The organism is Microbulbifer sp. CAU 1566 (genome assembly GCF_023156515.1).
Classification (GTDB): domain Bacteria; phylum Pseudomonadota; class Gammaproteobacteria; order Pseudomonadales; family Cellvibrionaceae; genus Microbulbifer.
On record NZ_JALNMG010000006.1, the window covers coordinates 230,687 to 288,357 of the forward strand.

Here is a 57,671-nt window from a genome sequence, read left to right on the forward strand (position 1 = left end):
ATCCACCACAGTGTAGTCCGATAGTTTTGCCCAGGTGTTTTGACCAAGTGTTTTAACCAGATGTTTTGGCTCGCAATATTGTTGTGTTTTCGTTGAGTCTCAGGAGGAGCAGCTGATCGGCAAATGCTTTCCTGACTCCGGCGGCGCCGCCGCCCAGCTCTCAAACCCCGGGTGCTCCGCAAACGGCGACTGCAACAAGGTAAACAGCGTCTCCAGTGGCTGGAAATCCCCGGCCTCCGCCGCATCAATAACCCGCTGCGCCAGGTAATTGCGCAGTACAAACTTGGGGTTGGTTGCCAGCATGGCGCGACTGCGCTCCTGTGCCGAGCGCGTCTCTTTCTGCAGGCGCTGATCGTAGTGTCCCAGCCAGCCGTGCAGTGCCTCATGCTGGGAAGGGGCAACCAGTGCTTCCAGCGCCTCCGCCGGACGCTCGCCGCAATAGCGACTCAGGGCGCGGAAAAACAGTGAATAGTCCACCCGCCCGTCCGCCAGCAATTGCAGCAGGTCGGCACACAGTTGCTGGTCGCCATCGTCCTCCAGGGCTAGACCCAGCTTCGCCCGCATCAAACCGGAATAGGCCTCGATCAACAACGGCTGGAACTGACCCAGGCAGTCTTTCAGGACTTCTGTATCCAGCAGTGATGAAAAGGCATGGGCCAGGGCATTCAGGTTCCACAGCACCACGCCCGGTTGTGCATCAAAGGCGTAGCGCCCGGTGTGATCCGAATGGTTGCAGATAAATCCGGGTTCGTAATCGTCGAGAAAACCGTAGGGGCCGAAGTCAAAGGTGTCGCCGATGATCGACATATTGTCGGTGTTCAGCACCCCGTGGGCGAAACCTACCGACTGCCAGCCGGCCGCCAGTTCCGCACTGCGCCGTACGGTAAACCGCAGCAATGCCTCGGCCTGTTCCTGAACCGGCGCATTGGCCACCTCCGGCAGAAATTGCGCGCACACAAATTCCACCAGCTGGTGCTGGGCCTCGAGTTGGCGGGTGTAAAACAGGTATTCAAAGTGCCCGAAGCGCACATGGCTCTGGGCAACCCGAATCAGGGCCGCGCCGGTTTCCATTTTCTCCCGCGCCACCGGTTCCTCGCTGCCCGCGATACACAGGGCACGGGTGCTGCGAATTCCCAGCGCGGTCAGGGCCTCACCGGCGAGGTACTCGCGGATGGTGGAGCGCAAAACCGCGCGGCCGTCGCCAAAACGGGAGTAGGGGGTTTTGCCGGCGCCTTTCAGGTGCAGGTCCCAGCGCTTGCCGCCGTGCTCGACTTCACCCAGTAACAGTGCGCGACCGTCACCGAGGTCGGGGTTGTAGCCGCCGAACTGGTGACCGGTATATTTCATCGCGAAGGGTTTGCTGCCGGCAAATAATTTTTCGCCGGTTGTGAGCTGGGCCCAGTCCGGGTGCTCTGCTTCAGCGGGGTCCAAACCCAGCAGTGCCATTACCGATGTATTGACGTGAATCAGGTGCGGCTTCTGCAGTGGTGTCGGCGCGGTGGGGGTGCCGAATACCGCGCCCAGGTCGGCGTACCGGTGGTGCAGGCAGAGGTCTTTGAGGGGGGTAAATGATTCGTTGGAATTTGGCACTAATCACTCAATGTCAGTTTGATATGTTTGTCGTCCCAGCACTCTACCTCCAGCGCCAGCAGATCCTCGATGGCCGGGTTCTGGTAGAGCCAGTCGCTGGGAATCGCCAGTTTGTAGCCGGGGCCGTCAGCGGACAGTTGCAGGCCATCGATACTGCGGTCGACGTGATCCCGGTGCACGATACAGGCAAGGCGCAGGCAGAGTAGCAGGTCGTTGTTGGGGTGGAAGCCGTAGTGCTCCTGCACGGCTTTGATGTCGCCGCGCTGGTTGCGCACCAGGTAGGCCAGGTTTTCCTGCTCACTTTTGCCGAAGCCCGCCATATCGGCGTGCTCGATCATATACGAACCCAGCTTGCGGAAACTGCTGTGGGAAAGCGCCAGCCCGATTTCGTGCAGGTCCGCGGCCCAGCGCAACATGCGCCTCTGTGACATCAGCGAATGCGGGTTCAGGTGGCCGAAAAATTGCAGCGCCGTATTGGCGACCCGCCTGGCCTGGTCCGGATCGATATTCCAGTTTTCCATCAGGGTGCTGACGGTATCCGCACGGCGGTCGCCACCGTGGGCGCGCCCGGCGAGGTCGTGCACTATGCCCTCGCGGATCGCGTAGGGAGAGACATGCATTTCCCGGATATCCAGCTCGCGGAATATACCGTGCAGAATGGCGAGACCGGCGGCAAACACCGGGCGACGCTCGGGGTCCAGGTGGGGAAGGTCAATGGCATTGACGGTTTTGCAGGCCGCTACCCGCTCGGCGAGCTTATCCAGGTCTTCCCGCAGTATCGGCAGCAGTTCGCCATCGTTCAGCACGCGCGCCACCGATTTGACGGTACCGGAGGCGCCCATCACCAGTGCATCGTCTGCCAGGTGCCTGAGCTCCTGTAATTCCGCCTGGGCCGCGCGACGGGCGCGGATGAAATTGTTGTGTTTGCCGGATTCAATTTTGCCATTGTCGAAAAAGCGGCGATTGAAAGCGACACAGCCCATGCTGACGCTCTGTAACTGCCGCGGTGTTTCAACACCGCGCACCAACTCCGTGGAGCCGCCGCCAATATCCACTACACAGCGCAGGCAGGGCGGGCCTTCTGCCGCCGCCATGACCCCGGAGTAAATCAAGCGTGCTTCTTCAATACCGGAAATGATTTCAATGGGGGCGCCGAGAATGGCTTCTGCCGCTTCCAGGAAGCCGTCGGCTCGGGTGCTGGCGGCACGCAGGGTATTGGTGCCGACGATGCGTACATTGTCGTCGGGCAAACCCTGGATCACCGGGGCAAAACGTCGCAGGGCTTCCAGTGCGCGCTCTGCCACCGCGGTATCCAGATTGCACTCGGCATCCAGTCCCTCCGCCAGGCGCACCATGGCGCGGTCGGTGTGCAGGCGCACCATGCGCTGGTCGCGGAATTCCGCCAGTAGCAAGTGAAAACTGTTGGAGCCGAGGTCCAGTGCGGCGTAACGTTCGTGCCCGTTGTCGGTGTCGTTTGTCATCTTATTGGTTGTCAAATCCCTGTAACAAATATGTAGCAAACTGCGTGATTATCACCTATGGCTTTGATGTGCCGGAAAAAATCTGCCAATGACTAACGATACGCTGGTGTTAGACCCTGTTGCGCCGGAAACTATGTGCGCACCGAAACGTCTGGGCCACCCGGAAAACTCTGTCGCTCACGGACGCAATTTGCTGGAAAACGCAGTAGAGAGTATGGCAAAAGAGATTCCCCTATACCCCAAAGAGCTCAGCTGGCTCTCATTCAACGCCCGTGTTCTGCAGGAAGTGGAAGACGAGAGCGTACCTATTATTGAACGGGTACGCTTTCTTGGCATCTTTTCCAACAACCTCGATGAATTCTACCGGGTTAGGGTGGCGGATGTACGCCGCCTTGCCACTTTTGCCAAGGGCAGCAAGAAAAAAGAGCATTTTTCCGAACTGCTGGGGGACATCAATGAAAAAGTGCTGCGGCTGCAGGCGCGCTTTGGCAATGCCTATACCAAGGCATTGAAAGACCTGGGGCGACACAATATTCATGTCATCAACGAGCGCCAGTTGACCGACAGCCAGCGGGTCTATGTGGAGGAGTTCTTTCACCGGGAGGTGCTTCCGGAGCTTGAGCCCTTTTTTATTGATGACCGGGACACCATGCCGTTACTGAACGAAGCGAGCATTTACTTCGGCATTTATCTGGAACTGGAAGATGGCAGCCTGCGCTTCGCCGCGCTGGAAATTCCCACGGATATACTGCCGCGGTTTATCGCCATCCCCCACCGGGACGGCCGCCATGAAAAGGTGTATATCGTTCTCGATAACGTGATCCGCGCCTGTCTGCTGGATGTATTCCGCTACGTGCTGCCGATCGAAAAGGCGGCGGCCTTCACCTTCAAAATCAGTCGCGACGCCGAGCTGGAAATGGGCGAGCATGTCACCCAGCATATCGTTGACCGTCTCGCCAAGTCCCTGAAAAAACGCAAACAGGCCGAGCCGGTGCGTCTGGTGTACGACTCCACCATGCCCGAGGCACTGCTGCAGGCGATAAAGAAAAAGCTGAAGATGGGGCGCTATGACAGCTATACCCCTGGCGGCCGCTACCACAATTCCAAAGACTTCATGAGTTTTCCGGCGGATATCAAGCGGCATACCTACGCCAGTATCAAGCCGTTGCCCACGCTGCCGGACAGTGCCAATATTTTTGACTGGCTGAGAGAAAGCGACCGCCTCTGCTATTACCCGTATCACGACTTCCGGGTGATCACCAAGCTGCTGGCCTCCGCGGCGATTGACCCCAAGGTGCGGGAAATTCGCATCAACCTCTACCGGGTGGCAAAAAATTCCCGGGTGGTGGCAGCCCTGGTTAATGCGGTGCGCAACCAGAAACAGGTCGCCGCGGTGGTGGAGTTACAGGCGCGCTTTGATGAACAGGCCAACCTGCACTGGTCCAGTGAGTTGAGCGATGCCGGCGTCGATGTAATCTACGGCGTGCCCGGTCTGAAAGTGCACTGCAAACTGATTTCCATCGTGCGCGAGGAGGCGGGGCGCGAGCGCTATTACAGCCACTTTGGTACCGGCAATTTCAACGAAAGCACCGCGCGCTTTTACTGTGACTTCAGCCTGCTCACCAGTGATGACAAGCTGGGTCTGGACGCCTACCGGGTATTTGATTTCATCAAACAGACCCATCTGCAGCCGGACTACGAGCACATCTGGGTGTCGCCACATTCCAACCGCCCCAATTTGCTGGCGGCGATTGAGCGGGAAATCTCCGCGGCGGTGGCCGGCGAGCGCGCGGAGATTTTCATCAAGTGCAACAACCTGGTGGATTCCGAGGTAGTCGAGCACCTCTATCGGGCCAGCGACGCGGGCGTTAAGGTACGCATTATCGTGCGCAGCATGTGCTCACTGCTGTGCCAGAGCAAAGGCCTGTCTGACAATATCAAGGTCATCAGCCTGGTGGACAAATTTCTTGAACACGCGCGGGTATACGCCTTCCACAATGGTGGCGAGGAAAAGGTCTATCTCTCTTCTGCAGACCTGATGACCCGCAACCTGGATTTCCGGGTAGAGGTGACGTTTCCGCTGCTCTCTGCCGAGCACCGCCAGACAGTGCTGGATATTCTCGAACTGCAATGGCAGGACAACCAGAAGGCGCGGTTACTGGATACGGATCAGAGCAATGGTCGCATTGCCAACCGCAAGAGCAAGCGCAATGTGCGCTCGCAGGATGCGATTTACCGGTATTTGAAAAAGCGAGATGTGTAACCGGACATTCAGTTTTTGCTGAACCCCACCAGCTTGCCGTTATCAAACGAGAAGCGGTAGCGCTCGCCCACTTTCAGTTGGCCTTTGCAGCGGGACTCAATGGTAATGCGGGGGAACTGCGGGGTGACGACCCAGGTGGAAAAATCATCCTCTGGACCGCGCTTGATCAACCAGTAGTAGTCACCGTGCTGGCAGGTGCCTTTCTCCCCGCAATTGTCGTAACCCCACACATAAGCGCGCACATCGTACTTGGCCGGAATGTTCGCGGCGGGGCTGAAGGGATGGCGGGGGTCGCCGGTGACATCGTAGAGGTCGTCGAAGGCGACCGTCTGGTAGCCCTTGGCGCGGCTGTCGCAGCTGGCGGCATGCAGGCTGACGCCGGCGGCAGACTCCGGCGCCTTTGATTTCTCAGCCTTGGGCTTGGGTTCCATTTCGCTGGGCAGATAGCCGCAACCCGTTTGCGCCAGGCTCAACAACGCCAAACCGACGCACACCGCGCCACAGCCTAAATACCGCACTGCCAAACCTCCATCGGTACTCGATCGCTTCTCTAAAACTATAGCCGTTGATTGTGTGCATAACCGTTGGGCGCAATTTGCCACCTGGTGATGCGAAATGGCGTCGCCGCTCAGGTCAGGGGAGCCGCCTGCGGAGTGCGTAAATGACTGGCCGTTTTCCCGCTCCAGTTCTTGACCGCCCGGCGCAGGCTTGAGGCGCAGGAAAAGCCTGTGTACTCGGCAATCTCCTCCACTGCCAGGCAGGAGTGTTGCAAATGGTGCAGGGCGATCTCCATGCGGATTTCATGCAGCAGGCCGCGGAAGGTTTCGCCGTCCGCGGAGAGGCGCCGGGAGAGGCTGCGCGGCGACAGTTGCAGTTGTTCCGCGACCTGGTTCAGTTCCAGGTTCGGAGTGAAGTGGGAGCGTATATGCCAGCGCACCCGGTTGCCGAAACTGAAACGCTCGGAAAAACGATCGAGCTCCAGTTCGCACTCCCGTTGCAGGCGTTCATAAGTGCGTATCCGCATGGGCCGGAAGCGCTTGAACACCAGCTCGATACTTCCGGAAATCGTCGACTGGTCGCAGCCGAACTGCAGGGACTGACAGGGCAGTTGCGCGTAATACCCGTAGCTGCTGGGCACGGGCAGGTCCAGCCGCACATGGATGTCCGGGTCCGTCACGGTTTTGTTGCCGCACTCATCCCAGATTCGCAGGGTCGTGGCGAGACGAAACTGTCGCAGGAAATCTTTAAGAACCGGATCCGTGTCCTGGGAGGTGGCGTAGTTGATGGGTTCGACCACCCGGTTTCCCTTGTCTAGGTAGGAGTTGGAACGGCCCGCGTGTAGGGCGTAGAAGGGCTGCACCGTAACCATATAGCGCCGAAAGGCCTCGGCGATGTCCTTGAGGCTGGGGCTGCAATGCACCATAAACCCCATAGGCCCCCAGAAACTCCAGTCGAACTTCAGTCCTGCGATCAGCCCCAGCTGTGCGTGGGCGCACTGGTGCACGCCATTGTGCAGCAGCGCGCGCCACTGGTTGTAGCTGATACGCGCTTCCTGAAGTTCAAACATGGCGGGGGAAATACCGGTGCCTTTCAGCAGCGCCTCTAAACTGGCGCCGAGCCCGCAAAAGACCTCGATAAACCCCAGGGGGTGTCGGTGCAGGGGGATCAGTCGTGCGTCGAAATCCATATCCGCTCCCAAAACTTCTTATTATTCTTCGGGATAATGTTTCGCTGTTCCGGCAATCACTGGCGGTGATTGTTGCTGGCGAAAATGCTTGCGGTTAGTTTTACTGGTTCACCGGAGGCAGGGCAAGCCTGCCCGGTGAGTTGCCCGGTTCTTTAGCGTCAGCTTGTGACGGCGGTAGTTGATCGCCAGTGAGTCCAGCCTGGACCCGGTTACTGGCTGCGCTTGATCGGTAGGCGCCGGAAGCGCACTTTGCGCCGGTAGGGGAAGGTGCTCTCCACCCGGCCCGCACGAATCCGTTCCTGCAGGCGCTGCCAGTAGCGGTAGTCGTAGAGATCGCTGTGCTGTTCTTCAAAGGCCTGGCGGGCCACCGGGTTGCCGGAGAAAAACAGCCGGAATTCCTCCGGAAATACATCCGCTTCCGCCACCGTATACCAGGGCCTGTCTGCCAGTTCCTGTTCCGCGGTATGCGGTTCCGGGATCTTGCGGAAGTTGCACTCGGTCAGGGGGCAGAGTTCGTCGTAATCGTAAAACACCACGCGCCCGTGGCGGGTGACGCCGAAGTTTTTCAGCAGCATGTCCCCGGGGAAAATATTCGCCGCGGCCAGCTGTTTGATGGCGTTGCCGTATTCTTCCATGGCGGCGATGGTCTGGGGTTCGTCGGCGGCATCCAGGTAGAGGTTGAGCGGCTCCATGCGTCGCTCTACGTACAGGTGTTTGATGATGACCCACTTGTCGTCCATCAGCAGCTTCGATGGCGCCAGGGTTTGCAGCTCCTGCAATAGCTCTTCACTGAAGCGATTGCGATAAAAAATAAAGTTGGTGTATTCCTGGGTGTCCGCCATGCGGCCCACCCGGTCGGCGCGGGATACGAACTTGTATTTTTCCTTGACGATTTCTTCGGTCACCGTTTTCGGGTTGTCGAATTTGTCCTTGATGACTTTGAATACCACCGGGTAAGAAGGCAGGGTAAACACGCTCATTACCATCCCCTTGATACCGGGGGCGATAATGAATTTGTCGTTGCTCACTTTCATATGCGCCAGTACGTGGCGGTAGAACTCGGTCTTCCCGTGTTTGTGGAAACCGATGGAGTTGTACAGTTCCGACTTTTCCTTCAGCGGCATGATGGTGGACAGAAAGCGCACGAACCGCGATGGGATGGGCGCATCCACCATGAAATAGGAGCGGGTAAAGCTGAAAATGATACTGGCAGAATCGTTGTCGTAGATAACGGTGTCCACAAAGATACTGCCGCGGCCATTGTTGAGGCAGGGCAGAATCAGCGGAATCACCTCGCCACCAAACATCAGCCGGCCTACCAGGTAGGCCGCCTTGTTGCGGTAAAATACCGACTCCAGCATATCCACCCGCAGGCGCTGTTCGTCGTCTTCATCTTCCAGCTTGCCCGCCAGCGGCCCTTCGCGCAGCGCGTCGCAGATGTTTCCGAGATCGCGTTCCAGATCCTCCCAGGGAATGGAAAATTCATAGTCGGCGAGAATATCCTCGATCATTGCCCGGAGACCGTGGCGGCCGTTGTAGCTGATATAGATGCTGTAATCCCGCAGCGGCTTCTCGTCCGGGGCGCGGGAGGATTTCACAAAAATGTGGCTGTCGTGGATGTGGGCGTGCTGAAACTGGCTGCAGAACACCGAGTTGAAAAAAGTCTCGGCAATTTCGTAATTGTTGTTGTTGGTAATGAGCTGGCTATAGGTCGCCTTGGCCTGCCCCCAGAGCTCCAGCTGGGTGGTATCTTTACTGGTGACCGAGTGCACCAGCTTCAACACCTGGTTGACCTTGACTTTGTACAGGTCAATGCGCTCTTTATTGGTTTCGTGCACGGCTGGCCAGGCGGCGGTTTCGAAGCGCGCCTTGGCGCCCAGGGTAATATTCTGGAAGTCCGCGAAGTAGGCATCAAAGCCATTGAGAATCGTTTTGGCGATACGGCGCGCCGTCGGGGAATGGTTTGTCATGCACTAGACTCTTGTGGAATCATCTCCGTTATTTTTCCGATACTAGCACGGGCTTACGGGAGACCACTTGAACGATTGGATCAGTAGCTTTGTCTTTTTCTTTGCGGTGATCGACCCGGTGGGCACACTGCCGGTCTTTATTGCCGTTACCAGCCGCCACAGTGAGTGGCAGCGGCGCAAGATTGCGATTCTGGCGGTAGCGGTGGCCACCGGTATTCTGATGTTTTTCCTGCTGTTCGGGCAGTATCTGCTCGAAGCCATTGGCGTTCCGCTGTCGGCGTTTCAGGTGGCCGGCGGCATAGTGTTGTTCTTGTTTGCCCTGACCATGATCTTTGGCGAGGGCAAGCCGGAAAGGGAGGTGGAAATCATCCGTGAGGGGCACGAGACCGCGATCTTTCCCCTGGCGGTCCCTTCCATTGCTTCGCCCGGTGCCATGCTGGCCGCGGTGGTGCTCACGGACAACCACCGGTTCGACCCCATTCACCAGATGAATACCGCCAGCGCGATGCTTGCGGTACTGGGCATCGTTTTACTGTTGTTGCTGACCGCCAACTGGATTTACCGCTGGATCGGCAATGCCGGCGCCAGCATCGTCAGTCGGGTCATGGGGTTGATCCTGGCCTCGGTGGCGACCACCAATGTGCTGGTTGGACTGCAGCAATTTTTTATGACGTGATCCAGCTCGCGGTTGCGCACCTATTCACCAGTCACAAAAAACGCCGGAAAGCCGGCGTTTTTTGTGACTGGCGCTTACTGGCCTGTCTACTGGAATCTCTGCTATGGCCCGCGACCGCGCACTAGGCGCAGGATCAACAGGATGACGGCAATCACCAGTAATATGTGCAGGAAACCGCCCATGGTATAGGAGCTCACCAGCCCCAATAGCCAGAGCACAACCAGAATAACGATAATCGTCTCGAGCATTTGTGCTACCTCGCAGTGATTACGGGGTTTCCAGCCAATCCCACCATGGGAGCGGGGAGATAGCTGTCGTGGTAAAACAATAGTTTGCCCGGATAGCAGGCACCAAGAAATTTGTTCTACATCGCGAATGGATATAAATAGGAACAAACCCATTTGGAAGTGTTCTTAGATTCGGATGGTGTTGTGGTTCGACATTAAAGTACCCAATTGGCATAGGTACCTAATAGACATAAGTACCCAATTGGCAATTGGCGGGACCAGGTGGCTGCGTAAACCGGCCGGAGCAGTGTAAGAACTTCAGTCCGCTAGCGACCAACAGTCTGTAGGCAAAAACTATTCCCGGCGACGGCTGCCGACAAGTAAGAAGGAGGATAGCCCAGTGTTGATCAAATCACGTACGCGCAGCGCTTTGACCGAAGCAGAGACTACACCCGAGTCGTCCTATGTCTCCCGGCGCACGTTGATAAAAGGCCTGGGGGCCGGCCTCGGCAGTCTGGCGGTTTCCAGTAGTACCTGGGGCCTGGATCTATTCGGTGGCGATAATGGCAAGGAGGCTCCGCGCAAACCGTTGGAATTTTCGCCGCAAAAGCCGGTCCCCGGTCTGGTGCTGACGCCGGAAACCAAGGTCATCAACCACAACAATTTCTACGAATTCGGCACCGGTAAAACCGACCCGGCGAAAAACAGCCAGGGGCTCAAAATTGAACCCTGGACCCTGACCGTGGAAGGGGAGGTAGCCAAGCCGGCCACGGTCGATGTGTGGAAACTGATGGCAGACATCGGTCTGGAAGAGCGCATTTACCGCATGCGCTGTGTCGAGGCCTGGTCCATGGTCATCCCCTGGGTGGGGTTTGAACTCGGCAAATTCCTCAAACGCTTCGAGCCTACCAGTCGCGCTAAGTATGTCGCGTTTGAAACCCTTTACGATCCGGAGCAGATGCCGGGCCAGCGCAACCGCTATGTGGGCGGCGGTGTGGATTACCCCTATGTGGAAGGCCTGCGCATGGATGAGGCCATGCACCCGCTCACCATTCTCTCGGTCGGCCTTTATGGTAAAACCCTGCCGCCACAAAATGGCGCCCCCATTCGATTGGTGGTGCCATGGAAATATGGCTTCAAGGGCATCAAGTCCATCGTCAAAATCAAGTTGGTGGAACAAATGCCGCCCACCAGCTGGAACAGGCTCGCTGCCAACGAATACGGTTTCTATGCCAATGTGAATCCCGCGGTTGACCACCCGCGCTGGTCCCAGGCCAGTGAGCGTTTTATCGGCCCCGGTGGTCTGTTCGCGGTCAAGCGCCAGCCCACGCTGCCGTTTAATGGCTACGGCGAGGAAGTGGCCTCTCTTTACCGCAACATGGATTTAAGGAAGTTTTACTAGTGGCCGGCGGTTGGAAAAAACCTACGGCCATTGTGTTGCAGCTGGCGGTGCACATCGGTGCCCTGCTGCCATTACTGTGGTTGTTTGTGGCCATTAACCAGGGTCGTCTCGGTGGCGATCCGGTCAAGGAGCTGATTCACTACTTGGGGATGGGCAGTATTCGTTTGTTACTGCTGACGCTCTTGGTATCCCCGCTGGCGAAATCACTCCAATTTGGGCAATTGAACCGCCTGCGCAGACCCCTCGGGCTCTGGTGTTTTACCTGGGCGAGCCTGCATTTCTGCACCTGGCTGGCGCTGGACCTTGGCCTCGACTGGTCGTTGATTGGTGGTGAGCTGGTCAAACGCACCTATATTCTTCTGGGCTTTTCTGCCTGGCTTATTCTGTTGGCACAGGCGATTACCTCGATTCCCGCACTGCTCAGAAAAATGGGAAAAAGCTGGAAGAAGCTCCACGGACTTCTGTACGTCGTGGTCTTGCTCGCCTGCTGGCATTTCTGGTGGTCGGTGAAGAGCGGTTGGATTGAGCCGGCGATTTATTTTGCGATCGCGGTTTGCTTACTGGTTTGGCGGCGAGCGGCCGTCGCGCGTTGGGCCAGATCGTTCAAGGGCTAATGAGCCAAAGCCGCTAGCGGCTTTGGCTCCGACACACTTAGCTGCCCACCAGTCCGCCGTCTTTGCGGCGAATGGCGAGCACGGAAGGTCGTGGTGGCAAGTCGGGGTCATTGTCTGGCCAGCGGTGCATCGGTTTGTCGAAGGTGGAAAAATCACCGTCTGCCGGGTGCTGGACAGAGACAAACAGGGTCTTGCCGTCGGGGGTAAATTCGGGCCCGCAAATCTCCGCGCCCTCAGGGCAGCCAAAGAAATGCTTGGGTGCCGCGCGCAACTCACCTTCGGTTGCCATTGCCCAGAGCCCATCGTGGAAACCGAAACTCTCACAGCCGTCGGTGGCAATCCACATATTGCCGCGCTGATCAAACGCGACATTGTCCGGGTTTGCAAACCACCCGTTGGCAGAGATGTTCCCCGGGTGCTGCTGGCCGTAAGCGCCGCGCTCCGCCGGGTTCTCTGCGTTCGGGTTGCCGCCCAGCAAAAAGGTATTCCAGTGGAAGCTGTCGCTGGCGTGGTCCCGCTCGCCGCTTCTTCCCGGCGGCACTATTTCAAGCACATGACCTGCGGTATTGCGCGCGCGTGGATTGGCCGTATGCTCGTCGCCTTCCTTGCGTTTTTTATTCTTGGTCAACATCACATAAGTGCAATCGTTCACCGGATTGGTTTCCACATCCTCCGGCCTGTCCATTGGCGTTGCGCCCAGCAGTTTGGCAGAGCGCCGGCAATCGATCAGTACGTCCGCTTGATTGCGAAAACCCTGTTCTTCCGTCAAGGGGCCGTGACCGAATCGCAGTGGCAGCCATTCACCCTGGCCGTCTTCGTTGAATTTTGCTGCGTACAAAGTGCCTTCGGTCAGCAATTGCCGGTTGTGTGCACTGTCGCCGGGGCGATAGATGCCGGATGACACAAAGCGGTACACAAACTGGTGTTCGTCGTCGTCACCGCCATAGGCCACCACTGGCTGACCGGGCTTGGTGACCAGGGTAAAGCCCTCGTGTTCGAAACGCCCCAGGGCGGTGAGTTTGCGGGGCACCGAATCCGGGTCGTAAGGATCGTACTCCACCATCCAGCCGAAGCGGTTGGGCTCGTTGGGTTCCACGGAGATATCGAAGCGGCGATCGTAATCCCCCCAGTTGCGGTTGTCGGTGGATATGCCAAAGGCGTGGTGGTTTCGGGCTTCCACCTCGTCCGCCACATTGTCCGGATCTCCCTGGAAAGCGCCGCCAAACCCTTCCTCCGCAATCAGTACGGTTCCCCAGGGTGTCTTGCCGCCAGCGCAATTGCCAACGGTGCCGAAAACCCGGGTACCGCTGGGATCGGCGCCGGTTTGCAGGCGCTGGTCACCGGCGGCGGGGCCGACGATATCCATTGCGGTGGTAAGGGAGAGGCGGCGGTTGTAGGGGCTACCGGTGACCGGGAGCCAGCCGTTCGCTGTTTTTTCAATTTCCACAATACTGTGCCCGCAGGCCTGCTGCTCCACCGCGATGTGCTCATGGCTGGTACCGCGATTGGCACTGTCTTCGGTGTAGCCGGAAAACATCAGGTGAGGCTGGGTGTATTCGTGATTCACACACAGTAGGCCGCGTTCGCTGTTGCGGCTCAGGCTGTGCCTGTCGCCCTCTCCGGGACCCGCATCCGGGGCCAGAGGCATAAACGCGATGAAATCGTTGTTGTAGCCAAAACGACGGGCCTGCTCGGTGGCGTCGAGTCTGTCCGGCACAAACTTGCCGGCGAACGCATCCAGGGGGTCGCCCCAGCGCAACAGTAAATCGGCGTGGTAACCGTCGGGTAGATGATGTTCGAAGTCGAGTCTGTGGGAGATCTCCGTGAAGCCGAGGTCGTCACCCGCTTGCCGCGATTTGGGCTCGCTGCAGCCGGGCAGCAGCGCCGCACCACTGGCAACTGCGGCGGCGCCACCCACCGCTTTGAACAGGGCTCGGCGCTGCAGGTTAATGCTTTGCTCCTGTTGCTCTGGGGGGTGGTCCGGGGATTGTTTCGGGGTTTGTTCCTGGGTGTTTTCGCAATCTGTCATAAATTGTTCACCATTTTTTTGTTCGTCACCTGCGTGTGCCGAATTGGCACCAGAGGCCGCGTTTTTGTTCGAGGTCGCAGTGACTGCAGCATTTTTTCTGAGCCAAGATTAGCGGCGCTTTATGACAAATTTAAAAAAAGCGTAACGCAAAGTTCACATCGCAAGTCTAGCCTGCGCCCACAAATCAACAGGCCGGACTTGGATTTCAACGCCAAAGTACCGGTCACCCAACGGCTTCTTCCGACTAAATCAAATCCAACGGGGACGGGGACTATGACCAAGGTTGTATTCAATCTGAAAATGCTGGCGCCTATTGCGGCGGCGGTAATTAGCGTCAATGCTGGCGCGCAGCAGGCCACTGAACAGGCAGCGGGAAAGCAGGGCGAGCTGATGGAGACCATTGTGGTCACCGCACAGGCCGCCAATGCCCGCAGTGATATCGAGCGTCAGCGCGACTCCAATAAAGTCGTTGCGGTACAAACCTCCGAGGCCATTGGCGAACTGCCGGATGCCAATGTGACCGAAGCCCTGCAGCGTATGGCTGGCGTTTTTATTGCCCGAGACCAGGGTGAAGGCCGCTTTGTCGGTGTGCGTGGTATTGATCCCAACTTGAACGCTTCTACCATCAACGGCATGAGCCTGCCGGCACCGGAAACCGACAGCCGTGCGGTGGCCCTGGACGTGATTCCGTCTGACCTGCTGGCGAGCCTGGAAGTCTTCAAGACCCTTACCCCGGACATGAGCGCCGACTCCATCGGTGGTGCCATTGAGATCAAGAGCATTAACGCACTGGATCACGACGGCCAGACATACAAGGTGACCGTAGAGCATGGCTACGGCGAGTTGCAGAGTGAAAATAGCCCCAAGCTGGCCGGTACCTACACCAATAAATTCGACCTGAATGGCCGCACTCTGGGCGTTGCCATTGCCGCCTCTCACCAGGAGCGCAATTTCGGTTCCGAGAACGTGGAAACCGATGGCGTCTGGGAAGAATTCACTGCGCTGGACGGTAGCGAAGGTATCACTGCGGCAGAAATCGAGCAGCGCGACTACACCGTTACCCGTGAGCGCACCGGTCTCGCCGCTAACTTTGACCTGGAAGTTTCCGAAGGCCATCAGCTGTATCTGCACAGCCTCTACTCCGACTTTTCCGACAGTGAGGAGCGCCAGCGCAATTCTTACAAGTTGGATGAAGAGAACGACGACCCGGATACCATTTCCGGTAGCGCGGTAACCTGGTCTGATGCGGCTTTGGAAAAGGAATTGAAAGACCGCTATGAAGAGCAGGAGATCCTGTCTCTGGTGGTTGGCGGTTCCCACGACTTGAACAACTGGGGTGTTGAGTACGCGCTGGGCTTCTCCCACGCAGAAGAGTCCGAGCCGCACCGTCGCGACACCACCTTCGTTCAGGAGGGGCTGGAACTGGGTTACACCCGCGCCGGTAAAATTCCGCAGATGGTTGCCAGCGGCAGTGCTCTGGATACCGCCAGCTATGAGCTGGATGAGCTGGTGATCGAAGACAACTACACCGACGATGAAGAAGTCAGCTTCCGCATCGACATCCGTCGCGATATTGACGTTGCTGGCAAGCCGTCCGAGCTGAAGTTCGGTATGCAGGAGCGTCGCCGCGAAAAAACCGGTGACCTGAATGCCACCGTATACGATGGCTTCGGCGGTGACTTCACCCTCGCAGACTTTGCCAGCAACGGTATCGAATACGGCCTCGGTACCTTCGGTCCGGGCGTAAACAAAGCCGCATTGAACGCCTTTATCAATGCCAACCTCGCCAACTTCGAAGTCGACGAAACCGATACTGCTCTGGATAGTGCGCGCGACTATGTGATGAACGAAGACATCACTGCGTTCTACGTAATGAACGACATCGATTTCGGCCGCGCCAACCTGGTTTACGGTGTGCGCTACGAAGCCACCGATTTTTCCGGCCAGGGCTACCGTGTAGCGGAATCCGGCGAAGCCATCCCCGGCTCTGAGGAGATCGCCGAAGACGTTTATGCTTCTGCAGTGGAATACCAGAGCGATTACAGCAAGCTGTTCCCGAGCGTGAACTTCAAGTTCGACTACAGCGATAACATTGTGCTGCGTGCGGCCTACACCGAGTCTCTGTCCCGTCCGTCCTTTGGTGACCTGAACCCGTCTCCGGCCGCCATCGAATATGATGAGGGCGAGCTGGAAGTGGAAGCCGGCAACCCGCTGCTGGATCCCTATGAAGCGCGCAACTTCGACGCTTCTTTCGAGTACTACGCTGATGCACTGGGCATGTTCTCCGTCGGGGCCTTCTACAAGCAGATCGACAACTTCGTGGTAACTGCCGACGTGGCCAGCACTGCAGACTACAGCATGTATGTGGGAAGCCTGGCAGTGGAGGAAGCGGAGATCTTCCAGCCAATCAACGGTAATAAAGCGACCCTGACCGGTGCCGAACTGTCCTGGACCCGCGGTTTCGACAACGGCTTCCTGCTGCGTGCCAACGCCACCATGACCGACTCCGAAGCGAGCCTGGGCCTGGGGGCAGATGCTGAACGCAGTGACAAGATCGCACTGCCTTCCCAGGCGGATCTGGTGGCTAACTTCATCGTTGGTTACGAGCGCGACGCCCTGAGTCTGCGTCTGTCCACCGCCTACAAAGGCGAGCGCCTGCTGGAGGTGGATCTGGAAGACGAAGCCTTCGACCTGTATGAAGACAACCACATGCAGGTAGATTTGTCCGCCAAGTACCGCTTCGAAAACGGCATGCAGGTGTTCTTCAATGCGGTCAACCTCACCGACGAACCTTTCTACGCCAACCGTCGCGGCTATAACGGCCAGTACGAAGAGTACGGCCCTGCCTACGTGCTGGGTGTTACCTACAGCACTTTCTAAACCTGGGGCTAGACACGGTCTCATCTGATTGAGGCCTGGGCAGCAAGCCCGGAGCGCTTCTGGATCACCCAGAGCGCCCGGGCTTTCTGCTATTTTTTTATATAGGATTCATTGGTCATCTGTTTGCCATATTCCGGTCACACCTGTGGCGTATTTTGACGCGGCATGTGGTCCCAGATTGTGGGTCTCGACAGCAGACAAGCTGGGCCCCGGAAGCAAGCGGAACAATTGCGAAACGAAACTGTTATGGCGTTCAAAACCTTTTATAAAGTTGCAGCCGCTCTGGCCACCGCCGGTGTGTTAAGCGCCTGCGGCCCCCAGATTGAAAAAACCGCCGCGGAACCAAAGCGGATTACCTCGCAGCAGCAACTTGCTCTAACGGATGTGGTTTCCAGTCAGCTGGCACCACTGGCGCTTGGTGGCAAGGATTACCTGCTGCTGGCCAGTGAAAAGCGCGGCCTGGTGCTGGTCACTGGCGAGGGCGAAGAAAAACTGGCACTGGATGGCGGCACCGTCGAGCGCTTTGCGCTGCAACAGCTGGCCGATGACAGCTGGTTGATCGCGGTCTACGACGAAGACGGCGCTGAATTGCAGTTGCGCCTGCTGGACGTGGAAGACGGCAGCCCGCGCATTCGCTACCTGGCGTCCATGGCCACCACAGCGCCGCAAGTCGCCATGTGCTTCTCCCGCCAGGCGGGGCGGACCCACCTGTTTGCCATCGATGAAAATGGCCTGGGCCACGAATATGTGGTGCACCCCCGGGAACAGGCGTGGGAATTCACCGGCCTGCGTCCGCTGTACTTCGGTGAACAGGTCTCCTCCTGTGTGGTCGACGACCGCAGTGGCAAGCTGCTGGTAGCCCAGCCGCCCCTGGGAATCTGGAGCCTGAATGCGGACGCGGAAATGGACGAGGCGCGCGAAGTTTTCGTCGCCGCCAGCGAATTGCCGGCGGGCGAGTTCGGCGGCCTGTGGCTGGACAGCAGCAGTGGCAACCTGTGGCTTACCGGTGGTGAGAAGGTACTGGCGTTCAATATCAATGCACCCGGCCAGGGCCCGCTGTTTGTCGAAGCACTGGCAGATATTGAGCCGGTTTCCGCGGCGGTGCAGCAGGGTGCATTACTGGCGCTGGAAGAGGAAAGTGACCAGGTGCACCGCTTTGCCGTGACCCTACCGGAACCCGTGGCGGAAATGCAGGCCTTCCGTAGCCCAGTGGAAATACCGCGGGTACGTGCCAGTGGCCAGACGGCACCGGTGCAATCCGGGGGCGATGCCGCCGACGACCCGGCAATCTGGGTCAACCCGGTCAACCCGTCGGCCAGCCTGATTCTGGGGACCGACAAGAAAAGTGGTCTCAGCGTCTACGACCTGAACGGCAAGCTGCTGGAGCACTTCGCGGTGGGTCGCGTCAATAACGTGGACCTGCGGCCGATGCAGCACGGCAAATTTGTTGCCATCGCCGCTGCCACCAATCGCACCGATCCCGGTGTCAGCCTGTTCGGTATCAGCGCTGCCGGTGAAGTGGAATACCTGGGCCTGCGCAATCTGGAAATGGACGATCCCTACGGGCTCTGTGTTTACCGCAAGGGCGCGGACCTGATGACCTGGGTGTCGGATAAAGACGGCGCCGTGCAGTTACTGCAGATAGTCCCCGGCACGGGCAATGTGGACTGGAGTCTGGAAAAAGTTGCCACACTCCAGGTTGAGAGCCAGGTGGAAGGTTGTGTCGTCGATGATGAAAAACAGATGCTGTTCTTCGGCGAAGAAGACGGCGGTATCTGGCGCCTGGACATTGCTGCTTTCCTCAGTGGAGAAGCCAAGCCGCAGCTGATCGCACCGGTAGATGGCGAGCGCCTGGCGGCGGACGTGGAAGGCATGGGCCTCTATCACGCGGGCGACAAGAGCTACCTGGTGGTGTCCAGTCAGGGTAATAACAGCTATGCGCTATTCAGCCGCGACGGCAGCCAGTTTGTGGGCCACTTCAAGGTGGACATCAACCTGGATAAAAATCTTGATGGCAGCTCGGAAACCGACGGCCTGGAAGTTTCCAGTGCATCGTTCGGCAGCCAGTACCCGCAGGGCTTGCTGGTGGTACAGGACGGCCGCAACCGCATGCCGAGCCAGACGCAGAACTTCAAGCTGGTATCCTGGGCGGACATCGCCGAGACTTTGCAGCTGAAGTAAGCCGACCCCGGGGAGGGTTTTCTCTCCCGGGCAATATGCGAAAATCCGCCGGAATCATTTCCCGATCCGGCGGATTTTTTATGCAGCGCGTACCATCCTCTCTCCTCTCCGATTTTTCCCTTTCCCGTATCGCCTTTGGCCTGTGGCGGCTGACGGACTGGAACTACTCTCCACGCGAGCGTCTGAGCCTGTTTGAGCAGATGCTCGACCTGGGTGTTACCACTTTTGACCTGGCGGATATTTACGGGGATTACCGCTGCGAGCAGTCTTTTGGCGAGGCACTGAAGCTGAAGCCGGAACTGCGTGCGCGCATGGAAATTGTCAGCAAGTGCAGTATTCGCCTCGCCGGCGCTGCCTCGGGTGCGCGTATCAATCACTACGACACCAGTGCGGAACACGTGCGCGGTGCGGTGGAAACCAGCCTGCGGGATATGGGTGTCGAGCAGATGGACCTGTTGCTGTTGCACCGCCCGGACCCGCTGATGGATGCGGATGCGCTGGCAGGCGTACTGGAGCAACTGGTGGCCGAAGGCAAGGTAAAATACCTCGGCGTGTCCAACTTCCTACCGCATCAGGTAGACCTTTTGCAGTCGCGGTTGTCACAGCCACTGGTGGCGAACCAGGTTGAAGTTTCCCTGCTGCATTCCCAACCCCTGTTCGACGGCCAGCTGGATCATTGCCAGCAGCACCGGATCATTCCCATGGCCTGGTCGCCATTTGCTGGTGGGCGTTTATTTAGCGGCGAGGATACGGATTCCGCGCGCGTACGAAGCGCTTTGCAGGCACTGTGTAAAACCCGCGGATTGAATGAGGAGAGTGGCACCATGCAACTGGCACTGAGCTGGCTGCTGAAGCACCCTTCACAGATGGTGCCGGTATTGGGAAGTGGAAACCCGCAACGACTGGTTGCGGCTCTCGCTGCTCTGGAAATGGAATTGGATCGGGAAGAGTGGTTTGAATTGCTGCGCGCTGGGCGTGGGCGGGATGTAGACTGATTTGAGCGGCGGTGGTGGTTCTTTCAAAACAGCCCGGTGGCGCAATGGCACCGGGTGTTTGTTTTTGAAACCGCTGTAAATACATCCCTGTCGCCGACGCTTTCAAAAACAAACACCCGCCACCCTTGCTTCAATTTGAAGCTATTTACTTCGTAAGCGCTGGTTGGTCGAAGTAGCAGAGGTGGAATTGAAGACGTTGTCGCCGGGGAAAGTTTGCGGGACCGTCTGCGGCCTGGATGGCCGCAGCCGAGCCCCCAGGGATGGGTTTACGGCGTGTCCCGCAAACTTTCCCCGGTGACAGCGTCGCCACCGAAAGGAGATTCGAAGTAAATAACCTCGCGTGCCGGTAGGCTATCCCGCGTAGGCGTTCTCTGGCACCAGATCGTAATTCACATCTCCGAGATCAAACTGTTCCAGAGGTGCGAGTTGCATGGGCACGCGGTAGCAGCGCAGCAGTTCGCCATTGCGACGATCCATTACGGCCAGGTCATGGCCGGCAATGCTGTGCAGCAAGCGGTCAAATTCGGTTACCGCTGAGGCAATCAGGGTTTTGTATTCCAGCTCATCACCCAGCTTGATGTAGCGGGCATCGCCACCGGCCTGTTCGATGCGTAGCCATCCCGGGCCGCGTTCGGCACCGGAAACGCCCAGCACCAGGGGGCCCAGCTGGTCCTGGCACAGTGGCGCCAGGTCGTGCACCGAAGGTTCGGCTTCAGATTCCAGTCCAACCCACACCCAGCCCGGCAGTCCAATACGGGTCAGGTGCCACTCGGAGAGCCATACGGTCTGGTCGTCGTCCACCCGGAACTCACTGTATTCCTTCTGGCCGCTACCGCTGGTGAGACTCACATTCGCATCGGGGTTTTCTTTGCGGAAACTATTTAGCTGCTGGGTCATCTCGTAATTGACCTCCCAGTGCTTTTGCAGTCGCCACTGCATCGGGTACTCGCCCCATTCCACCAGGTATTCCTCACGCTCGCGCAGGGTTTCTGCCACGCGCCAGAAAGCGCCATCGATCAGGATGCAGGTATCACCCGGCTTGCTGCCGGGGGCGATGATGCTGTGTTCTGGGGAAGCTTCAGAGGCGTTGACTACATGCTCGCTGCGGCCCTCGATCACCTCGTACCAGGGGAAGCCGTGGCGCAGGGGGGGCGGGAAGGCGAGGGGAGGACGGCCCGCCAGCAGGCGGCGGAAGAGCACCGACTTCTCGATTTCCAGATCAGACAGGGTATAGCCTTCTTTTTGAGTGATCTGCCCCCAGGCAAAGGCTGCCCTTACTAGTTGTTTTTCTCTATCTGAAAAGCTCATTGGTCGGTGTCTAGAAATTATTCGATTACCAAGCGACCGCAAACCTTACCACTGTGCGCCGCAGGGCGCCACGGATATTCCCCGCAGGGCCCGCAAGACGTGGGCGGGCGCGGAAAAAGTCCGGTAGACTGGGCAAGTTTCGTATCCCGTCAGGTGAGTACAAGGTGAAAAATAAGGAAGCTGTGTTGGATTCAAGGACGTTATCCCCCAAAAGCTCGCATGCGAGCGGCAGGCGGCCCGGCAGGGCAGCGGCAGTGGTTGCTAAATCTCTTCAGTCTGCAAAGTCTGCAAAGCCTGCAAAGTCTGTAAGGTCTCTAAGGTCTCTTTCAGGGCTGGCCCTACTGGTCACCGCCTTGTGTGGTTCCGCGGCAAGTGCGGATGACCGCTCCCAGGCCGCGCAAGCCTGGCAGGCTCCCGCAAGCGAAGCCTGCTACGCCGACGGCTGGGCAGAGTCCCTGCGCTGTTACCAGATCCCGGTGGACGATACCGGTGAGGTAGCGCTGTCGGTGCTGGTGGCGCCGGCGCTGAACAGTGGCCAGCAAGAGCCGCTGTATCTGCTGGCCGGGGGGCCGGGGCAGGCGGCCAGTGATCTGGCGCGGTTGCTGAACTCCCTGCGCAAACTGAACCGGGGGCGGGATATTGTGATGGTCGACCGCCGCGGCGGTGGCCGTTCCGATGCGTTCGACTGCGGCCTGAAGGAAGATGTGCCGTCAGACCTGGATCAGTTTTCCCGCCGTTTGGCCGAGTGCTATGCCGGTGCTGGTGAGCGCCCGCTGACCATCAACAGCCGTCAGACAGTTGAGGACCTGGAAAGCGTGCGCAAGGCGCTGGGGCACCCACGGATTTCTCTCTGGGGAGGCTCCTGGGGCACGCGCACCGCGCTGCTGTATCAGCAGTGGTATCCGGATTCCCTGCAGAGTCTGGTGCTCGATGGCGTGGCGCCAATAGACACCAAGGTATTTCTCGCGGCCGGCGCTGCGGAGGCGGCGCTGCAGGAGTTGCAACTTGCCTGTAGCCAAGACCCGGCATGCGCAGGCTTCGGGGACTGGCGCCGCCAGCTCGACGTGCTGCTGGCGAACTGGAGTGAAGAGCAGGCGCGTGCTTTTCCCGATCCCATGACCGGCCGACCTTCCGAGGAACCCGTGGAAGCCTGGGTACTGGCCGGTGCCCTGCGCACGGCGCTGTACGATCCGGCCTCTGCGGCGCAACTGCCTTTTGCCATCACCGAAGCGAGCCGCGGCAACTATGCGCCGCTGTCCGGCATTTTTGGCCTGTTTGCAAAAATGGAAGGCGCCATGTCAATGGGGCTTACCTTCTCGGTTGCCTGTGCCGAGGAAATGAATCGGATTAGCGCTGCGGATATTGCCGCAGACACCGCTGGCTCTTTTGTTGGTGATGCCTTCATTCGCACTTTTGTGAAAGGCTGCGATGTGTGGCCGGTACCGGCGCGCCCCTACGACAAACCCGAAGAGCGCGGTCATCCGGTGCTGCTGATTTCCGGTAGCGCCGACCCCATTACCCCACCACTGTATGCCGAGCAACAGCTCGACTATCTGCCGAATCGGCAGCACCTTGTGGTACAGGGTGGAGGCCATATCAATTCCGCGCGGGGCTGTATGCCCGACCTGATTTTGACGTTTCTCGAACACCCGGGCGAAAAACTGGATGGCAGCTGCCTGGAGGACATTCATCGTCCGCCGTTTATGGTTGGTGCCTATGGCCCGGCTCTGATGCCCGAGCCGGTGGTGCCGGAAGCGGAATCCATTCTTGCGGCGGATGACTCGGCTGACCGTCACCCGACGAATACTGGCGAAGAGCAAGGACCTACCGGGGATATGCCGGTGCAGGGCGACCAGGAGGTAGCGGACAAATGATCCGGATTGAAAACATCAGCAAGTCGTTCGGTGCGACCCCGGTACTGAAAAACCTCAACTTTGATGTGCCCGATGGCCGTATTACCGCATTGCTTGGTGCCAATGGCGCGGGCAAAACCAGTTGCCTGCGGATTATCTGTGGTCTGCTCAAGGCGGATTCCGGACGGGTACTGGTCGGGGATGCGGATCCCGCGCAGGACCCCATGGCGGCGCGCCGGCAGCTGGGCGTGGTAGGGGATCGCGAGGGGCTCTACGAGCGCCTGACGGTGCGCGAGTACCTGGCGTCTTTTGCCCAGATGCAGGGGCTGGGTGGCGTAGAACTGGCGGATGCGCTGAGTGCTGTGCGCGAGGAGCTGGAGCTGGAAGCACTGTGGGACAGGCGTATGAAGGGCTTCTCCCAGGGGGAGCGAATGAAAGTCTCCCTGGCGCGGGCACTGGTACATCGTCCTCCGCACCTGATTCTGGATGAGCCCACACGTGGCCTCGATGTACTGGCGGTGCGGCTGCTGCGCAAGACGCTGCTGCGGCTGCGGGCGGCGGGCACCACCATTCTTTTTTCCAGTCATGTGATGCCGGAAGTAGCCGAGTTATCCGACCGGGTGCTGGTTATGGCGGCGGGGCAGATCGTCGGCAGTGGCACCCCGCAAGAGCTGGCCGCGGAGACCGGCTGCGACAACCTGGAAGACAGTTTTGTCGCGCTGGCCTACGGGCAGCGCCCGGCAGCGGAACAGGGAGAGCTCGCATGAGTAGCAACAATTTAGCGCAACAATGGATGCAGGGCTGGAAGCGGATGGCACCGCTGTTGCGCAAGGAACTGCTGGAAGCCTGGCGTGACCGACGCGCCTTGCTGATGGCCGTGTGCTTTTCGCTGTTGTTTCCCGCGGCACTGACCGGGGGCATGGTGTTTATCGCCAAAAAGCAGACCCAGGAAGTCACGCGGGTGGCACTGCTGGGAGCGGAGCGCGCGCCCTTGATCCAGCAGCAGCTGCAGTCGCCCGACCTGGAAATTGAGGTGCTGGATAGCGGCGAGCCCCGTGACCTGCTGGCCGGCGACTACGATCTGGTGCTGGTGGTCGCGGAAGATTTCGCCCGTCGTTACCAGGAGTTTCGCGCGCCGCGGCTGTACCTGTACCTCAACAGCTCGGATACCAGCAGCGGGCGCGCCCAGCGCGACTTGCAGGAGCGCCTCGGGGAGCTGCAGCAGATGGTGGTCATCCAGCGGTTGTCTGCACGGGGCGTAGCACCGCAGCTGTTGGCGCCCTGGCAGCTGGAAACCCGCGACGTCAGTACGCCTTCGAGCCGGGGCGCACTGATACTCGCCACGGTGCCTGGACTGCTGATCATGACGCTGTTTATCGCCTGCCTGGCAACCTCGGTGGACAGTTCTGCTGGTGAGCGCGAGCGCCTGAGTCTTGAAACCCTGTTACTGCAGCCGATTCCCGGCTGGCAGATTATGACCGCAAAAATGCTCGCCGCCGCGAGCCTCGGTTGGCTGGGGGCGCTTCTGGCCATTGGTGCCCTGGTCGCATTGATGCCGGTGATGCCGCTGGCGGAATTCGGTATCCAGCAGGCCACAACGCTGGGCAGTGTGGTGACCATGGGGCTGCTACTGTTGCCGTTGGCACTGCTGGTGGCGGTGCTGCAGATACTGCTCGCACTGCGCTCGCAGTCCTTCAAGGACGCCCAGACCCAGCTGAGCATTTTCCAGATCGCGCCGGTCATGTTGTTGACGATACTGGATATCGCGCAGGTCAAACTGGCGGACAGCTGGCAGTTGTTGCCCATGATTGGCCAGCAACAGTGGTTGAAAGGTTTACTGGTAGGCGATGCGGTTTCGCCGCTTTGGATGCTGGCGGGCTCCGCCGTTACCCTTTTACTGGTAGCGGCGGCTGTTGCTTTTGGCGCGCGTGCTTTGCAGCGTGAAAGCCTGTTGTCTGCGGCGTGAGCCGCATTAGCGTTGAATTCTGGGGATGACTGCGGCCATGACTGAAGACGAGTGCGAAGGGGTCTTGAGTATTGATCTGGGTGCCATCGCGGGGAATTATGCCCGGATGCGTGGCCGGCTCAGCGCCCGCAGCCGCTGCGGTGCTGTGGTCAAGGCCGATGCGTACGGACTGGGTATGGCGCGCGTCGCCCCGGTTTTGTACCAGGAGGGTTGTCGGGACTTTTTCGTTGCCACCCTGCGTGAAGGGGAGGCGCTGCGGGCACTGGTTGCGGATGATGCGCGCATTTTCATTCTGACCGGTGTCCGTCCGGGCTTTGAGCAGCGCTGTGTTGCCGCACGCCTGGTTCCGGTGCTGGTGAGCGTGGCTCAGCTGCGCGCCTGGCGCGATGTCGCCGGAACCGGAATGGCGGCGGCGCCCTGTGCACTCAAGCTGGACTCCGGCATGACCCGTCTGGGAATGGGAGCGGCAGAGTTTAACCAACTGCTTCAGACGCCGGCGCTGTTGCAACAGGTCAACCTGCAACTGGTTCTCAGCCACCTCGCCTGCGCCGATGAACCCGGGCACCCGCAGAATGCGGCGCAACTGGCGTTTTTCGACGACGCAGTTTCCCGGTTGCGCAAGCTGTGCCCGCAAGTGGAGGCCAGCCTGGCCAACTCCGCGGGTATTTGTCTCGGAGACGCCTACCATTTCGATCTGGTGCGCCCCGGCTGCTCGCTCTACGGCGTGAACCCGGAGCCGGGAACAAAAAATTCCATGTCTGCGGTTGTTAACCTGCGTCTGCCGGTGCTGCAGCTGCGGCAGGTCGATGGCGATAGCTGGGTCGGCTACGGTGCAACCCAGTCGGTGGCAGCCGGCAGCTGGCTGGCTGTGGTGAGGGGCGGCTATGCAGATGGCATGCTGCGCTCCCTGAGCGGTTGTGGACACGGCATGGCGGTGGTCGGCGGAGAGAAAATTCGGGTGCCCATTTTGGGGCGCGTTTCCATGGATACCACAGTGTTTGATATTTCCGCGCTCAGCCCCTCCCAGCGTGGTCAGCTGGGGGCCATTGAGGTTCTCGGGCCTGAGCTGGGTGTCGATGATATGGGCGCGGCCGCGGGAACCATTGGTTACGAAATTCTCACCGCCCTGGGGCGACGCTACTGTCGCCGCTATCTCTGAGTTCCGGCCCCTGATCGCTGACTTTTAGCGCAGTCACACACGTATTTCGATTTGATGCCAACTTCCGGAGAAATGAATTTGGTCCCGCGTAATCCCGTCAACCCTGTCACTGGCACCGTCGAACCTTTGCGCCCGCTGCTGAATCTGCTGGCGGATGGCGAAGTCCATTCCGGTGAATCCCTCGGTGAAGCACTGGGGGTGAGTCGGGCGGCCGTCTGGAAACAGCTGCAAAAACTGGAACCGCTGGGGCTGCAGGTCGAGTCCGTAAAAGGGCGCGGCTACCGCTTGCCCGGTGGACTGGACTTGCTGGCGGAGAGCGATATTCGACGCTACCTTGCCGGGGATACTGGCGCATTGTTGTCGCAGATACAGATTTTCGATCAGGTGGATTCCACCAATGCACGTCTGCTGAGTGCGCTGGATGCCGGTAGCGGGCACGGCCTGGTGATGCTGGCGGAGCAGCAGACTGCCGGGCGCGGTCGGCGCGGCCGCAGCTGGGAAAGCCCTTTTGCTTCGGGTATCAGTATTTCCATCGGGTGGCAGTTCAGCGGCGGCGTTCAGTTGCTGGAGGGATTGAGTCTTGCGGTGGGGGTGGCGCTGGTGCGAGCACTGGCGAAATTCGATGTGCCGGACCTGCGCCTGAAATGGCCGAATGACGTCTGGTGTCGGGGGCGTAAGCTCGCCGGCGTATTGCTGGAGTTGAGTGGCGACCTCACCGATCGTTGCGCGGTAGTGGTGGGAATAGGGCTGAACATGCATTTGCCGGCAGCGGCTGCAGAGGCCATCGGCCAGCCCTGGATTGATCTGGCGGAGGTGCGTCCTGGCATTTCCCGCAATGCCCTGGTCGCTGCCCTGCTGGATGAGCTACTGCCAATGCTGTCCGACTATGCCGGTGCCGGTTTTGCGCACTGGCGTGAGGAGTGGCTGGCGCTGGACCAGTTTGCCGGCGCTGATGTTTGCGTGCAGTCTGCCCAGCAGCGCTGGTGTGGAATCGCCCGTGGAGTCGACGCAAGTGGCGCGCTGTTACTGGAAATGGACGACGAGCAAAAAGTATTCCACGGTGGTGAGGTCTCGTTGCGGGCTGCCGGGCAAAATCCTGGGCCGGGGGCGGGGCAAGAGCCGATAGGGTCAGGTGACAAAACTTGAGTATCAGTACCATTCTTGAGCTGGATCAGGGGAATACCCGTTGCAAGTGGCGCTTGATTTCAGTGCCGGCGGAACGCGAGCAGCCCGGAGTTGTCGCCCGCGGCGCTTTCGCTCCGGGAGACTGGTGGGATGCAGAAGAGCTGCCCGCAATCTGGTCTGAGCGCCCGCCGGCCAGGGTGCGTATTGGCAATGTGGCAGGGCCACGTGTCGAGAGTGGGATTGCCAGTCGCCTGCACGCCGCACTGGGTGTGGAGGTAGAGTTTGCGCGGGTGGCGGCCGAGTGTGGCGGCGTTCGCTGTGCTTATCCGGAGTATTCACGGCTCGGCGTGGATCGCTGGCTGGCTGTCCTGGCCGCTTTTCGGAGGCATCCATCACCGGCACTGGTGGTCGACTGCGGCAGTGCGGTGACGCTGGATCTGCTGGGCGGGGATGGGGAGCACCTGGGAGGCTACATAGTCCCGGGTATTAACCTGATGCGCCGTGCCCTGTACAGCGATACGGATGCGGTGAAAGTGGCGGCAGTCCATGAAGAGGGTATGTCACTGGCGCCCGGCTGCGATACCGAGAGCGCGGTAAATCGGGGGCTGCTGCTGATGGTGCTCGGTGCCATTGAGCGCACTTACGATGGCCTTGCGCACCAGTGTGCAGTCACGGGCTTGCGAGTGCCGCGGCTGTGGTTCACCGGTGGGGATGGGGCTCTCGTGGCGTCGCTGTGTGACCGTTCGGGGGAGTGGGTTGAGGATCTGGTGATGGAGGGATTGGCGCTGACCAATCCCTGGCCCCGCTGAAATCCCTGAGCTTGTACCTGAGTTTGTACCTGAGTTTGAATAATCATCGGGCGTATCCTGTGCGCCAGTAGATGCCGGAATCTTGGGCAAGCCGCTAAAATGCGCGCCTTGTTTATCTGTGATCGTAACAACCTGTTGATCGAATAATATGCGCTGGATTTTCCTCTTGTTAGTGGTTGCCAATCTCGGGCTTCTGGGGTGGTTTCTTACCGCTGAGCGGTCTCCCTCAGCGGTTACCGTATCTGTTGCGGGCTCTGATGACGCTGCGGGTATCACCCTGGTGGACGAAGCGGACCCCGACAGCCTGGTGCAGCCGGAAGCGCCTACAGTCAATGCTGCCAAGCCGCCGGTAGTCTCCGGCGGTGTAGATTCGCCACGCACGACGCCGGCGAGCCCTTCTGAGCCGCTGTGCACACTGGTGGGGCCCTTCGGTGAGGCTTATCAGGGAGAGGATGTAGCCAGGCGTTTGCAGGCGCTCCAGGTGACGGCGGCCCTGCGCGAGATCGAGATGCAGGGGCAGATGCGATACTGGGTATACCTCGCTCCGCTGAATTCCTCCCAGGAAGCATTTCGCAAGTTGCGTGAATTGCAGGCGGCGGGAATCGACAGCTATGTTATACCCAAGGGGTCGCTGGAAAACGGTATCTCATTCGGGATATTTTCCGAGGTTGAGCGCGCCCAGGCATTGGCTGAAGAATTGAAAGAGCGCGGGTTCCGTGCGCAATACCGGGAAGAGCCACAGACCTATCTCGAGCGATGGGTGGTGGTGGATGGTGACGCAGAGGGACAGATCGCTGAGGCTTTCTGGGAGCAGTTGCAGTTGGACTATCCAGAAATCGACCGGCGCCAGAACCTTTGCAGCGAGATTCGCGAGGCTGGTGACGAGTAGTTTGGCGAACAATTTGGCGTGCTTGGGCGCGGTTCCCGGGCCGCGGCTTGGAGGGATTTTTGCCGGGACAGCGGCGAGGTGAAGAAAAGCGACAATAGCCTGTTGCTTGTCAGGATCACTTCCCCTAGAATCCCGCCTCCACTTCAGGGGGTGTCAACAAACCCGAAGTGGTAAGAGCTCTGAGAGGGGTTCAAACAGAGATGCTGGCGTAGCTCAGTTGGTAGAGCAGCTGACTTGTAATCAGCCGGTCGGGGGTTCGACTCCTCTCGCCAGCTCCATCTCTTTCCTGTTTTGCAGGCTGCTGAAGAAAATCAGTTAAGTGTGTGAAATTAAAGGAAAAAATTGTTGACATCGAAATGGTTGCTGTAGAAAATACGCACCGCTTTCGAGCAGGGGTTCCCGAGTGGCCAAAGGGATCAGACTGTAAATCTGACGCGCAAGCTTCGGTGGTTCGAATCCACCCCCCTGCACCATTATTCAGATGCCTATGTGCTGGCATCGAAGGCAGAAGAGGTTGTTTGGTCTTCTGTTGTTGAAGGTTTCGCACGCGGTATGCGGGCATAGTTCAATGGTAGAACCTCAGCCTTCCAAGCTGATGATGCGGGTTCGATTCCCGCTGCCCGCTCCATTTGATTGTGTGGAGCCTTAGTTGGCAAAAGTTTGGATCGCAAGGTTTTGTCAAAAAGTCATTCGGTTTGTGCCGGATGCATTGCAGGCGGCCCCGCTTGCGGCTCGGCAGGTTTGTCGGGTCAGGAGTAAGCTCATGTAGCTCAGGGGTAGAGCACACCCTTGGTAAGGGTGAGGTCGGCGGTTCAAATCCGCCCATGAGCTCCATTATTCGTAACCGCGGTGACTTGTGTCTCCGCGGTTATTTGTATCCGGGTTTTGTGTCTTTCGCTGTCCCCGGGTGCATTGGTTCCCGAGCAGGCCCCATGGGGTGCGCGGGGGCTGTTCTTACGTAAAGTCGCTAGTTCGGCTCACGCTTATATTGGGAGGCCCGCAATGGGAAAAGAAAAGTTTGAACGTTCCAAGCCCCACGTAAACGTGGGCACCATCGGTCACGTTGACCACGGTAAAACCACCCTGACTGCTGCGCTGACCCGCGTATGTTCCGAAGTATGGGGCGGCGCTGCCGTTGCCTTCGACGGTATCGACAATGCACCGGAAGAGCGTGAGCGCGGTATCACCATCGCCACCTCTCACGTTGAATACGAGTCCCCGACCCGCCACTACGCACACGTAGACTGCCCGGGCCACGCCGACTACGTTAAAAACATGATCACCGGTGCTGCTCAGATGGACGGCGCTATCCTGGTATGTGGCGCGACTGACGGCCCTATGCCGCAGACCCGTGAGCACATCCTGCTGTCCCGTCAGGTAGGTGTACCTTACATCGTAGTATTCCTGAACAAAGCTGACCTGCTGGCAGAAGACTGCGGCGGCGCTGGTTCTGAAGAATACGCCGAGATGATGGAACTGGTAGAGATGGAGCTGCGCGAGCTGCTGGATCAATACGAATTCCCGGGTGACGACACTCCGATCATCGCTGGTTCTGCCCTGATGGCACTGAACGGTGAAGATGCAGACGAAATGGGCACCAGCGCTGTTAAGAAGCTGGTAGAAACCCTGGACGCCTACATCCCTGAGCCAGAGCGTGCTATCGATCAGCCGTTCCTGATGCCGATCGAAGACGTGTTCTCCATCTCTGGTCGCGGTACCGTAGTAACCGGCCGTGTAGAGCGTGGTATCGTTCGTACTGGTGACGAAATCCAGATCGTTGGTATCAAAGAAACCACCTCTACTACCTGTACTGGTGTTGAAATGTTCCGCAAGCTGCTCGACGAAGGTCGTGCTGGTGAGAACATCGGCGCCCTGCTGCGCGGCACCAAGCGTGACGAAGTAGAGCGTGGTCAGGTACTGGCGAAGCCGGGTTCCATCACTCCGCACACCAAGTTCGAAGCGGAAGTGTACGTACTGTCCAAGGACGAAGGTGGTCGTCACACCCCGTTCTTCAAGGGCTACCGTCCGCAGTTCTACTTCCGTACCACCGACGTAACTGGTGCGTGTGAACTGCCGGAAGGTACCGAGATGGTAATGCCGGGCGATAACGTTCAAATGACCGTTACCCTGATCGCTCCGATCGCCATGGAAGATGGTCTGCGCTTCGCGATTCGCGAAGGTGGCCGTACCGTTGGTGCTGGCGTTGTAGCCAAAATCATCGAGTAATCGATGCATTGAGTGCGGTCGTCAATATGAATTGACGGTCGCGCTTGCAAATGTGGGGTTGGATGGTATGATCCGCCCCTCATTTTTTCCGGTAGTGACGCAGTTTGCTTCCGGAAGTGTTCCAGGCCAGTAGTTCAATTGGTAGAGCACCGGTCTCCAAAACCGGCTGTTGGGGGTTCGAGTCCCTCCTGGCCTGCCAAATTTCAGATGTCCGCAAGGAGCCTGAGTTTAGGCTATCCTGTACTGCTGTCGCTCTTTGCGGTCGTTGGCAATAAAGGCGCCTTGCAGTATCTGGCGCACTAAAGGCTTCTCTGTATGAACGCTAAAGTAGAGGCGAAAACCTTTCGTCTTGACGGCCTGAAGTGGCTGCTGGTGGTGCTGCTGATTGGCGCCGCTGTAGCGGGCAACTCCTACTACGCCGAAATCCCCCTGTTGTATCGTGTGCTGGCAATCGTTGTGCTTTGCCTTGGTGCTGTTGCCGTGGCGGTGCAGACCGAGAAAGGTAATGCCTTCTGGAATCTGCTGCGCGAAGCTCAGAATGAAGTGCGTCGGGTAGTCTGGCCGAGTCGCCAGGAGGCCACTCAGACCACCCTGATCGTGGTGGTGTTTGTGCTGCTGATGGCGGTCATTCTGTGGGCGTTGGACTCCGGTCTCGGTTGGGCCGCCTCCAAGATTATTGGCTAAAGGTTAATCCATGGCAAAGCATTGGTATGTAGTTCAGGCCTACTCCGGCTATGAGAAGCGTGTGAAGACTTCTCTGAAGGAGCGCATTGAGCTGCACGAAATGGATCACCTCTTTGGCGAGGTTCTGGTGCCCACCGAGGAAGTGGTGGAAATGCGTGCCGGCCAGAAGCGTAAAAGCGAGCGCAAGTTTTTCCCTGGCTATGTGCTGGTGGAAATGGAACTGAATGATGATACCTGGCACCTGGTGAAAGAAACGCCGCGCGTGCTGGGCTTTATTGGTGGTAAGGCGGACAAGCCTGCGCCGATTACCGATCGCGAAGCTCAGGCAATCCTGAATCGCATCGATGACTCTGTTGACAAGCCCAAGCCCAAGACGCTGTTCGAGCCGGGTGAGATGGTGCGTGTCATCGACGGTCCGTTTAATGATTTCAACGGTGTGGTCGAAGAGGTCAACTACGAGAAGAGTCGCCTGCGGGTGGCGGTGTTGATCTTCGGTCGCTCCACTCCGGTAGAGCTGGAATTCGGTCAGGTAGAAAAGAGCTGATTTCGAGCTGGAAGGATTCGGCCCTCTTTCGTTTCGGCGGAAGAGGGCTTTCGCGTCCCTGAAAACCCTGTTGGGCTTTTGCTCGGCGAGGCGGGACAAAGCAGGGGAGCTGAGCGTTGCACGTTTGTATGAGTGTACAGCGCAGGCGCTAATACCCAGTTAAAGAGGAAGCTGTAATGGCTAAGAAAATAGAAGCTTACATCAAGCTGCAAGTGAAGGCCGGCCAGGCCAACCCGAGCCCCCCCGTTGGTCCTGCACTGGGTCAGCACGGTGTGAACATCATGGAGTTCTGTAAAGCGTTCAACGCACAGACCCAGAATCTGGAGCCGGGCCTGCCGGTACCAGTAGTGATCTCTGTATACAGCGATCGCTCCTTCACCTTCATCATGAAGTCGCCGCCCGCCGCTGTACTGCTGCGCAAGGCTGCCAAGATCAAGAGCGGTTCCGGCCGTCCGAATACCGACAAAGTTGGTAAAGTGACCCGCGCTCAGATCGAAGAGATCGTGGAAATGAAAAAAGCTGACCTGACTGCTTCCGATATGGACGCAGCGGTGCGCACCATCGCGGGTTCTGCGCGCAGTGCCGGTATCGAAGTGGAGGGTCTGTAAGTGGCTAAATTGACCAAACGTCAGCGCGCAATCGCTGAAAAACTGGAAGCGGGTAAAGCATACGGTTTCGACGAAGCTGTAGCGCTGCTGAAAGAATTCTCCAACGTGAAGTTCGCAGAGACTGTTGATGCCTCCATCAACCTCGGCATTGATCCGCGTAAGTCCGACCAGGCTGTTCGTGGTGCCACTACTCTGCCGCACGGTACTGGTAAAACCGTTCGTGTTGCCGTGTTCACCCAGGGTGCCAACGCCGACGCTGCTAAAGAAGCTGGTGCCGACCTGGTAGGTATGGATGAGCTGGCCGCTGAAGTAAAAGCGGGCAAGATGGATTTCGACGTGGTTGTAGCTTCTCCGGATGCTATGCGCGTTGTTGGTCAGCTGGGTCAGATCCTCGGCCCGCGCGGCCTGATGCCGAACCCGAAGACCGGCACCGTAACCCCGGACGTTGCGACTGCGGTTAAGAATGCCAAGGCTGGTCAGGTGCGTTTCCGCGCTGACAAAGGCGGCATCATTCACGGCGGTATCGGCAAAGTTGGCTTTGACGCCAATGCACTGAAAGAAAACCTGGAAGCACTGGTAGCTGACCTGAAAAAGGTCAAGCCGGCTTCCGCGAAGGGCGTGTATCTGAAGAAGATCACCCTGAGCACTACCATGGGCCCGGGTCTGACCATCGACCAGGCTACTCTGGACGTTAAATAATTTCCGAGAATTGAATTCTCTGAAGGTTAATAGCGTTCAGTAAAAAGAACTTTGGGGTTCGCCACTTTACCTGGGTTTTATTCCAGGCGGGGTGGCGGGTCGTCAAAGACCGTAGGTGTGGCGAGTATTTGAGGTTTAAATGCGCGCTGCTTAATCCACTCTCCGGCCAGGTTGGTCATTCGGTGTTAAACCGAGGAGAGCGAGCCTACGCAGACGGTGTGCCCAAACCAGTATTTTTACTGGATTTGAGCTTTAAGCACCGGAACGGATCGGGGTCATGATGTCCCGATCTTTTTTCAAATCCAGGAGTGACACTATGGCTATTGGACTCGTAGACAAGAAAGCGATTGTCGCGGAAGTCCAGCAGGCTGCTGAGGGTGCTCTGTCTGCGGTCGTTGCGGATTCCCGTGGCGTAACCGTGAATGACATGACTGCCCTGCGCAAAGAGGCTCGCGAGAACGGCGTTTGGTTGAAAGTCGTCCGCAATACTCTGGCGCGTCGCGCTCTGGCCGGTACCGAATTCGAATGTCTCATCGAGAAATTCGTCGGTCCCAGCATCATTGCCTTTTCCAACGAACATCCGGGTGCCGGCGCGCGCATCCTGAAAGAGTTCGCCAAGGGCAACGACAAGCTGGAACTGAAAGGTGCCGCCTTCGAAGGCGTAGCGACTGACATCGCTTTGTTGGCAAGCCTGCCGACTTACGATGAAGCAATCGCGAAGCTGATGAGCTGCATGAAAGAAGCCTCTGCTGGCAAACTGGTTCGCACTATTGCGGCCGTTCGCGACCAAAAAGAGCAGGAAGCTGCATAAGGGTTTCGCAAACGCGAAGCGGCAGTTTTCACTTTTTAATGAATATACGAGCAGTTTCCTGCTCACACGAAATCAGGTACTAACTCATGTCTCTGACTAAAGAAGATATCATCAATGCGATCGCTGAAATGTCTGTTAAGGACGTTGTTGAGCTGATCGAAGCTATGGAAGAGAAGTTCGGCGTAACCGCAGCTGCTGCAGTTATGGCTGGCCCGGCTGGCGGCGAAGCTGCAGCTGAAGAGAAAGACTCTTTCGACCTCGTTCTGGCTTCCGCTGGCGACAAGAAAGTGAACGTGATCAAAGCGGTTCGCAGCATCACTGGTCTGGGTCTGAAAGAAGCGAAAGCTCTGGTTGACGGCGCTCCGAGCACCGTTAAAGAAGCTCTGTCCAAAGACGACGCTGAAGCAGCCAAAAAAGAGCTGGAAGAAGCTGGCGCTACCGTAGAACTGAAGTAATTCGGTTTTACACATCACCGCCAGCAACCGCAATTCGCGGGGCTGGCGGAAAGGCTGGTGGACTTTTGTCCGCCGGCCTTTTTGCCGTTTGCAGCATCGGGCTTTTGAATGCTGAAAAACGGTCCAAATCGTGAAGTTTGCGCACAGGGCAGTATGGTTTTTAACCGCCTGTTAAAAGCGTAGTGCATTGTGCAGAGACTTCCCGCCCGGACGGGTTGCGTACTGTCAGAAATCTGACCGCATCTCTACTGAAGTCTTGTCATTGATCAAGCTGGGGAATATGAATGGCTTACTCATACACTGAGAAAAAACGTATCCGCAAGGATTTTGGCAAATTGCCTAAGGTCATGGACGTACCTTTCCTGCTTGCGATACAGCTGGACTCGTATCGCAAATTTACTCAGGCCGACACGCGCCCAGACGAGCGCCTGGATATCGGTCTGCAGGCGGCGTTCAAGTCTGTATTTCCAATTGTTAGCTATTCCGGTAACGCCGCGCTCGAATATGTGAGCTATACCCTCGGCAAGCCGGCATTTGATGTGAAGGAATGTACCCTGCGTGGCGTGACTTACGCTTGCCCGCTGCGTGTGCGTGTACGCCTGATCATTTACGATAAAGAATCTGCGAATAAGTCCATCAAGGACATTAAAGAGCAGGAAGTGTACATGGGCGAAATTCCGCTCATGACCGAAAACGGTACCTTCGTTATTAACGGTACCGAGCGTGTAATCGTATCCCAGCTGCACCGCTCCCCGGGTGTATTCTTCGATCACGACAAGGGCAAGACCCACTCTTCCGGTAAGCTGCTGTACGCCGCGCGGGTAATTCCTTACCGCGGTTCCTGGCTCGATTTCGAATTCGACCCGAAAGATCTGGTCTACGTGCGTATCGACCGTCGTCGTAAATTGCCGGCGACTATTCTGCTGCGCGCCCTGGGATACAGCTCCCAGGAAATGCTGGAAATGTTCTTCGACACCAGCAAGTTCACCCTGAATGACGACACTGTCAGCCTGGAGCTGATCCCGTCGCGCCTGCGCGGTGATGTTGCCTCCTTCGACATCAAGGACGGCAAGGGCAAAGTGATCGTGGAAGAGGGGCGTCGTATTACCCCGCGCCACATCCGTCAGCTGGAAAAGGCTGGTGTGGAAACCCTGGAAGCACCGCTGACCTACCTGAACGGCCGTGTTCTGGCCCAGGACATCATCGATGAGTCCACCGGTGAAGTGGCGGTAGAGGCGAATAGCGAAATCACTGATGAAGTGGTTGCCAAGCTCAAGGTCATGAATGTCAAAGACATCGAGACCCTGTACACCAACGACCTCGACTGCGGTCCGTTCGTTTCCGACACCCTGCGCGCTGATCCTTCCCGCACCCAGCTGGAAGCGCTGGTAGAAATCTACCGCATGATGCGCCCGGGCGAGCCGCCCACCAAGGAATCTGCGGAATCCCTGTTCGAGAACCTGTTCTTCTCTGACGAGCGTTACGACCTGTCTGCGGTTGGTCGTATGAAGTTCAACCGCCGTCTGAGTCGCGAAGACGAAACCGGTGAAGGCACCCTGAGCAAAGACGACATCGTCGATGTTCTGAAAACCCTGATCGAAATCCGCAACGGTCGCGGTATGGTCGACGATATCGACCACCTGGGTAACCGTCGCGTACGTTCCGTGGGCGAAATGGCCGAAAACCAGTTCCGCGTGGGTCTCGTGCGTGTAGAGCGCGCGGTGAAAGAGCGTCTGTCCATGGCGGAATCCGAAGGCCTGATGCCGCAGGATCTGATCAACGCCAAGCCGGTGGCCGCTGCGGTAAAAGAGTTCTTTGGCTCTTCCCAGCTGTCCCAGTTTATGGACCAGAACAACCCGCTGTCAGAAGTTACCCACAAGCGCCGTGTATCGGCTCTTGGCCCGGGTGGTCTGACCCGCGAGCGCGCGGGCTTCGAGGTGCGCGACGTGCACCCGACCCACTACGGCCGCGTGTGTCCGATTGAAACGCCGGAAGGTCCGAACATTGGTCTGATCAACTCCCTGGCCACCTATGCCCGCGCCAACCACTACGGCTTCCTGGAAAGCCCGTACCGCAAGGTTGTCGACGGCCAGGTGACCGACCAGATCGAATACCTGTCTGCGATCAACGAAGCCAACTACGTAGTTGCTCAGGCTTCCGCTGCGGTGGACGAGAACGGTCGCTTTACCGATGACCTGGTCAGCGTGCGTTACCAGTACGAATTTACCCTGAAGACCCCGGACGAAATCCAGTACATGGACGTGTCCGCCCGTCAGGTGGTATCCGTTGCTGCGGCGATGATTCCGTTCCTGGAACACGATGACGCCAACCGCGCATTGATGGGATCGAACATGCAGCGTCAGGCGGTTCCCACCCTGCGTGCTGAAAAGCCGCTGGTAGGTACCGGCATGGAGCGCACCGTAGCGCGCGACTCCGGCGTGTGTGTGGTAGCGAAGCGCGGCGGTGTGATCGAGCGTGTTGACGCCAGCCGTGTTGTTGTTCGCGTAGCGGACGATGAAGTAGAAGCCGGTGATGCGGGTGTGGATCTGTACGGTCTGACCAAGTACACCCGTTCCAACCAGAACACCTGTATCAACCAGCGCCCGATCGTGAAGACCGGTGACGTGGTTGAGCGTGGCGATATCCTGGCCGACGGCCCGTCCGTTGACCTGGGTGAGCTGGCACTGGGCCAGAACATGCGCATCGCGTTCATGCCCTGGAACGGCTACAACTTCGAGGACTCCATCCTCGTATCCGAGCGCGTGGTACAGGAAGACCGCTTCACCACCATCCACATCCAGGAACTGACCTGTATTGCCCGTGACACCAAGCTGGGCAGTGAGGAAATCACCGCGGATATCCCCAACGTGGGCGAGTCTGCGCTGAACAAGCTGGACGAGTCCGGCATCGTGTACATCGGTGCGGAAGTGGGCGCTGGCGACATTCTGGTCGGTAAGGTCACCCCGAAAGGTGAAGCCCAGCTGACTCCGGAAGAAAAACTGCTGCGTGCGATCTTCGGTGAGAAGGCCTCCGACGTTAAAGACACCTCACTGCGCGCGCCTTCCGGCACCCGCGGTACCGTGATCGACGTCCAGGTCTTCACCCGCGACGGTCTGCAGAAAGACCAGCGTTCCCTGGCGATCGAAAAAGCCCAGCTGGACGAAGTGCGCAAGGACCTGAACGAAGAGTACCGCATCGTTGAAGGTGCGACCTTCGAGCGTCTGGCCGCGGCACTGGAAGGTCAGGCAGTGGCCGGTGGCAAGGGCGTCAAGAAAGGTGACGTGCTGAATGCTGAAACCCTGTCCGCGCTGCCGCGCGAAGACTGGTTCAAGCTGCGCATGGCCGAAGAGAGCCTGAACGAGCAGTTGGAAAAAGCCGAAGCCCAGCTGAAAGAGCGTCGCAAGCTGCTGGACGAGCAGTTCGAAGACAAGAAGAAAAAGCTGGAATCCGGCGACGACCTGGCACCGGGCGTACTGAAAATCGTCAAGGTGTACCTGGCGATCAAACGTCGCATCCAGCCCGGTGACAAGATGGCCGGCCGTCACGGTAACAAAGGTGTTATCTCCGTGATCAAGCCGGTGGAAGACATGCCGTACGACGAAAACGGTGAGCCGGTGGACGTGGTTCTGAACCCGCTGGGTGTACCGTCTCGTATGAACGTCGGTCAGGTACTGGAAATGCACCTGGGTATGGCGGCGAAAGGTCTCGGCGTGAAGATCGATCGCATGGTCAAAGAAAAGCAGGAAGCGGAGAAGGTACGCGGCTTCCTGGAAGAGGTGTACAACTCCACCGGTGGCCGTGTTGAAGACCTGAATGAGCTGACGGACCAGGAAGTTCTGGCCATGGCCGAAAACCTGCGTCGCGGTGTGCCGATGGCGACTCCGGTATTCGACGGTGCGGCAGAGCCTGAAATCAAGAAACTGCTGCGTCTGGCGGACATCCCGGATTCCGGTCAGATCACCCTGTTCGACGGCCGTACTGGTGACTCTTTCGAGCGTCCGGTCACCGTGGGCTATATGTACATGCTGAAGCTGAACCACCTGGTAGACGACAAGATGCACGCGCGTTCTACCGGTTCCTACAGCCTGGTTACCCAGCAGCCGCTGGGTGGTAAGGCGCAGTTCGGTGGTCAGCGATTCGGTGAGATGGAGGTGTGGGCACTGGAAGCATACGGTGCCGCCTACACCCTGCAGGAAATGCTCACGGTCAAATCCGATGACGTTGAAGGTCGTACCAAGATGTATAAAAACATCGTGGATGGCGACCACCGCATGGAGCCGGGCATGCCCGAATCCTTCAACGTACTGGTTAAGGAAATCCGCTCGCTGGGTATGAACTTCGAGCTGGAAAACGAGTAACACTGGTATCAATCGGATTTAGTAGACAGAGGCCGGTGGCGGCGATTGCGAATCACCACCACCGGCACTTCCGGCCCCAAAGGCAGTTGGCCGGAATGACTACCCCCTAGTGGAGGAAAGGCCTTGAAAGATTTGTTAAACCTGGTGAAAGCCCAGGATCAGCTCGAAGAATTTGACGCTATCCGTATCGGTCTGGCTTCGCCGGACATGATCCGTTCCTGGTCCTACGGCGAAGTGAAAAAGCCGGAGACCATCAACTACCGTACCTTCAAACCGGAACGCGAAGGCCTGTTCTGCGCCAAGATCTTTGGCCCGGTCAAGGACTACGAGTGCCTGTGCGGTAAGTACAAGCGCATGAAGCACCGCGGCATCATCTGTGAGAAGTGCGGTGTTGAAGTGACCAAGGCCAAGGTGCGTCGTGAGCGCATGGGCCACATCGAACTGGCGAGCCCGGTTGCCCACATCTGGTTCCTGAAATCCCTGCCGTCCCGTATCGGCCTGCTGCTGGATATGACCCTGCGTGATATCGAGCGCGTGCTTTACTTCGAATCTTACGTGGTGACCGATCCGGGTATGACTACCCTGGAGCGCGGCCAGCTGCTGAACGACGAGCAGTACTTCGAAGCAATGGAAGAGTTCGCCGACGAGTTCGAAGCAAAAATGGGTGCCGAAGCCATCCAGGAGCTGATGAACGATATCGAGCTGCCGTCTGAAATTCAGCGCCTGCGCGAAGAGATTCCGGCAACCAACTCCGAGACCAAGATCAAGAAGCTGTCCAAGCGCCTGAAGCTGCTGGAAGCCTTCTACAAGTCCGGTAACAAGCCGGAGTGGATGGTCATGCAGGCACTGCCGGTTCTGCCGCCGGATCTGCGCCCGCTGGTACCGCTGGACGGTGGCCGCTTCGCGACCTCCGACCTGAACGACCTGTACCGTCGCGTGATCAACCGTAACAACCGTCTGAAGCGCCTGCTCGAGCTGAACGCGCCGGACATCATCGTGCGCAACGAAAAGCGCATGCTGCAGGAGTCTGTTGACGCCTTGCTGGACAACGGCCGTCGCGGCCGTGCCATCACCGGTTCCAACAAGCGCCCGCTGAAATCCCTGGCCGACATGATCAAGGGTAAGCAGGGTCGTTTCCGTCAGAACCTGCTGGGTAAACGTGTCGATTACTCCGGTCGTTCCGTGATCGTGGTTGGTCCGACCCTGCGTCTGCACCAGTGTGGTCTGCCCAAGAAAATGGCGCTTGAGCTGTTCAAGCCGTTCATTTTCGGCAAGCTGGAAGCCCGCGGCCTGGCCACCACCATCAAGGCGGCCAAGAAGATGGTCGAGCGCGAAGAAGCGGTGGTGTGGGACATCCTCGACGAAGTGATCCGCGAGCACCCGGTACTGCTGAACCGTGCACCGACCCTGCACCGTCTGGGTATCCAGGCGTTTGAGCCGGTACTGATTGAAGGTAAGGCGATTCAGCTGCACCCGCTGGTGTGTGCGGCGTACAACGCTGACTTCGACGGTGACCAGATGGCGGTACACGTACCGCTGACGATCGAAGCGCAGATGGAATCCCGCGCGCTGATGATGTCCACCAACAACATCCTGTCGCCCGCCAACGGTGAGCCGATCATCGTACCGTCTCAGGACGTGGTACTGGGCCTGTACTGGATGACCCGTGAGCGCGTGAACGATAAAGGTGAAGGCATGTTCTTCTCCGATATCAAGGAAGTCAGCCGTGCCTTCTACGCCAAGCAGGTTGGCCTGCAGGCGCGAGTGAAAGTGCGCATCAACGAAGCGGTCATCGGTGAAGACGGTGAAAAACACCCGTCGCGCAAGGTATACGACACTACCGTAGGCCGTGCCCTGCTGTGGAACATCGTACCGGAAGGCCTGCCCTTCGAGTACGTGAACCAGCCGATGAAGAAGAAGGCGATTTCCCGCGTTCTGAACGAGTGCTACCGCAAGGTGGGCCTGAAGGCGACCGTCATCTTTGCTGACCAGCTGATGTACACCGGTTTTGACTTCTCCACCAAGTCCGGTTCCTCCATCGGTGTGAACGACTTCGAGATCCCGGCGGCCAAGGCCGACCTGATCGCTTCCGCGGAAGAGGAAGTGAAAGAGATCGAAACCCAGTTCGCATCCGGTCTGGTAACCGCGGGTGAGAAATACAACAAGGTCATCGACGTCTGGTCCCGTACCAACGACAAAGTGACCCAGGCGATGATGGCCGGTATCAAGAAAGAGCCGGTAATCGATCGCGACGGTAAAGAGACCGAGCAGGACTCCTTTAACTCCGTCTACATGTACGCGGATTCCGGCGCTCGTGGTTCTGAAGCGCAGATCCGTCAGTTGGCCGGTATGCGTGGCCTGATGGCGCGTCCGGATGGCTCCATTATCGAGAACGCCATTACCGCGAACTTCCGTGAAGGTCTGAGCGTACTGCAGTACTTCATCTCGACCCACGGTGCTCGTAAAGGTCTGGCGGATACCGCACTGAAAACCGCGAACTCCGGTTACCTGACCCGCCGTCTGGTAGACGTGGCTCAGGACGTGGTTATCACCGAAATCGACTGTGGTACCGACGATGGTCTGACCATGGCGCCGGTAATTGAGGGCGGCGACGTCATCGAATCCCTCGGTGACCGTATCCTCGGCCGTGTGGTTGCGCGCGACGTAACCAAGCCGGGCAGCGACGAGATCGCGGTGCCTGCGGGCACCATGATCGACGAGAAGTGGGTAGAGCGTATCGAAACCCTGGGTATCGACGAGGTAATGGTGCGTTCCGCAATTACCTGTGAGACCGCCCATGGTATCTGTGCCCAGTGTTACGGCCGCGACCTGGCCCGTGGTCACCGCGCCAACCCAGGTGAGTCCGTGGGTGTTGTGGCGGCCCAGTCCATTGGTGAGCCGGGTACCCAGCTGACCATGCGTACCTTCCACATTGGTGGTGCGGCAAGTCGTGCTTCTGCGGCGGACAGCATTCAGGTGAAGCAGCCTGGTACCGTGCGTCTGCACAACGTGAAGACCGTAAAAACTGAAGGCGGTAACCTGGTGGCAGTTTCCCGCTCCGGTGAGCTGGCAGTGGCCGATAGCGCCGGTCGTGAGCGCGAGCGTTACAAGCTGCCTTACGGTGCTGTGATCAGTGTTGACGAAGGTTCGACCATCGACGGTGGCCAGATCGTGGCCAAGTGGGACCCGCACACTCACCCGATCATTACCGAGGTGGCCGGTTGGGTGAAACTGTCCGGTATGGAAGACGGTCTGTCCATTCGCAAGCAGACTGACGAAATTACCGGTCTGTCCTCCATCGAGGTCATCGACCCGGCAGAGCGCCCGGCGGCGGGTAAAGATCTGCGTCCGGCCGTAACCCTGGTTGACGAGAATGGCGAAGAACTGACTCTGGCGAGCAGCAATGCACCGGCGCACTATGCGCTGCCGCCGCGGGCTATCCTCAGTCTGAAAGACAGCGACAAGGTGAACGTCGGTGACGTAATCGCGCGTATTCCGCAGGAATCCGGCAAGACCAAGGATATTACCGGTGGTCTGCCGCGAGTTGCCGACCTGTTCGAAGCCCGTAAGCCGAAAGAGCCGTCCATCCTGGCGGAGATCTCCGGTACCGTGTCTTTCGGTAAAGAAACCAAAGGCAAGGTTCGCCTGCAGATCACCCCGCGTGATGGCAAGCCGCTGGCTAATGGCAAGGATCACTACGAAGTACTGATTCCAAAGCACCGCCAGCTGACCGTATTCGAAGGTGAAACCGTAGAGAAGGGTGAGGTTATCTCTGATGGCCCGTCCAACCCGCACGACATTCTGCGTCTTAAGGGCGTGGAAGAACTGGCGCGCTACATCACCAACGAGATCCAGGAGGTTTACCGCCTCCAGGGTGTAGGCATCAACGATAAGCACATCGAGACCATCGTGCGTCAGATGCTGCGTAAAGTTGAGATCCTCGAGATGGGCGACTCTGAGTTCATTAAGGGCGACCAGGTGGAGTACCAGCGCGTGGTGGAAGAGAACGAGCGCCTGCGTGCTGAAGGCAAGCAACCGGCTCAGTTCGAGCGTCTGCTGCTGGGTATCACCAAAGCGTCTCTGGCGACCGAGTCCTTCCTGTCTGCGGCCTCCTTCCAGGAGACCACCCGGGTGCTGACCGAAGCGGCGGTAACCGGCAAGGAAGACAGCCTGCGCGGCCTGAAGGAAAACGTGGTAGTGGGACGTCTGATCCCGGCCGGTACCGGCCTGGCGTACCACACCGAGCGCAAGCGCAAGCGCAGCCTGCAAATGAGCCAGGGCGGTTACGCCGACGGCCCGTCTGCAGAGGAAGTGGAAGCAGCGCTGACCGAAGCCCTGAAATCTTCCGGGGACTGAGGTCGATAGAACGGAGTGGTCTGATCAGGAGGTTGACTGAAAAGTCGTTCCTCCTGGTCGGTTCCGGATAGCAATCATAAGCCGGAGTTAGTGTTTACTTCGGTGGGTGGTTGACTAGGGGTGCCGTCGCTTATAGAATGCGGCCCCCGCTAATGGGGTAAGGCTGTTTTTTGTCCTCGGGCGAAAGGCGGTCATGCACTGACGATAGGCCCTCACTGCTGTAGATGGTGGGGGCGTTTTATTTTGGAGTGATTTTTAATGGCAACGATCAACCAGTTGGTTCGTAAGCCGAGAAAACGCAAAGTTGAAAAAAGCGACGTACCTGCACTGCAAGCCAGCCCGCAGCGTCGTGGAGTTTGCACTCGTGTGTACACCACTACACCGAAGAAACCAAACTCTGCGCTGCGTAAAGTTTGTCGTGTGCGCCTGACCAACGGTTACGAAGTAACTTCGTACATCGGTGGTGAAGGCCACAACCTGCAGGAGCACAGCGTGGTGCTGATTCGCGGCGGTCGTGTAAAAGACCTGCCGGGTGTGCGCTACCACACTGTACGCGGTGCACTTGACTGTGCCGGCGTAAACGATCGCAAGCAGGGCCGTTCTAAGTACGGTGCCAAGCGCCCTAAGGGTTAATCCCTAAGGTCAATTTGCGTTTCGGTTTAACGAATAACCGGAGTAAGGCTGAGCTCGCCGAGTTGTAATTACTATTTGTTAGTTAATACGGCGGCGTCTCGGAGTAACCCTGAAGAGAGGCAATACCATGCCAAGAAGACGTGTAGTCGCCAAGCGCGAAGTACTGCCCGATCCCAAGTTTGGGAACGTGACCCTGGCCAAGTTCATGAACCATGTCATGATCTCTGGTAAGAAGTCTGTGGCAGAGAGCATCGTTTACGGTGCACTGGATCTGGTTTCAGAAAAGCTGAACAAAGATCCGATCGAAATTTTTGAAGAGTCCCTGGAAAACATCGCCCCGATGGTGGAAGTAAAATCCCGTCGCGTTGGTGGTGCTACTTACCAGGTGCCGGTAGAAGTGCGTCCCGCACGTCGTACCGCGCTGGCAATGCGCTGGCTGGTAGATTTCTCCCGTAAGCGCGGTGAGAAGTCTATGGCGCAGCGTCTGGCCAATGAAATGATCGATGCTTCCCAGAACAAGGGCGGCGCGGTCAAGAAGCGTGAAGACGTGCACCGTATGGCGGAAGCCAACAAAGCGTTCTCTCACTATCGTTTCTAAGATAGTGACGCTTCTAAGTCTGATGATTATTTCCATCGGAAATTAAAACCGAAAGGCAGCAAGGAAGGTAAAACTCCGCGCTGCCTTTTGCCGTTATATCGAGGATACAACTGTGGCACGTAAAACGCCTATCGAACGCTATCGCAATATCGGTATCTGCGCCCACGTAGACGCCGGTAAAACCACTACTACCGAGCGCGTACTCTTCTACACTGGTCTGTCCCACAAAATCGGTGAGGTGCACGAAGGCGCCGCAACCATGGACTGGATGGAGCAGGAGCAGGAGCGTGGTATTACCATTACTTCTGCAGCGACCACCTGTTTCTGGGCTGGTATGCAGCAGCAGTTCCCGCAGCACCGTGTAAACATCATCGACACCCCCGGACACGTTGACTTCACCATTGAAGTAGAACGTTCCCTGCGTGTACTCGACGGTGCCGTGGTCGTACTGTGCGGCTCTTCCGGCGTACAGCCGCAGACCGAAACCGTATGGCGCCAGGCCAACAAATACCAGGTTCCGCGCATGGTATTTGTCAACAAAATGGACCGCGCTGGTGCCGACTTCCGCAAGGTTGTAGGCCAGCTGAAAACCCGTCTGAACGCCACTGCAGTACCGCTGCAGATGACCATCGGTTCTGAAGACGAGTTCAAGGGCGTTGTCGACCTGCTGAAAATGAAAGCCATCCTGTGGAACGAAGAAGACATGGGGATGACTTTCGAATACGGCGATATCCCGGCGGATATGCAGGACGAGTGCGAAGAAATGCGCGAGTTCCTGGTTGAAGCGGCGGCGGAAGCCAACGAAGAACTGATGGAAAAATACCTGGAAGAAGGTGAGCTGACCGAAGAAGAGATCAAGGCAGCTATCCGTCAGCGTACCCTGGCTAACGAAATCGTACCGGTTTTGGGCGGCTCTGCGTTCAAGAACAAGGGCGTACAGGCCATGCTGGACGCGGTTATCGAATACCTGCCGGCGCCGACTGAAGTTAAGGCGATCGAAGGTACTCTGGAAGACGGCGAAACCGTTGAAACCCGTGAAGCTGACGACAGTGCGCCGTTCGCTGCACTGGCGTTCAAAATCGCTACCGACCCCTTCGTTGGTACTCTGACCTTCTTCCGCGTTTACTCCGGTAAGCTGGAGAGCGGCACCGCGGTATACAACTCCGTGAAGATGAAGAAAGAGCGCGTCGGCCGTATGGTGCAGATGCACTCCAACGATCGTAAAGAGATCAAAGAAGTACTGGCGGGCGACATCGCTGCTGCGATCGGCCTGAAAGACGTGACCACTGGTGACACCCTGTGTGCCGAAGACGCCAAGATCGTTCTCGAGCGTATGGAGTTCCCGGAGCCGGTAATCTCCGTAGCGGTAGAGCCTAAGTCCAAGCCGGACCAGGAAAAAATGGGTATCGCACTGGGCAAGCTGGCTCAGGAAGACCCGTCTTTCCGCGTTAAGACCGACGAAGAGACTGGCCAGACCATCATCTCCGGTATGGGTGAGCTGCACCTGGACATCATCGTCGACCGTATGCGTCGCGAGTTCAGCGTAGAAGCCAACATCGGTAAGCCGCAGGTAGCCTACCGTGAAGCTATCCGCAACACCTCTGAGATCGAAGGCAAGTTCGTTCGTCAGTCTGGTGGTCGCGGTCAGTACGGTCACGTATGGGTGAAATTCGAGCCGGCTGAAGACACTTCCGAAGAGAAGCTGGTCTTCGAAAACGCCATCGTTGGTGGTGTGGTACCGAAGGAATACATTCCTGCGGTTGCTAAGGGTATCGAAGAGCAGATGAAAAACGGTGTACTTGCCGGCTACCCACTGCTGGGCCTGAAGGCTACCCTGTACGATGGCTCCTTCCACGATGTGGACTCCAACGAAATGGCGTTCAAGATCGCCGGTTCCATGGCAACCAAGAAGCTGGCTCAGGTCGGCGGCGCGGTACTGCTCGAGCCGGTCATGAAAGTGGAAGTGGTTACTCCGGAAGAGAACATGGGTGACGTGGTTGGTGACCTCAACCGTCGTCGCGGCCTGATCCAGGGTATGGAAGATTCTGCCTCTGGTAAGATTGTGAATGCGGAAGTGCCGCTGGCCGAGATGTTCGGCTACGCCACTGACCTGCGTTCTGCTACCCAGGGCCGTGCGACCTACACCATGGAATTCGAGAAGTACGCGGAAGCGCCGAAAAACGTCGCTGACGAAATCATCGCCAAGAACAAAGCTTAAGCTTTAGTACCTTTAAAACTTTTTAGTTAGAGGATCCTGAAAATGGGAAAAGAAAAGTTTGAACGTTCCAAGCCCCACGTAAACGTGGGCACCATCGGTCACGTTGACCACGGTAAAACCACCCTGACTGCTGCGCTGACCCGCGTATGTTCCGAAGTATGGGGCGGCGCTGCCGTTGCCTTCGACGGCATCGACAATGCACCGGAAGAGCGTGAGCGCGGTATCACCATCGCCACCTCTCACGTTGAATACGAGTCCCCGACCCGCCACTACGCACACGTAGACTGCCCGGGCCACGCCGACTACGTTAAAAACATGATCACCGGTGCTGCTCAGATGGACGGCGCTATCCTGGTATGTGGCGCGACTGACGGCCCTATGCCGCAGACCCGTGAGCACATCCTGCTGTCCCGTCAGGTAGGTGTACCTTACATCGTAGTATTCCTGAACAAAGCTGACCTGCTGGCAGAAGACTGTGGCGGCGCTGGTTCTGAAGAATACGCCGAGATGATGGAACTGGTAGAGATGGAGCTGCGCGAGCTGCTGGATCAATACGAATTCCCGGGTGACGACACTCCGATCATCGCTGGTTCTGCCCTGATGGCACTGAACGGTGAAGATGCAGACGAAATGGGCACCAGCGCTGTTAAGAAGCTGGTAGAAACCCTGGACGCCTACATCCCTGAGCCTGAGCGTGCTATCGATCAGCCGTTCCTGATGCCGATCGAAGACGTGTTCTCCATCTCTGGTCGCGGTACCGTAGTAACCGGCCGTGTAGAGCGTGGTATCGTTCGCACTGGTGACGAAATCCAGATCGTTGGTATCAAAGAAACCACCTCTACTACCTGTACTGGTGTTGAAATGTTCCGCAAGCTGCTCGACGAAGGTCGTGCTGGTGAGAACATCGGCGCCCTGCTGCGCGGCACCAAGCGTGACGAAGTAGAGCGTGGTCAGGTACTGGCGAAGCCGGGTTCCATCACTCCGCACACCAAGTTCGAAGCGGAAGTGTACGTACTGTCCAAGGACGAAGGTGGTCGTCACACCCCGTTCTTCAAGGGCTACCGTCCGCAGTTCTACTTCCGTACCACCGACGTAACTGGTGCGTGCGAACTGCCGGAAGGTACCGAGATGGTAATGCCGGGCGATAACGTTCAAATGACCGTTACCCTGATCGCTCCGATCGCCATGGAAGACGGTCTGCGCTTCGCGATTCGCGAAGGTGGCCGTACCGTTGGTGCTGGCGTTGTAGCCAAGATCATCGAGTAATCTCTACTCCTGATCTGAAGCAAAAAAGCCGCAGTGGAAACACTGCGGCTTTTTTTGTGGGTTAAATTCGTGCTTTTATTTTCGCCATTTCCCCGCGAAGGTTTTTCAAAATGGGCGCGTCGCTAGGGAAGATCGACTCATATCGATGTGTGAGTTCGGAGTACTCCTGTAGGGCCTGGTCGTATTTTCCCGTGGCAAATAAAATCTTTGCTTTAACTTCGTCTGTGTCCAATACGATGGGATGATTACGTTCAAAGTTCTTGTCGCCGTTTTCTCTTGCCCGTGATACGAAAGCCCATGCTTCGCGAAAATTTCCCTCTGCGAGGTGTATCTTCGCCAGCATGAGAAGCCATGCTCCTACACCGTAATCATCTACACCGTAGTGACGAATGTTAATATCGAGAACCTGATTTAGGATTTCGATTCCTTTTTTTGCATCACCGTTTATCCCAAGGGCAAGACCAAGATTTGCTTTAGTAATCAGTCCATTTGGAGAGTCTGGTGGATAAAGTTTTCCCTCGATATCATTCGCTTTCTTCAGGTCTTCAATAGACTTTTCTAGGTTCCCCATCTTGAAATAAGTGAATCCGCGATGAGTTAGTAGGTCCGATGTGGATTCGATAGATTGAGCGTCCGACTTTAATAGTAGAGTCAGAATCTCCAATGCTTTTTGATCTTCTCCAAACCGCCTGATCAGTCGTGCATAGATTGCGCCGGTGTCGCGATAGATTTTATGGTCAGGTGTGAATATTTTTTCGCACTCTCTAAATGCGAACTCCAGGCGTTCACGTGCCTCAATCCAGTTGCCTGTGCGCATATAGCTGCGGGCCAGGTGACGATAACTGTTAATGGTGTCGGGGTGGGTGTTTCCTAAGAGCTTGATTCGCTGTTCAAGTACTTCTTCCCCTATTTCTGCTGACGAATGGAAATCGCCCTTCAAGAAATAGGCGTCTGCAAGCCCGTGCCGATTGAGTAGCCCTTTTGCGCCTCCGTGATCAGCTTGCATATCCCAGATTTCTTGTGACTTTTTGAAGAGATTAATAGCTGCTTCTGCATTTCCTTCTTTGGAAGCCAGTTTCCCCTCCTCATAAAATATTGTTGCTTCAATGGTTTTCTGTGGGCTAGTACGGATTAGCTCGCTAGCTTCCGTAAAGGCTTTTCTAGCCTTCTCTCGCTCTCCGACCATTCGTAAAAAACTGCCGAGCAGCAGAAGGCTCTCCGCTCTCTGGTGTGCTGCTTGATGGATATCTGGGAATTCAATTTTCGACAAGAGGGTCAGAGACTCCTGTTGTAATTCCACCGCATCGCGGTATTTACCGGTTTTTGACTTAACCTGAGCGAGTGTCGAAAGTAACGTGGACTTTATCTGTGGCTCATTATCCAGAGTCGCTCTGGTCTTTGCCGTGGCTGCGTTGATTAGCTCGTCGACGTGAATAGTCCGCCCTTGCGCTGTCTCGGGTGATGCGGCATCAAACATTCCCGTCAACAAATCGGCAGTACGCTGTGCACTTAGCATTTGCCGCTCCGTCTCCTGTCTTGCTAACAGCAGACTGTCTCGCTCGTTACGCAACTGATTGGCTAAGTACAGGGATGCAGCCAATCCAGTTGTGACGGCGAGGAAAACGGAGAGTGCCAGTGCAGAGGCTGCAGGATAGCGGGAGATCAACCTTCCGGCGCGGTAGAGGAAACTGGGCGGCGTGGCCAGGACGGGCTCCCGGCGCAGGTAGCGTTCAATATCCCGTTGCAGTTCACTGGCACTGGCGTAACGAAGTTCCGGCTCCTTGCGCAACGCCTTGCTGGATATATTGTCCAGATCTCCGCGGAGTAAGCGGCGCTCGGTGAAGGTGGCTGAATCCGGCAGTGCGCGGCTGGGGGCAGTGGGGGTCGTATGGCAGATTGCCTGGATTGCTTTTTCGGCGCTGTTATCGCCGAAGCGGTGGGGAGATTGCTCGGTCAGGAGGAAATACAGCAGGGCGCCCAGGCCGTAGACATCCGTTGCGGTGGTGGTGCGTTCGCCGCGTATTTGTTCCGGGCTGGCGTAGGCCAGCGTCATGCCTTTCAATGCCGTGGCTTGAGTGCGCTCGCCATCGACCTGCAAGGCCTTGCCAATACCGAAGTCCAGTAGCTTGACCTGGCCTTTGGCGGTCACCAGTACATTATCCGGCTTTATGTCCCGGTGAATGATCAGATGGCTGTGGGCGTAGCTGACCGCTTCACAAACGGCAGCGAACAGGCGCAGACGGGCTCGCAGGCCCAGGTTGTTGATCCGACAATACTCGTGGATCGGGTGACCTTCCACGTACTCCATGACGAGGTAGGGGCGCTTGTCATTGGTGCTGCCGCCATCCAGAAGAGTGGCAATGTTGGGATGTTGCAGTTTCGCCAGAATCTGTCTTTCCTGGTGGAAGTGCTTCAGTTCTTCGCTACTGGCAAAACTGGGGGCTATCTTGATTGCTACTTGCTGGTCGTAGTTCCCGTCCGCCCGTTTCGCGCGGAACACAATCCCCATACCGCCGCGGCCGATTTCCTCTTCGATGGCATATGCCCCCAGCAGTTGCCCGCTGGGCAGGCTCTGGCTGAGGGTTTTCAGTTGTTGTCCGATGATATTGGTCTGGCTTCCGCTGCTGTCGGCACTGTCGTGACAGGCCAGCAAGCGCTCTACTTCCGCAATTTCTTCCGGGCTGGCATCGCTGGCTTGCAGTATTTGTGAGCGATCGTTCGCGGGTGACTCACAGCAGCGGTCGAACAGGTCTTTGATGACATTCAGTCGGATATTGTTAGTCGGCATATATTCTCAGGCGCAGGTCGGGTGGTGCTGCTCTTGCAGGCGGTCGGTGAGGAAGGCGCGAACAAACTTCAGCTCCCGCTCCACGGTAGCCACACTGATTTCCATAATCTCAGCCACTTTGCTCTGGGTAAAACCGGCGAGGTAGTGCAGTTCCGCAATACTTTCCAGGCGATCACTGATTTGCGACATTTCGGTCAGCGTCTGGTCAATGGTCATTAGCCCAAGGTTCACATCAATATCCCCGAGTAGGCTGTCCATCCAGATAGTGCGCATATGCTGGCCACTGCGCTTTTGTGCGGATTTGGCCCGGGCGTGATCCACCAGCAGGTGTCGCATGGCCTTGGCCGCGCAGCGGTAGAGGTGGGTGCGGCTTTCAAATTGTGCGGGGGACTCCATTAACCGCAGGCAGGCCTCGTGCACCACATCCGTCGTCTGCAGGGTGAGGCCATCAGGCTGATTGCCGAGGATGCGCCTTGCGCATCGGCGCAGTTCCTCATAAAGCTGCCCGGTCAGTTCGGGTAATTGTTCGTGCTGGGACATAGTGGTTGATCAAAAAGCACTCCGGTTTTTTTGTTTCCGAAGCTGTTCTAGTTATTTCAGAGAAAATTTAAAAATATTTCTCTCTACATGAGGGGAATGCTGTTGCCGTTCCGTAATTATCTCCAAGGGCTCGTCGAAAGGTGACTTGGTAACGCCTCGCAGTGACAAGAGTGGATTCAGGAGCAAACAGTGAGCTAAGCGCTATGTTAAGGCAGTTTCTGGCTGCGGGGGCACTCGGAGGGGCAGTTTTTTTGTTTGTTTTTCTCAGTGCGCGCATTGAGTTGGTCGACCGTCGAACCTTTTCCGGTGGTTGGGGCGAAACTGAATTTGCGCAGCGCGCATTTACTTCCGGAGATTACCCTGCGACCAACGGAATTGCTGAGTCTTATGGCTATACAGGTGCGCTGGATGCCCTTAAGAGCAGGGCCATTGACCCTCAGGTTTTTTCCCATTTGCCATCGGATTACGGGTGTCTTCGTGACTTAGCTGCCTTAAGGTGATTACGGTTGAAAATAATTCTTATCGGTTCACGTTAAAGGCGTTAAATTTGTCACATAAAGTTTTCCCCGCCACATAGCCCTGATATGGGGTATCTCCGCGGGATGGTTACAAAAACTATATATCTAAGATTTTGAGAATACATTGATGAGTGAATTGCTGTTTTATCGCAAGCCGGTTGCCCTGAACCGTGAGAATCACCGCAGCCTGAAGTTTTCCCCGAGTGATAAATTCCGTTTTTCCCGCGAGATCAATTCTGTCCCGCTTACCGGTATCGAGTTCTTTGAAGCCAGCCGGGACCTGCCAATTTTTTTCAGTCGCAGTGAAAGTGGTCAGTACTTTCCCCTGGCCTTACTGTCCCTGCGCAATAACCAGCACGCCCAGGTTGACGAGGACGGTGTATGGCAGGGCAATTATGTACCGGCCTTTATCCGTCGCTACCCCTTCGCCATGACCGATAACCAGACTGTCTGTTTTGATGAGACGAGTGACCAGTTTTCTGAAGAAGACGGTCAGCCGCTGTTTGATGAGCAGGGGGAAAACAGCGAGACCCTGAACAACGTATTGCAGTTTCTCACCAACTTTGACAAGTCCTACAAGGCTACCCGTGAGTTCTGCGCGGCGCTGGCTGAGCAGGAATTGTTCAAGCCCTTTGATATCCAGGTAATGGCTGGCGATGGCAAGCCGGTACGTCTTGAAGGATTACACGTGGTGGATGAGGCCAAGCTGTTGCAGGTGGAGTCCGAGCAGGTACAGGCCTGGTTTAAAAGTGGTCAATTGGCCTGGGTTTATGCCCATCTCCACTCCCTTGGTGCCTTGCGGCAGCTCTCCAGGCAGCAGCTGAAGGCCAATGCCGTCGAGGAAGCGAAAGAGCGAGCCGAGGCCGGTACGCTGAATTAAAAACGCCGGCGTTTCGGCAATAAATACCCGGGGTTTAGTGTCTCCACCCCGGTCGAAAGCAGTCGTGAGCCGTAGTTTCGGCGCGACTGCTTTGCTGTTTTAGCAAGGAAATAAACATGGCCGTTCATTTGGCGGTCATTAAAAAAATTAAAACGACGAAAACACTCCCAGCCGTTTTCAAGGACCATACACATGAAGCCCTTTCGCCACCAACTGCTTGCCCGTGCCATTCGCTATGCCACTCGCACTCAGAGCGCTGAACCAAACTGGAGAAAGCGCACGCATACAGGCAAAACGGTAACTCTGGGTGCGTTGCTTTCGGGGGGGGCGGTCAATCTATTTGCGGCGACCCACAATATCGACGCTGTGGATAAGTTTACGGATGTTGAGGATCTGGGGAGCAACGTCCAGAAGGTCACCAGTAAATACAAAAACGGTAGTGTCGGAGTCAACGTTTTCAATGACTTCGTGGTGGGGGATCTGAATACCGTCAACCTGGAGCTGGACAAGGATATCGACCAGCTGGTGAACATCGTACGCAATAGCCGCCCGGAAGTGCATGGTGTACTGAACAGCTACCAGGATGGGACCCTGGGCGGCAATGTGGTATTCGCCAGCTCTTATGGTTTTCTGGTAGGCCCGTCCGGGATTATCAACGTGGGGCAGCTCTCGGTAAAAACCCCTTCCCAGAGTGAAATCGACAGCTGGCTGGATCTGAGTACGCCGGCGTTTTCCGATGATGGAATCACCGCGCTCGACGATAATTCTTATGCGGTTTCCTCCAGTGGTCTGGTTACCGTTTCTGGCAAAATCAATACTGCCAGCGGAATCGATATCCGCGGTAATCAGGTGGTGGTGGATAGCGGAGCGGTAATGACCGCGGGTAACGCTATCCAGGCCATTTATGTCGATGCGGCGAAGGTCAATGTGGGCGATGCCAGCGCACCCACCGAGCTGCAGCAGGATGGTGGCAGTATTTATATCGGTGCCGCGGGTGCCGGCGTTACCACGGACATTTCCCTGGCCGGTGATCTGCTGGCCGACGGTGGTATTACCATCAGTGCCGACACCATTGATGTGGCGAGTGCGGCAACCATCGATACCCGCGACTCGGTAACGGCCAACGACGTCGAGACAGTGGCCACCTTTATTGGTGACAGCATTAATCTTGCCGGTGAAGTGCTGGCGAGCAACGTCAATATTACCGCCGATACACAAGTTACCATTAGCGGCAATATGACGGCGTTGGGTACCGACGATGGCAGTACCGCGACCGCGGGTCTGATTGATATTGACAGTGCCTCCGCCAAAATTGACGGCGGCAGCGGCGCGGTGGTGTTGGCAGATAGCGCGAGCACCGGTGACCTGGTGATCGTAGGTAATGTCGATGCCTACGATCAGCTGGATATCACCGGTGGCAGTATAGCGATCGCAGCAGGCAACGCTGTTTCCGGCTCCGATGTCAGTCTGCACGCGAGTGATATCGCGATTAATGGCAGTCTCTCTGCGGATGCCACTGCCGACGGCAGCACCGGCACTGTGCTGCTGGATGGCGACGCCGACTACGATGATCTCGGCAATATCACCGCGGAAATCGTGCGTGTCGATACCGTGAACGATTTCTACATTACCGACAATGCCGCGAGCCTGACCGCGAGTGCCGGCGACATTGTGTGGGAAGAGACTGGTGGTGCGGTTGACCTTGGCTTTGCACTGGAGGTCAACGCCGACGACATCACCACAGAGATCGATGTCACCGCGGTTGATATCACCCTGACAGCGACCAGTGGTGTACAAGCGGATGCCTGGCTCAAGGCTGCAGGCGATGGTACTACTCTCGGTCAGGTCGGCCTGTCCGGTGCCACCCTGGCTTTTGATTTTGCCAAGATTTCTGCCGACGGCCTCTCGCTTACCACGTCCAACAATATGGTGTTTGCGAAAAATACCGCGGATACCGAGTACAAAAATGCCGGGGTCGATGACTTTAAGTTAGCGGCGGACGTGGACTTTGATGGTGACCTCAGCCTTACCGCTGCGGGCATTACCGTTACCAAAAATGCATCGGTGACTGCTGCCAACGTCACCCTCGAATCTGGCGATACCATTGTTGAAGGCACGGTAACTGCCGATGCCGGCGACAGCGATGCCGCTACTTTTGGCACCATCAGCCTGGTGAAGGATGCCGACTATGGCATTCTTTCCATGTTGAACTACAGCCTGCTGGCCATCAGTACCGACAACGACATAGTGTTGTCTAGCACAGCGGTAACCGGCTATGACTCGGACGATATTGTCTGGAATAGCAGCGGAACGGACTTCAATTTCACCGGCAAAGACATCAGCTTCAATGGCAGCAGTCTCACGGTAACCTCCGGTACCACCCTGGACGCGGACAATATTTCCCTCGACGTCGATAGTTTTTACAACAGCGGTACCTTTAACGCGTCCGAATCGATTCTGCTGACCGCAAATATCGATGACTCCCTGGACCTGACCGGCCTCAATGCCAGCGCCCTGACCCTGAACAGTGATTCATCCCTGAGCTGGGCCGAAGATATTCTCTACGGCGGCCTGCTGAAGTTTGTCGCCGACAGTGTCACTATTGAGTCCACGGCCTCGGTTACCGCTGCAGGTATCTCGGTGGAGGCTGACACCATTACTGTCGCGGGCAGTCTCACCAGCACTGCTGGTAGCGGCAGTACCGTCGGTAACATCGACCTGAAAGGTAAAAAGATTACCCTGGCCAGCACCGGTGTGCTGGATACGGTGGATGGCGACAGCAGTACCACCGACGGTGACGTGAACCTGACCGCGAGTGAAACCGATGCGGTGGGCTATGGCAAAGCCAGGGCCGAAACCAGCATCGACCTGTCCGGCACCATCGAAGCCAATAACGTTACGGCTAAAGCCTACAGTTCGTCGACCAGTTCCATCTACGAAGAAATCGGCACTACCCTCGGCCTGAAAACCGTGGCCGCGCTCGCGGGTGTGGATTTCAACTATATGGAAGCGGATTCCGACGCGACCGTCACCGTCAACAGTGGTGCCAATATCACCGCCGCCGGTAACGTCACCCTGTCTGCGGATTCACACTCGGTGGCTGAGGCCATGGCGCTAGTCATGGGCGCCGACGTGTTGACCGCAGCGCTCGCCGGTATTTACGTCAGCGGTGATGCCACCAGTACCACCACCGTCAAATCCGGTGCGACCATCAGCGCCGGTGGCGACCTGGCGGTGACCGCGCACAACGAAGCCTATGTTTCCTCCAGCGCATTCGTGCTGGAAGCAGACAAATCCAACAAGGTGGTTGCTGCCGTCGCAGTGGGTGAGGCGGATGTCGACGCCAAGGCGGTGATTGAAACCGGCGCTACCCTGGATGCCGACAACCTGCTGCTGGCCGCAGAAAACCTCAACCGCTTTTACACCTCGGCTTCGGTCTACGGACTTTCCAATACGCGCTATGGCATCGCCGTGGCGGTGGGCGACTTCGATTCCAGTGCCACCGCAGAAATGGGCGCGGATCTCGGCAGCAGCGCCGATCAGGTGGGCGACGTCACCGTCGTGGCTCTCGATCGCACTGTAGAGCAGCGGGTGCACTCCGGTGTCGCAGTGGGCGGTAGCATTCTCACGCGCACGATCGGTTCCAAACTGGTGTCCGGCATGGGGAAAGTGCAGGGCGGTGTGTCCAGCCTGCTGACCAAATATCTGCCCGGCGGCGTGGACTCCAGTGCATCCAGTGATTCCTCCGGCAAGGTGGACTGGAAGGGCGGCCTGTCTTTTTCCCTCAACCTTTCGGATAAAGAGGCCTACGCCTATCTCGGCACCAACGCCAGCGGCCAGAGCGATGCCCCGACCATCGACGCCAGCGGCAATGTGCTGGTGGCGGCGGCCACCGATCTCGGTACCGATAACGATGCGGTTCTCGGCGGCGATGGCCGCGGCGCGGTGGGTGGCGACCAGGGCGGTTACCGCACCTCGGCAGAAACCGCAGTGACCTCACCCAAGGATGGCAGTGCCGGCGCACAGCAGACCAACGCTGCGGAAAAGAGCGCAGCGCTTGCGTTTAACTTCGCGATTCACGAGGGCGATGCGGTTGCAGAAGTGGGTGACTACACCACCATCAAGGCACAGAACCTGGGTGTGGTTTCCGAGCAGAAAATGCCGATCGTTTCCACCTACGATCGCTGGGAGTCCCTGTCCGACGTCATCAGCAAATTCAATGGCACCGGCGGTCTGCAGAACAATATTCTCACCACCTTCGCCAATGCCGGCGCCGCGGCGGATAAAGAAGCCTACGGCGGTTCGGTGAATGTGCAGTGGAACGATATCAACACCAAGGCGTGGATCGGTGATGGCGTTGAGATCACCACGACCGGCACCAGCGA

The 57,671-nt window shown here is 57.5% G+C and carries 39 protein-coding genes and 5 tRNA genes (1 of these 44 cut by a window edge); 34 read left to right on the forward strand and 10 right to left on the reverse strand.

Annotated features, from left to right (window positions below; genetic code table 11):
• Positions 1–99: 99 nt before the first annotated feature.
• Both M0G74_RS15490 and M0G74_RS15495 read right to left on the reverse strand, forming a co-directional pair.
• Complete coding sequence (locus M0G74_RS15490; protein WP_248219339.1) at positions 100–1,590, reverse strand: protein adenylyltransferase SelO; 1,491 nt, start codon at positions 1,588–1,590, stop codon at positions 100–102.
• On the reverse strand, positions 1,590–3,071 hold the full coding sequence (locus tag M0G74_RS15495) for a Ppx/GppA phosphatase family protein (protein WP_160154587.1): 1,482 nt from the start codon (positions 3,069–3,071) through the stop codon (positions 1,590–1,592). The genes M0G74_RS15490 and M0G74_RS15495 overlap by 1 nt, the downstream gene beginning before the upstream one ends.
• An 88-nt stretch (positions 3,072–3,159) precedes the next feature.
• On the opposite strand from M0G74_RS15495, the gene ppk1 reads away from it, so the two are divergent.
• The gene (ppk1, locus tag M0G74_RS15500; RefSeq protein ID WP_248219341.1) at positions 3,160–5,334 is read left to right on the forward strand and encodes a polyphosphate kinase 1; all 2,175 of its coding nucleotides are present in this window, start codon (positions 3,160–3,162) and stop codon (positions 5,332–5,334) included.
• An 8-nt stretch (positions 5,335–5,342) separates the two neighbouring features.
• Here the strand turns inward: ppk1 and M0G74_RS15505 are convergent, their stop codons facing one another.
• The 3 genes from M0G74_RS15505 to aceK form a co-directional block, all read right to left on the reverse strand.
• Complete coding sequence (locus M0G74_RS15505; RefSeq protein WP_160154586.1) at positions 5,343–5,852, reverse strand: hypothetical protein; 510 nt, start codon at positions 5,850–5,852, stop codon at positions 5,343–5,345.
• Between the two features lie 110 nt (positions 5,853–5,962).
• Positions 5,963–7,021, reverse strand: a complete 1,059-nt coding sequence (locus M0G74_RS15510; protein WP_248219343.1) for an AraC family transcriptional regulator — start codon at positions 7,019–7,021, stop codon at positions 5,963–5,965.
• Between the two features lie 209 nt (positions 7,022–7,230).
• Positions 7,231–8,991 carry a bifunctional isocitrate dehydrogenase kinase/phosphatase gene (gene aceK, locus M0G74_RS15515; protein WP_248219346.1) on the reverse strand — a complete coding sequence of 587 codons (1,761 nt, stop codon included), beginning with the start codon at positions 8,989–8,991 and terminating at the stop codon, positions 7,231–7,233.
• A gap of 67 nt (positions 8,992–9,058) precedes the next feature.
• On the opposite strand from aceK, the gene M0G74_RS15520 reads away from it, so the two are divergent.
• Complete coding sequence (locus M0G74_RS15520; RefSeq protein WP_248219349.1) at positions 9,059–9,667, forward strand: MarC family protein; 609 nt, start codon at positions 9,059–9,061, stop codon at positions 9,665–9,667.
• Between the two features lie 101 nt (positions 9,668–9,768).
• On the opposite strand, the gene M0G74_RS15525 is transcribed toward M0G74_RS15520, so the two are convergent.
• A complete protein-coding gene (locus M0G74_RS15525; protein WP_160154582.1) occupies positions 9,769–9,915 on the reverse strand; it encodes a lmo0937 family membrane protein in 147 nt (48 codons plus the stop codon).
• A gap of 379 nt (positions 9,916–10,294) precedes the next feature.
• Between M0G74_RS15525 and msrP the strand changes: the two genes are divergently transcribed.
• Positions 10,295–11,296 carry a protein-methionine-sulfoxide reductase catalytic subunit MsrP gene (gene msrP / locus M0G74_RS15530; RefSeq protein ID WP_248219353.1) on the forward strand — a complete coding sequence of 334 codons (1,002 nt, stop codon included), beginning with the start codon at positions 10,295–10,297 and terminating at the stop codon, positions 11,294–11,296.
• A gap of 32 nt (positions 11,297–11,328) precedes the next feature.
• Entirely contained in the window at positions 11,329–11,910 is a 582-nt protein-coding gene (locus tag M0G74_RS15535) for a protein-methionine-sulfoxide reductase heme-binding subunit MsrQ (protein WP_248219356.1), read from the forward strand.
• A 37-nt stretch (positions 11,911–11,947) separates the two neighbouring features.
• Here the strand turns inward: M0G74_RS15535 and M0G74_RS15540 are convergent, their stop codons facing one another.
• Positions 11,948–13,939, reverse strand: coding sequence for a PhoX family phosphatase (locus tag M0G74_RS15540; RefSeq protein WP_248219358.1), 1,992 nt, complete (start codon positions 13,937–13,939; stop codon positions 11,948–11,950).
• Between the two features lie 273 nt (positions 13,940–14,212).
• Here M0G74_RS15540 and M0G74_RS15545 point away from each other — a divergent pair, with 273 nt between their 5' ends.
• The 3 genes from M0G74_RS15545 to M0G74_RS15555 all read left to right on the forward strand — a co-directional run bounded on the left by M0G74_RS15545 (position 14,213) and on the right by M0G74_RS15555 (position 19,995).
• Entirely contained in the window at positions 14,213–16,819 is a 2,607-nt protein-coding gene (locus tag M0G74_RS15545) for a TonB-dependent receptor (RefSeq protein ID WP_248219363.1), read from the forward strand.
• Between the two features lie 246 nt (positions 16,820–17,065).
• The gene (locus M0G74_RS15550; RefSeq protein WP_248219366.1) at positions 17,066–19,000 is read left to right on the forward strand and encodes a phytase; all 1,935 of its coding nucleotides are present in this window, start codon (positions 17,066–17,068) and stop codon (positions 18,998–19,000) included.
• 80 nt (positions 19,001–19,080) lie between these two features.
• Positions 19,081–19,995, forward strand: coding sequence for an aldo/keto reductase (locus tag M0G74_RS15555; RefSeq protein ID WP_248219369.1), 915 nt, complete (start codon positions 19,081–19,083; stop codon positions 19,993–19,995).
• Between the two features lie 351 nt (positions 19,996–20,346).
• Here M0G74_RS15555 and M0G74_RS15560 read toward each other — a convergent pair whose 3' ends face one another.
• A complete protein-coding gene (locus M0G74_RS15560) occupies positions 20,347–21,303 on the reverse strand; it encodes a hypothetical protein (RefSeq protein WP_160154575.1) in 957 nt (318 codons plus the stop codon).
• Positions 21,304–21,656: 353 nt separating this feature from the next.
• On the opposite strand from M0G74_RS15560, the gene M0G74_RS15565 reads away from it, so the two are divergent.
• The 25 genes from M0G74_RS15565 to tuf (M0G74_RS15685) all read left to right on the forward strand — a co-directional run bounded on the left by M0G74_RS15565 (position 21,657) and on the right by tuf (M0G74_RS15685) (position 48,560).
• Positions 21,657–23,177 (forward strand): alpha/beta fold hydrolase, encoded by a 1,521-nt coding sequence (locus M0G74_RS15565; protein ID WP_248219372.1) that lies wholly within the window; start codon positions 21,657–21,659, stop codon positions 23,175–23,177.
• Positions 23,174–23,923, forward strand: coding sequence for an ATP-binding cassette domain-containing protein (locus M0G74_RS15570; protein ID WP_248219373.1), 750 nt, complete (start codon positions 23,174–23,176; stop codon positions 23,921–23,923). Before M0G74_RS15565 ends, M0G74_RS15570 begins: the two co-directional genes overlap by 4 nt.
• Complete coding sequence (locus M0G74_RS15575; protein WP_248219376.1) at positions 23,920–25,122, forward strand: ABC transporter permease; 1,203 nt, start codon at positions 23,920–23,922, stop codon at positions 25,120–25,122. Before M0G74_RS15570 ends, M0G74_RS15575 begins: the two co-directional genes overlap by 4 nt.
• A gap of 37 nt (positions 25,123–25,159) precedes the next feature.
• Positions 25,160–26,281, forward strand: a complete 1,122-nt coding sequence (gene alr / locus M0G74_RS15580; RefSeq protein ID WP_248219380.1) for an alanine racemase — start codon at positions 25,160–25,162, stop codon at positions 26,279–26,281.
• Between the two features lie 72 nt (positions 26,282–26,353).
• A complete protein-coding gene (gene birA / locus M0G74_RS15585) occupies positions 26,354–27,427 on the forward strand; it encodes a bifunctional biotin--[acetyl-CoA-carboxylase] ligase/biotin operon repressor BirA (RefSeq protein ID WP_248219383.1) in 1,074 nt (357 codons plus the stop codon).
• Positions 27,424–28,215, forward strand: coding sequence for a type III pantothenate kinase (locus M0G74_RS15590; RefSeq protein ID WP_248219386.1), 792 nt, complete (start codon positions 27,424–27,426; stop codon positions 28,213–28,215). The genes birA and M0G74_RS15590 overlap by 4 nt, the downstream gene beginning before the upstream one ends.
• A 148-nt stretch (positions 28,216–28,363) precedes the next feature.
• Positions 28,364–29,104: an SPOR domain-containing protein gene (locus M0G74_RS15595; protein WP_248219389.1), complete on the forward strand. Its 741-nt coding sequence runs from the start codon at positions 28,364–28,366 to the stop codon at positions 29,102–29,104.
• A gap of 202 nt (positions 29,105–29,306) precedes the next feature.
• A tRNA-Thr gene (locus M0G74_RS15600) sits at positions 29,307–29,382 on the forward strand.
• A gap of 111 nt (positions 29,383–29,493) precedes the next feature.
• Positions 29,494–29,577 (forward strand) — tRNA-Tyr (locus tag M0G74_RS15605).
• Between the two features lie 81 nt (positions 29,578–29,658).
• Positions 29,659–29,732: transfer RNA gene (locus M0G74_RS15610), tRNA-Gly, on the forward strand.
• Positions 29,733–29,863: 131 nt separating this feature from the next.
• Positions 29,864–29,938 (forward strand) — tRNA-Thr (locus tag M0G74_RS15615).
• Positions 29,939–30,106: 168 nt separating this feature from the next.
• Positions 30,107–31,330: an elongation factor Tu gene (gene tuf / locus M0G74_RS15620; protein WP_160154560.1), complete on the forward strand. Its 1,224-nt coding sequence runs from the start codon at positions 30,107–30,109 to the stop codon at positions 31,328–31,330.
• A 123-nt stretch (positions 31,331–31,453) separates the two neighbouring features.
• Positions 31,454–31,529 (forward strand) — tRNA-Trp (locus M0G74_RS15625).
• A 116-nt stretch (positions 31,530–31,645) separates the two neighbouring features.
• Positions 31,646–32,014, forward strand: coding sequence for a preprotein translocase subunit SecE (gene secE, locus M0G74_RS15630; protein ID WP_160154568.1), 369 nt, complete (start codon positions 31,646–31,648; stop codon positions 32,012–32,014).
• Positions 32,015–32,024: 10 nt separating this feature from the next.
• On the forward strand, positions 32,025–32,558 hold the full coding sequence (gene nusG / locus M0G74_RS15635; protein ID WP_224871603.1) for a transcription termination/antitermination protein NusG: 534 nt from the start codon (positions 32,025–32,027) through the stop codon (positions 32,556–32,558).
• 176 nt (positions 32,559–32,734) lie between these two features.
• Positions 32,735–33,166 (forward strand): 50S ribosomal protein L11, encoded by a 432-nt coding sequence (rplK, locus tag M0G74_RS15640; protein ID WP_160154567.1) that lies wholly within the window; start codon positions 32,735–32,737, stop codon positions 33,164–33,166.
• Positions 33,167–33,865, forward strand: a complete 699-nt coding sequence (gene rplA, locus M0G74_RS15645; RefSeq protein ID WP_248219394.1) for a 50S ribosomal protein L1 — start codon at positions 33,167–33,169, stop codon at positions 33,863–33,865.
• 316 nt (positions 33,866–34,181) lie between these two features.
• Complete coding sequence (gene rplJ / locus M0G74_RS15650) at positions 34,182–34,676, forward strand: 50S ribosomal protein L10 (RefSeq protein WP_160154565.1); 495 nt, start codon at positions 34,182–34,184, stop codon at positions 34,674–34,676.
• Between the two features lie 86 nt (positions 34,677–34,762).
• Positions 34,763–35,131 carry a 50S ribosomal protein L7/L12 gene (gene rplL / locus M0G74_RS15655; protein WP_160154564.1) on the forward strand — a complete coding sequence of 123 codons (369 nt, stop codon included), beginning with the start codon at positions 34,763–34,765 and terminating at the stop codon, positions 35,129–35,131.
• Between the two features lie 284 nt (positions 35,132–35,415).
• Entirely contained in the window at positions 35,416–39,489 is a 4,074-nt protein-coding gene (gene rpoB, locus M0G74_RS15660) for a DNA-directed RNA polymerase subunit beta (RefSeq protein ID WP_160154563.1), read from the forward strand.
• Between the two features lie 123 nt (positions 39,490–39,612).
• A complete protein-coding gene (rpoC, locus tag M0G74_RS15665) occupies positions 39,613–43,845 on the forward strand; it encodes a DNA-directed RNA polymerase subunit beta' (RefSeq protein ID WP_160154562.1) in 4,233 nt (1,410 codons plus the stop codon).
• Between the two features lie 258 nt (positions 43,846–44,103).
• The gene (gene rpsL, locus M0G74_RS15670) at positions 44,104–44,478 is read left to right on the forward strand and encodes a 30S ribosomal protein S12 (protein WP_067150990.1); all 375 of its coding nucleotides are present in this window, start codon (positions 44,104–44,106) and stop codon (positions 44,476–44,478) included.
• 127 nt (positions 44,479–44,605) lie between these two features.
• The gene (gene rpsG, locus M0G74_RS15675; protein WP_010130334.1) at positions 44,606–45,076 is read left to right on the forward strand and encodes a 30S ribosomal protein S7; all 471 of its coding nucleotides are present in this window, start codon (positions 44,606–44,608) and stop codon (positions 45,074–45,076) included.
• Between the two features lie 112 nt (positions 45,077–45,188).
• Positions 45,189–47,294, forward strand: coding sequence for an elongation factor G (gene fusA / locus M0G74_RS15680; RefSeq protein ID WP_248219397.1), 2,106 nt, complete (start codon positions 45,189–45,191; stop codon positions 47,292–47,294).
• Positions 47,295–47,336: 42 nt separating this feature from the next.
• Positions 47,337–48,560, forward strand: a complete 1,224-nt coding sequence (gene tuf / locus M0G74_RS15685; protein WP_160154560.1) for an elongation factor Tu — start codon at positions 47,337–47,339, stop codon at positions 48,558–48,560.
• 61 nt (positions 48,561–48,621) lie between these two features.
• On the opposite strand, the gene M0G74_RS15690 is transcribed toward tuf (M0G74_RS15685), so the two are convergent.
• Together M0G74_RS15690 and M0G74_RS15695 are read right to left on the reverse strand one after the other, a co-directional pair.
• Positions 48,622–51,348, reverse strand: coding sequence for a serine/threonine-protein kinase (locus tag M0G74_RS15690; RefSeq protein WP_248219400.1), 2,727 nt, complete (start codon positions 51,346–51,348; stop codon positions 48,622–48,624).
• Positions 51,349–51,354: 6 nt separating this feature from the next.
• Positions 51,355–51,888, reverse strand: a complete 534-nt coding sequence (locus M0G74_RS15695; RefSeq protein WP_160154557.1) for an ECF-type sigma factor — start codon at positions 51,886–51,888, stop codon at positions 51,355–51,357.
• A 645-nt stretch (positions 51,889–52,533) separates the two neighbouring features.
• Between M0G74_RS15695 and M0G74_RS15700 the strand changes: the two genes are divergently transcribed.
• Both M0G74_RS15700 and M0G74_RS15705 read left to right on the forward strand, forming a co-directional pair.
• On the forward strand, positions 52,534–53,286 hold the full coding sequence (locus M0G74_RS15700; protein ID WP_248219402.1) for a SapC family protein: 753 nt from the start codon (positions 52,534–52,536) through the stop codon (positions 53,284–53,286).
• A gap of 192 nt (positions 53,287–53,478) precedes the next feature.
• Positions 53,479–57,671, forward strand: the 5' portion of a protein-coding gene (locus tag M0G74_RS15705) for a leukotoxin LktA family filamentous adhesin (protein WP_248219404.1). Its footprint extends 20,287 nt past the window's final position; only the first 4,193 of its 24,480 coding nucleotides appear in the window; its start codon is at positions 53,479–53,481; its stop codon lies off the right edge, out of view.

What these genes read in the sequence shown, in the direction of transcription:
- M0G74_RS15495 (WP_160154587.1), bottom strand. Translation starts at nt 3,071, where the DNA reads ATGACAAACGACACCGACAACGGGCACGAACGTTACGCCGCACTGGAC.
- ppk1 (WP_248219341.1), top strand. Translation starts at nt 3,160, where the DNA reads ATGACTAACGATACGCTGGTGTTAGACCCTGTTGCGCCGGAAACTATG.
- M0G74_RS15510 (WP_248219343.1), bottom strand. Translation starts at nt 7,021, where the DNA reads ATGGATTTCGACGCACGACTGATCCCCCTGCACCGACACCCCCTGGGG.
- aceK (WP_248219346.1), bottom strand. Translation starts at nt 8,991, where the DNA reads ATGACAAACCATTCCCCGACGGCGCGCCGTATCGCCAAAACGATTCTC.
- M0G74_RS15525 (WP_160154582.1), bottom strand. Translation starts at nt 9,915, where the DNA reads ATGCTCGAGACGATTATCGTTATTCTGGTTGTGCTCTGGCTATTGGGG.
- M0G74_RS15540 (WP_248219358.1), bottom strand. Translation starts at nt 13,939, where the DNA reads ATGACAGATTGCGAAAACACCCAGGAACAAACCCCGAAACAATCCCCG.
- M0G74_RS15545 (WP_248219363.1), top strand. Translation starts at nt 14,213, where the DNA reads ATGACCAAGGTTGTATTCAATCTGAAAATGCTGGCGCCTATTGCGGCG.
- M0G74_RS15550 (WP_248219366.1), top strand. Translation starts at nt 17,066, where the DNA reads ATGGCGTTCAAAACCTTTTATAAAGTTGCAGCCGCTCTGGCCACCGCC.
- M0G74_RS15555 (WP_248219369.1), top strand. Translation starts at nt 19,081, where the DNA reads ATGCAGCGCGTACCATCCTCTCTCCTCTCCGATTTTTCCCTTTCCCGT.
- M0G74_RS15560 (WP_160154575.1), bottom strand. Translation starts at nt 21,303, where the DNA reads ATGAGCTTTTCAGATAGAGAAAAACAACTAGTAAGGGCAGCCTTTGCC.
- M0G74_RS15570 (WP_248219373.1), top strand. Translation starts at nt 23,174, where the DNA reads ATGATCCGGATTGAAAACATCAGCAAGTCGTTCGGTGCGACCCCGGTA.
- M0G74_RS15575 (WP_248219376.1), top strand. Translation starts at nt 23,920, where the DNA reads ATGAGTAGCAACAATTTAGCGCAACAATGGATGCAGGGCTGGAAGCGG.
- alr (WP_248219380.1), top strand. Translation starts at nt 25,160, where the DNA reads ATGACTGAAGACGAGTGCGAAGGGGTCTTGAGTATTGATCTGGGTGCC.
- birA (WP_248219383.1), top strand. Translation starts at nt 26,354, where the DNA reads ATGAATTTGGTCCCGCGTAATCCCGTCAACCCTGTCACTGGCACCGTC.
- M0G74_RS15595 (WP_248219389.1), top strand. Translation starts at nt 28,364, where the DNA reads ATGCGCTGGATTTTCCTCTTGTTAGTGGTTGCCAATCTCGGGCTTCTG.
- tuf (WP_160154560.1), top strand. Translation starts at nt 30,107, where the DNA reads ATGGGAAAAGAAAAGTTTGAACGTTCCAAGCCCCACGTAAACGTGGGC.
- secE (WP_160154568.1), top strand. Translation starts at nt 31,646, where the DNA reads ATGAACGCTAAAGTAGAGGCGAAAACCTTTCGTCTTGACGGCCTGAAG.
- nusG (WP_224871603.1), top strand. Translation starts at nt 32,025, where the DNA reads ATGGCAAAGCATTGGTATGTAGTTCAGGCCTACTCCGGCTATGAGAAG.
- rplK (WP_160154567.1), top strand. Translation starts at nt 32,735, where the DNA reads ATGGCTAAGAAAATAGAAGCTTACATCAAGCTGCAAGTGAAGGCCGGC.
- rplJ (WP_160154565.1), top strand. Translation starts at nt 34,182, where the DNA reads ATGGCTATTGGACTCGTAGACAAGAAAGCGATTGTCGCGGAAGTCCAG.
- rplL (WP_160154564.1), top strand. Translation starts at nt 34,763, where the DNA reads ATGTCTCTGACTAAAGAAGATATCATCAATGCGATCGCTGAAATGTCT.
- rpoB (WP_160154563.1), top strand. Translation starts at nt 35,416, where the DNA reads ATGGCTTACTCATACACTGAGAAAAAACGTATCCGCAAGGATTTTGGC.
- rpsL (WP_067150990.1), top strand. Translation starts at nt 44,104, where the DNA reads ATGGCAACGATCAACCAGTTGGTTCGTAAGCCGAGAAAACGCAAAGTT.
- rpsG (WP_010130334.1), top strand. Translation starts at nt 44,606, where the DNA reads ATGCCAAGAAGACGTGTAGTCGCCAAGCGCGAAGTACTGCCCGATCCC.
- tuf (WP_160154560.1), top strand. Translation starts at nt 47,337, where the DNA reads ATGGGAAAAGAAAAGTTTGAACGTTCCAAGCCCCACGTAAACGTGGGC.
- M0G74_RS15690 (WP_248219400.1), bottom strand. Translation starts at nt 51,348, where the DNA reads ATGCCGACTAACAATATCCGACTGAATGTCATCAAAGACCTGTTCGAC.
- M0G74_RS15695 (WP_160154557.1), bottom strand. Translation starts at nt 51,888, where the DNA reads ATGTCCCAGCACGAACAATTACCCGAACTGACCGGGCAGCTTTATGAG.
- M0G74_RS15700 (WP_248219402.1), top strand. Translation starts at nt 52,534, where the DNA reads ATGAGTGAATTGCTGTTTTATCGCAAGCCGGTTGCCCTGAACCGTGAG.